At 71.1% G+C, this 50,381-nt stretch carries 44 protein-coding genes and 3 pseudogenes; 33 read left to right on the top strand and 14 right to left on the bottom strand.

Annotated elements, in window-relative coordinates:
• The 4 genes from ACZ4IF_RS43710 to ACZ4IF_RS43695 form a co-directional block, all read left to right on the top strand.
• A partial coding sequence (locus ACZ4IF_RS43710; protein ID WP_467574645.1) for a nucleotidyl cyclase domain-containing protein occupies nucleotides 1-966 on the top strand: 966 nt, incomplete at its 5' end.
• Nucleotides 967-1,629: 663 nt separating this feature from the next.
• Nucleotides 1,630-2,208 carry a carboxymuconolactone decarboxylase family protein gene (locus ACZ4IF_RS43705; protein ID WP_467574636.1) on the top strand — a complete coding sequence of 193 codons (579 nt, stop codon included), beginning with the start codon at nucleotides 1,630-1,632 and terminating at the stop codon, nucleotides 2,206-2,208.
• On the top strand, nucleotides 2,205-3,071 hold the full coding sequence (locus tag ACZ4IF_RS43700) for an RNA polymerase sigma-70 factor (protein WP_467574633.1): 867 nt from the start codon (nucleotides 2,205-2,207) through the stop codon (nucleotides 3,069-3,071). Before ACZ4IF_RS43705 ends, ACZ4IF_RS43700 begins: the two co-directional genes overlap by 4 nt.
• 291 nt (nucleotides 3,072-3,362) lie before the next feature.
• Nucleotides 3,363-4,667, top strand: a complete 1,305-nt coding sequence (locus tag ACZ4IF_RS43695; protein ID WP_467574630.1) for an MFS transporter — start codon at nucleotides 3,363-3,365, stop codon at nucleotides 4,665-4,667.
• A 110-nt stretch (nucleotides 4,668-4,777) separates the two neighbouring features.
• Here ACZ4IF_RS43695 and helR read toward each other — a convergent pair whose 3' ends face one another.
• Nucleotides 4,778-6,949: an RNA polymerase recycling motor ATPase HelR gene (helR, locus tag ACZ4IF_RS43690; RefSeq protein WP_467574628.1), complete on the bottom strand. Its 2,172-nt coding sequence runs from the start codon at nucleotides 6,947-6,949 to the stop codon at nucleotides 4,778-4,780.
• Between the two features lie 321 nt (nucleotides 6,950-7,270).
• The gene (locus ACZ4IF_RS43685; RefSeq protein ID WP_467574625.1) at nucleotides 7,271-8,176 is read right to left on the bottom strand and encodes an AraC family transcriptional regulator; all 906 of its coding nucleotides are present in this window, start codon (nucleotides 8,174-8,176) and stop codon (nucleotides 7,271-7,273) included.
• 174 nt (nucleotides 8,177-8,350) lie between these two features.
• Between ACZ4IF_RS43685 and ACZ4IF_RS43680 the strand changes: the two genes are divergently transcribed.
• Entirely contained in the window at nucleotides 8,351-9,109 is a 759-nt protein-coding gene (locus ACZ4IF_RS43680; RefSeq protein WP_467574622.1) for an SDR family NAD(P)-dependent oxidoreductase, read from the top strand.
• 183 nt (nucleotides 9,110-9,292) lie between these two features.
• Nucleotides 9,293-9,508: a hypothetical protein gene (locus ACZ4IF_RS43675; RefSeq protein ID WP_359502953.1), complete on the top strand. Its 216-nt coding sequence runs from the start codon at nucleotides 9,293-9,295 to the stop codon at nucleotides 9,506-9,508.
• A gap of 127 nt (nucleotides 9,509-9,635) precedes the next feature.
• On the opposite strand, the gene ACZ4IF_RS43670 is transcribed toward ACZ4IF_RS43675, so the two are convergent.
• Nucleotides 9,636-10,352 (bottom strand): hypothetical protein, encoded by a 717-nt coding sequence (locus ACZ4IF_RS43670; protein ID WP_467574620.1) that lies wholly within the window; start codon nucleotides 10,350-10,352, stop codon nucleotides 9,636-9,638.
• 299 nt (nucleotides 10,353-10,651) lie between these two features.
• Here ACZ4IF_RS43670 and fdhA point away from each other — a divergent pair, with 299 nt between their 5' ends.
• Both fdhA and ACZ4IF_RS43660 read left to right on the top strand, forming a co-directional pair.
• Nucleotides 10,652-11,878: a formaldehyde dehydrogenase, glutathione-independent gene (gene fdhA, locus ACZ4IF_RS43665; protein ID WP_467574617.1), complete on the top strand. Its 1,227-nt coding sequence runs from the start codon at nucleotides 10,652-10,654 to the stop codon at nucleotides 11,876-11,878.
• A 199-nt stretch (nucleotides 11,879-12,077) separates the two neighbouring features.
• The gene (locus ACZ4IF_RS43660) at nucleotides 12,078-12,887 is read left to right on the top strand and encodes a universal stress protein (RefSeq protein WP_467574613.1); all 810 of its coding nucleotides are present in this window, start codon (nucleotides 12,078-12,080) and stop codon (nucleotides 12,885-12,887) included.
• A 22-nt stretch (nucleotides 12,888-12,909) separates the two neighbouring features.
• Here ACZ4IF_RS43660 and ACZ4IF_RS43655 read toward each other — a convergent pair whose 3' ends face one another.
• Nucleotides 12,910-13,959, bottom strand: a complete 1,050-nt coding sequence (locus ACZ4IF_RS43655) for a lactonase family protein (protein WP_467574611.1) — start codon at nucleotides 13,957-13,959, stop codon at nucleotides 12,910-12,912.
• A 289-nt stretch (nucleotides 13,960-14,248) separates the two neighbouring features.
• Here ACZ4IF_RS43655 and ACZ4IF_RS43650 point away from each other — a divergent pair, with 289 nt between their 5' ends.
• The 4 genes and pseudogenes from ACZ4IF_RS43650 to ACZ4IF_RS43635 form a co-directional block, all read left to right on the top strand.
• On the top strand, nucleotides 14,249-15,298 hold the full coding sequence (locus ACZ4IF_RS43650; protein ID WP_467574608.1) for an NAD(P)-dependent alcohol dehydrogenase: 1,050 nt from the start codon (nucleotides 14,249-14,251) through the stop codon (nucleotides 15,296-15,298).
• Nucleotides 15,299-15,362: 64 nt separating this feature from the next.
• Nucleotides 15,363-17,192, top strand: coding sequence for a glycoside hydrolase family 15 protein (locus ACZ4IF_RS43645; protein WP_467574605.1), 1,830 nt, complete (start codon nucleotides 15,363-15,365; stop codon nucleotides 17,190-17,192).
• A complete protein-coding gene (locus tag ACZ4IF_RS43640; RefSeq protein ID WP_467574601.1) occupies nucleotides 17,189-18,622 on the top strand; it encodes a glucose-6-phosphate dehydrogenase in 1,434 nt (477 codons plus the stop codon). The genes ACZ4IF_RS43645 and ACZ4IF_RS43640 overlap by 4 nt, the downstream gene beginning before the upstream one ends.
• Nucleotides 18,623-18,788: 166 nt before the next feature.
• Nucleotides 18,789-19,043: pseudogene (locus tag ACZ4IF_RS43635) on the top strand (DUF4440 domain-containing protein); the annotation flags it as partial.
• Between the two features lie 214 nt (nucleotides 19,044-19,257).
• On the opposite strand, the gene ACZ4IF_RS43630 reads toward ACZ4IF_RS43635, so the two are convergent.
• Nucleotides 19,258-19,911 carry an ATP-binding protein gene (locus tag ACZ4IF_RS43630; RefSeq protein ID WP_467574642.1) on the bottom strand — a complete coding sequence of 218 codons (654 nt, stop codon included), beginning with the start codon at nucleotides 19,909-19,911 and terminating at the stop codon, nucleotides 19,258-19,260.
• A gap of 174 nt (nucleotides 19,912-20,085) precedes the next feature.
• Here ACZ4IF_RS43630 and ACZ4IF_RS43625 point away from each other — a divergent pair, with 174 nt between their 5' ends.
• Nucleotides 20,086-20,727, top strand: a complete 642-nt coding sequence (locus tag ACZ4IF_RS43625; protein WP_467574598.1) for a TetR/AcrR family transcriptional regulator — start codon at nucleotides 20,086-20,088, stop codon at nucleotides 20,725-20,727.
• A gap of 47 nt (nucleotides 20,728-20,774) precedes the next feature.
• On the opposite strand, the gene ACZ4IF_RS43620 is transcribed toward ACZ4IF_RS43625, so the two are convergent.
• Nucleotides 20,775-21,698: an SDR family oxidoreductase gene (locus ACZ4IF_RS43620; RefSeq protein WP_467574595.1), complete on the bottom strand. Its 924-nt coding sequence runs from the start codon at nucleotides 21,696-21,698 to the stop codon at nucleotides 20,775-20,777.
• 85 nt (nucleotides 21,699-21,783) lie between these two features.
• Here ACZ4IF_RS43620 and ACZ4IF_RS43615 point away from each other — a divergent pair.
• A pseudogene (locus ACZ4IF_RS43615) lies at nucleotides 21,784-22,347 on the top strand (TetR/AcrR family transcriptional regulator); the annotation flags it as partial.
• Nucleotides 22,348-22,510: 163 nt separating this feature from the next.
• On the top strand, nucleotides 22,511-22,969 hold the full coding sequence (locus tag ACZ4IF_RS43610) for a VOC family protein (protein WP_467574592.1): 459 nt from the start codon (nucleotides 22,511-22,513) through the stop codon (nucleotides 22,967-22,969).
• Nucleotides 22,970-23,023: 54 nt separating this feature from the next.
• Here ACZ4IF_RS43610 and ACZ4IF_RS43605 read toward each other — a convergent pair whose 3' ends face one another.
• Nucleotides 23,024-23,974: a DMT family transporter gene (locus ACZ4IF_RS43605; RefSeq protein WP_467574590.1), complete on the bottom strand. Its 951-nt coding sequence runs from the start codon at nucleotides 23,972-23,974 to the stop codon at nucleotides 23,024-23,026.
• 39 nt (nucleotides 23,975-24,013) lie between these two features.
• Here ACZ4IF_RS43605 and ACZ4IF_RS43600 point away from each other — a divergent pair, with 39 nt between their 5' ends.
• The 8 genes from ACZ4IF_RS43600 (at nucleotide 24,014) to ACZ4IF_RS43565 (ending at nucleotide 30,285) form a co-directional block, all read left to right on the top strand.
• Nucleotides 24,014-24,538 carry a MarR family winged helix-turn-helix transcriptional regulator gene (locus tag ACZ4IF_RS43600; protein WP_467574587.1) on the top strand — a complete coding sequence of 175 codons (525 nt, stop codon included), beginning with the start codon at nucleotides 24,014-24,016 and terminating at the stop codon, nucleotides 24,536-24,538.
• Nucleotides 24,539-24,795: 257 nt separating this feature from the next.
• Nucleotides 24,796-25,224 carry a phage holin family protein gene (locus ACZ4IF_RS43595; RefSeq protein WP_467574585.1) on the top strand — a complete coding sequence of 143 codons (429 nt, stop codon included), beginning with the start codon at nucleotides 24,796-24,798 and terminating at the stop codon, nucleotides 25,222-25,224.
• On the top strand, nucleotides 25,221-25,670 hold the full coding sequence (locus ACZ4IF_RS43590; protein WP_467574583.1) for a DUF3618 domain-containing protein: 450 nt from the start codon (nucleotides 25,221-25,223) through the stop codon (nucleotides 25,668-25,670). Before ACZ4IF_RS43595 ends, ACZ4IF_RS43590 begins: the two co-directional genes overlap by 4 nt.
• A gap of 236 nt (nucleotides 25,671-25,906) precedes the next feature.
• Entirely contained in the window at nucleotides 25,907-26,098 is a 192-nt protein-coding gene (locus ACZ4IF_RS43585; RefSeq protein WP_359502982.1) for a CsbD family protein, read from the top strand.
• Nucleotides 26,099-26,394: 296 nt separating this feature from the next.
• Nucleotides 26,395-26,925 carry a PadR family transcriptional regulator gene (locus tag ACZ4IF_RS43580; RefSeq protein WP_467574578.1) on the top strand — a complete coding sequence of 177 codons (531 nt, stop codon included), beginning with the start codon at nucleotides 26,395-26,397 and terminating at the stop codon, nucleotides 26,923-26,925.
• 98 nt (nucleotides 26,926-27,023) lie between these two features.
• Nucleotides 27,024-28,199, top strand: a complete 1,176-nt coding sequence (locus ACZ4IF_RS43575) for a DUF2306 domain-containing protein (protein ID WP_467574575.1) — start codon at nucleotides 27,024-27,026, stop codon at nucleotides 28,197-28,199.
• Nucleotides 28,200-28,389: 190 nt separating this feature from the next.
• Complete coding sequence (locus ACZ4IF_RS43570) at nucleotides 28,390-29,334, top strand: hypothetical protein (protein ID WP_467574573.1); 945 nt, start codon at nucleotides 28,390-28,392, stop codon at nucleotides 29,332-29,334.
• Nucleotides 29,335-29,625: 291 nt separating this feature from the next.
• Nucleotides 29,626-30,285, top strand: a complete 660-nt coding sequence (locus ACZ4IF_RS43565) for a lipase family protein (protein WP_467574571.1) — start codon at nucleotides 29,626-29,628, stop codon at nucleotides 30,283-30,285.
• Nucleotides 30,286-30,780: 495 nt separating this feature from the next.
• On the opposite strand, the gene ACZ4IF_RS43560 is transcribed toward ACZ4IF_RS43565, so the two are convergent.
• Nucleotides 30,781-32,670 (bottom strand): PP2C family protein-serine/threonine phosphatase, encoded by a 1,890-nt coding sequence (locus ACZ4IF_RS43560; RefSeq protein ID WP_467574568.1) that lies wholly within the window; start codon nucleotides 32,668-32,670, stop codon nucleotides 30,781-30,783.
• Between the two features lie 148 nt (nucleotides 32,671-32,818).
• Here ACZ4IF_RS43560 and ACZ4IF_RS43555 point away from each other — a divergent pair, with 148 nt between their 5' ends.
• Together ACZ4IF_RS43555 and nadE are read left to right on the top strand one after the other, a co-directional pair.
• On the top strand, nucleotides 32,819-33,148 hold the full coding sequence (locus ACZ4IF_RS43555; RefSeq protein ID WP_467574565.1) for a hypothetical protein: 330 nt from the start codon (nucleotides 32,819-32,821) through the stop codon (nucleotides 33,146-33,148).
• Between the two features lie 281 nt (nucleotides 33,149-33,429).
• On the top strand, nucleotides 33,430-34,260 hold the full coding sequence (gene nadE / locus ACZ4IF_RS43550; protein ID WP_467574561.1) for an ammonia-dependent NAD(+) synthetase: 831 nt from the start codon (nucleotides 33,430-33,432) through the stop codon (nucleotides 34,258-34,260).
• Between the two features lie 191 nt (nucleotides 34,261-34,451).
• Here the strand turns inward: nadE and ACZ4IF_RS43545 are convergent, their stop codons facing one another.
• Nucleotides 34,452-35,540, bottom strand: coding sequence for an Lrp/AsnC family transcriptional regulator (locus tag ACZ4IF_RS43545; RefSeq protein WP_467574558.1), 1,089 nt, complete (start codon nucleotides 35,538-35,540; stop codon nucleotides 34,452-34,454).
• Nucleotides 35,541-35,596: 56 nt separating this feature from the next.
• Here ACZ4IF_RS43545 and ACZ4IF_RS43540 point away from each other — a divergent pair, with 56 nt between their 5' ends.
• From ACZ4IF_RS43540 to ACZ4IF_RS43525, 4 genes are all read left to right on the top strand, one after another.
• Nucleotides 35,597-36,835, top strand: coding sequence for a M20 metallopeptidase family protein (locus ACZ4IF_RS43540; protein WP_467574555.1), 1,239 nt, complete (start codon nucleotides 35,597-35,599; stop codon nucleotides 36,833-36,835).
• Nucleotides 36,832-38,277 (top strand): MFS transporter, encoded by a 1,446-nt coding sequence (locus ACZ4IF_RS43535; protein ID WP_467574552.1) that lies wholly within the window; start codon nucleotides 36,832-36,834, stop codon nucleotides 38,275-38,277. Before ACZ4IF_RS43540 ends, ACZ4IF_RS43535 begins: the two co-directional genes overlap by 4 nt.
• 186 nt (nucleotides 38,278-38,463) lie before the next feature.
• Nucleotides 38,464-39,696: an FAD-dependent oxidoreductase gene (locus ACZ4IF_RS43530; RefSeq protein ID WP_467574549.1), complete on the top strand. Its 1,233-nt coding sequence runs from the start codon at nucleotides 38,464-38,466 to the stop codon at nucleotides 39,694-39,696.
• A 234-nt stretch (nucleotides 39,697-39,930) separates the two neighbouring features.
• Complete coding sequence (locus tag ACZ4IF_RS43525) at nucleotides 39,931-40,206, top strand: hypothetical protein (protein ID WP_359503004.1); 276 nt, start codon at nucleotides 39,931-39,933, stop codon at nucleotides 40,204-40,206.
• Between the two features lie 239 nt (nucleotides 40,207-40,445).
• Here ACZ4IF_RS43525 and ACZ4IF_RS43520 read toward each other — a convergent pair whose 3' ends face one another.
• From ACZ4IF_RS43520 to ACZ4IF_RS43510, 3 genes are all read right to left on the bottom strand, one after another.
• Entirely contained in the window at nucleotides 40,446-41,411 is a 966-nt protein-coding gene (locus ACZ4IF_RS43520; protein WP_467574545.1) for an NAD(P)H-dependent flavin oxidoreductase, read from the bottom strand.
• A gap of 87 nt (nucleotides 41,412-41,498) precedes the next feature.
• On the bottom strand, nucleotides 41,499-42,140 hold the full coding sequence (locus ACZ4IF_RS43515) for an anti-sigma factor family protein (protein ID WP_467574542.1): 642 nt from the start codon (nucleotides 42,138-42,140) through the stop codon (nucleotides 41,499-41,501).
• Entirely contained in the window at nucleotides 42,137-42,670 is a 534-nt protein-coding gene (locus tag ACZ4IF_RS43510; protein ID WP_467574539.1) for a sigma-70 family RNA polymerase sigma factor, read from the bottom strand. Before ACZ4IF_RS43510 ends, ACZ4IF_RS43515 begins: the two co-directional genes overlap by 4 nt.
• Nucleotides 42,671-42,795: 125 nt before the next feature.
• Here ACZ4IF_RS43510 and ACZ4IF_RS43505 point away from each other — a divergent pair, with 125 nt between their 5' ends.
• A complete protein-coding gene (locus tag ACZ4IF_RS43505; RefSeq protein ID WP_467574536.1) occupies nucleotides 42,796-43,344 on the top strand; it encodes a COG4315 family predicted lipoprotein in 549 nt (182 codons plus the stop codon).
• Nucleotides 43,262-43,765, top strand: coding sequence for an MmyB family transcriptional regulator (locus ACZ4IF_RS43500; protein WP_467574533.1), 504 nt, complete (start codon nucleotides 43,262-43,264; stop codon nucleotides 43,763-43,765). Before ACZ4IF_RS43505 ends, ACZ4IF_RS43500 begins: the two co-directional genes overlap by 83 nt.
• Before the next feature lie 133 nt (nucleotides 43,766-43,898).
• On the opposite strand, the gene ACZ4IF_RS43495 is transcribed toward ACZ4IF_RS43500, so the two are convergent.
• Nucleotides 43,899-45,437: a pectate lyase family protein gene (locus ACZ4IF_RS43495; protein ID WP_467574530.1), complete on the bottom strand. Its 1,539-nt coding sequence runs from the start codon at nucleotides 45,435-45,437 to the stop codon at nucleotides 43,899-43,901.
• A gap of 877 nt (nucleotides 45,438-46,314) precedes the next feature.
• Here ACZ4IF_RS43495 and ACZ4IF_RS43490 point away from each other — a divergent pair.
• The gene (locus ACZ4IF_RS43490) at nucleotides 46,315-48,042 is read left to right on the top strand and encodes an ATP-binding cassette domain-containing protein (RefSeq protein ID WP_467574639.1); all 1,728 of its coding nucleotides are present in this window, start codon (nucleotides 46,315-46,317) and stop codon (nucleotides 48,040-48,042) included.
• 58 nt (nucleotides 48,043-48,100) lie between these two features.
• Nucleotides 48,101-49,051, top strand: a complete 951-nt coding sequence (locus tag ACZ4IF_RS43485) for an NUDIX hydrolase (RefSeq protein WP_467574527.1) — start codon at nucleotides 48,101-48,103, stop codon at nucleotides 49,049-49,051.
• 64 nt (nucleotides 49,052-49,115) lie between these two features.
• Here the strand turns inward: ACZ4IF_RS43485 and ACZ4IF_RS43480 are convergent.
• A pseudogene (locus ACZ4IF_RS43480) lies at nucleotides 49,116-50,381 on the bottom strand (hypothetical protein); the annotation flags it as partial.

The raw sequence follows: 50,381 nt of genomic DNA, 5'->3' as shown, positions 1-50,381 counted from the left end.
TGGGAGCGCCAGTACGCCGAGGCGCAGCAGCGCTTCGAGCAGCACCAGGCGCAGGTCATCAAGTCCCGCGAGGCCGACGCCCAGGCGGCGGCCGAAGGCGGCGACGCGACAGCGCCTCTCGCGTTCGAGAGCGCCGCCCCACCAGGCCGCCGTTCCTGGACCATAGGCGAATTCCGCCCGCCGTCGCGCGGTCCGGCGCGCGCCGGACTGCTCCTCGCGCCAGGCCTCGAAGCCCCGACATGGTGCACGCTCCTGGCGCTGGACATCGAGCAGTTCGCCCGCTCCAGCACACCTGTGCAGCACTACCTGCGGAGAAGGCTGCACGAGATCTTCGACAACGCCGTCCGCTCGTACGGCATTCAGTCCGACGACGTCGGCATCGAGGACCGCGGCGACGGCCTGGTCGCACTCTTCCCGCCGTCCGTCGCCCTGGCGAAGGTGCTGGACACCCTGCCTCGCGCCTTGCAGGAGGAACTGCGCCACCACAATCAAGTGGCCTCGCCCCAGGGGCAGTTGCGGCTCCGGGCGGCGGTGCACACGGGCCCGGTGGCGCGCGACGGCCGGGGATGGACCGGGACCGCGCTGAACCAGGTCGCCAGAATGATCGACGCTCCGGTGCTCAGGGACGCGCTCGGTGCCGAACCCGGGTTCCCATTGGCCCTCCTGATCTCGGACGCCACCTTCCGATCCGTCCTCCAGCCGGCCACCGCCGTCGACTACGCCCAAGTCACCGTCGACGGCCCACCCGACGAAGGGATACGCGCCTGGGTGTCGGTGCCGGGACTACCCGATCCCGATCGGCTCCTCACCACGGCCACCAGACAGCAGGAAGTCCGGGGAGAGGGGCGGAGAGACCGCAGGGAACCTGGCCTGCGAGACCGTCGGCGACCGACTGCCCGGGACGAGGGCTACGAGTTGACCGCACGTCACGAGTCGAAGCCTCCGCCGTCCGGCCGACGGGGATAGCTCGCTCGCGCACGCCACGACCGGCCGGGAGCGTGGGAGCGAGCGGTGTTCGACAACACCGCCCGCTTCCGGAGCTCTTCGGCCGCACCTGTGCCAGCGGAGGGAGAAGCCGTCGGCCGGTGCGGTGGCGTGGGAGCGTTCCGTGGCACCGGACGCCGTGCCGCTGATACCGACGTGGAGTTGCACCTCCCGTACGTACAATCTGTCCAGTTCTCCCGGATCCACCGCGAACCGGAACGATCGGTCGGCACCGGCCGGGAGCGCCGCGAACGGCGGGGTCAGCGGGCGGGAGAGGGCCCGTACGGACCGTGCGGAGGATCCGCTCGGCCCTGGATCAGGCCCGTCCGGACTTCCGCAGCCCACCGCCAGACCGAGCGCCGCCAAGACCCCCACGAGCCGCGTGCATCTCATGAGTCCCCCTCCTGAACCGCTGGTCGGCGGCATTCCAGGAAGGCTCCGCGCACCGGGTACGCGCCAGGTCGGCCACCGCACACGCGGCACCGGGCGCGGGCCGCACGAGCGCGCGTCCGGTCGGCCCCGGGGCGGACACCTCCCGCAGGGCACGGTCGTGCGCGGCTGTTCGATGTCACATTCGCGGGCCCGGTGGTGTCTTCATGCCGAACAGCCACACAGGCGTACAGGCACACGGACAAGGAGAACACCATGACGCTGCGCGTCCCGAAGGCCGAGCTCCCCGCCGAGCTCAAGGCGAACATGATCAAGCAGTTCGGTGCCGTGCCCGAGAATGTCGAGGTTTTGTGGCACACTCCGGAAGTCGCCCAGGCCAACTTGGAGTTCGGAGGCAAGGTGGGCGCCTGGGACTCGGCCGACGCGAGCCTCAAGTCGTTCGCGCACATGGCCGTCGCGGCACAGGTCGGCTGCAGTTGGTGCCTCGACGTCGGCTACTTCCAGGCGCAGAACGCGAACCTGGACCTGCCCAAGGCGAGCCAGGTGCCGCGGTGGCGTGAGTCGGACGTGTTCGCCCCGCTGGAGCGGGACGTGATGGAGTACGCCGAGGCCATGACGAACACACCGCCGACCGTCACCGACGAGATGTACGCGAGCCTGCTCGGCCGGCTCGGCCCGGCGGCGATGGTCGAGCTCACCGCGCACATCGCCTTCGTCAACCTGGCGACGAGGGCCAATGTGGCGAACGGCGTCCAGTCGCAGGGCTTCTCCGACGCCTGCGAGATCCCGCTGGCCGCACGCCCGGCGAAGTCCGGCGTGGCGTCGCCCGCATGACCGAGGACCCGTACGTCACCCATCGCAGCCTGCTGTTCACGGTCGCCTACGAGATGCTCGGCTCCGCGGCCGACGCGGAGGACGTGCTGCAGGAGTCCTGGCTGCGGTGGGCCGACATCGACCGCACACAGGTGCGTGACCCGCGGGCCTACCTGGTCCGGATCGTCACACGGCAGGCGCTCAACCGGCTGCGGGCGCTGTCACGCAGTCGCGAGGACTACGTCGGCGAGTGGCTGCCGGAACCGCTGCTGACCAGCCCGGATGTCGCCGAGGACGTCGAACTCGCGGAGAGCGTCTCGATCGCGATGCTGACCGTCCTCGAAACGCTCGGTCCGGCCGAGCGCGCGGTGTTCGTGCTCCGCGAGGTCTTCGACCTGCCGTACGGCGAGATCGCAGAGGCCATCGGCAAGTCCGCCGCCACCGTGCGGCAGATCGCCCGGCGGGCCCGCGAACACGTGGCGGCCCGGCGGCCCCGGGTCCAGGTGGACCGGTCGGAGCAGCAGGCCGTCGTGGATCGGTTCCTGACGGCCTTGCGCACCGGGCAGTTGCAGGAGCTGATGGAGGTCATGGCACCGGACGTGGTCATGATCGCCGACGGAGGCGGGGTCGTGGCCGCCGCCCTCGATCCGATCCACGGGGTAGCGGCGGTCGCCGAGCTGCTGGCCCGCGCGAACCGGGTGGTCGAGGCGCTCACGACGACGGCCGTGTGGCTCAACGGCGCGCCGGCGGGGCGTATCGAGTTCGACGGCGAGCCGTCCGCGGTCAGCCTCGCGGTGGAGGACGGGCGGATCACCCGGATCTACGTGATGCGAAACCCCCGGAAGCTGACGCGGCTGGACGAGCCGGCCGAGCTCGCCAGGTAGCCCCAGGCCGCTCCGGCATCGTGATGGTGGTCCGGGCGATTCCGATCGCCCGGACCACACGCACTGCCGCTCCACCGGCGGGCGCGCTCCGCGGCCTGCTGTCGTCGGGCTCCGGCAAGGGCTGGGCGAAACTCCGTTGACGTCGGTGCGCGCCTGCGGTTACAACGTTGAACTCGCGGATCGCGCGGCACGGGGACCTCGGCGCAGGGGCAACGCGGTCCGCTGCCCCCGCCGGGCGGGAGCCGCCGCTTCCGGGAGATCCCTGTGACCCGACACGAGGAGGCCCGCCCAGTGCGAACGAGCACCGTCCGCGACGGCGCCGCCTGGGCGATTCCGACGGCGTTGGCCGTGGACGCCGTCGGCACCGGGCTCTTCCTCCCGCTGTCCATGGTCTACTTCCTCGCCGTCACGGACCTGTCGGAGGCGGACGTCGGTCTGCTGTTGACCGCGGCCACGGCCTGCTCGCTCCTGTTGCCACTGCTCGTCGGGCGGATCGTCGACCGCGTCGGGCCGCGCCCAGTGGTGGTCGCGGGGCAGTTGTCGCAGGCCGTCGGGTTCTTCCTGTATCTCGGGGTGACCGGTCCGGTGTCGCTGTTCCTCGCGGCGCTGGTCGAGTCGGCAGGCCTGCGCGTGTACTGGTCGTCGGTCTTCACGCTGATCGCCGAACAGGCCGACGGGGACGCCAAGGACCAGTGGTTCGCACGGGCCGGCATGATCCGGGCGGCCGGCACAGGCATCGGCACGGTGCTCGCGGGCGTCCTGCTCGCGACCGACTCGCGGCACGTGTACCGGGGAATGGTGCTCGCTGACGCGATCTCCTTCGTCGTCGCGGCGGTCGCCGTCGGGCTGTTCGTGCGCGGTGCGCGGCGGCCGGCTCCCGAGGTCGGCGGTGAATCCCCGGACGGGGTGCGCCAGTTGCTGCGCAACCGGCCGTATCTGGAACTGATCGGTGTGAACATCCTGTTCAACATCTGCACGGTCTTCCTCGCCGTGGCGACACCGGTCTACGTGGTCCGCGGGCTGCACGCGCCCGGGTGGACCGTCGGTGTCTTCTTCACGATCACCACGGCGGTCGTGGCGACGTGCACGGCCGAGGCCACCCGCCGTGTCCGGCGGCGCACCTCCCGGGGCGGGGCGATGGCCTGGGCCGGCCGGCTGTGGGCGATCTGGTGCGGCGCCGCGGCCCTGGCGGTGCTACTGCCGCGCGGCGCGCTGCTGGTCGGCTGTCTGGCGCTGGTGATGCTGCTGTGGGCGACGGCGGAGATGCTGCACGGACCGGCCTCGAACGCCCTCTCGGCGGAGGCGGCGCCCGAGGGGATGCGAGGGACGTATCTCGCCGCGTTCCAGTACTCGTTCGCGACTGCGGACATGGTGACGCCCGGCCTGTTCGGTGTCCTGTACGGCGTCGACCGGGTACTGCCCTGGGTGGTCGTGGGCGGTCTGGCGCTGACGGCGAGCGTGGCGATCCGGCCGCTGGAGCGGCGCTTGGCGGGCTCCGGAGGAGAAGAACGCGGCGCGGCGGGTGGCGCCTTGGAGCGAGTGGCAGGTGACGAGGGGCGGAAGGGACCTGACCGGCAGGGCGCGGAAGGCGTCTGACGGCTCGGGGCAGGAGAGCCTGGCCGAGCGACGAGGGACCGTCTCCTTCTTCGTAGGCGGTCCCTCGTCCCCATGAGCGCAGGGCCGCGATCATGGCGACCGGGTAGGCGTCAGGAGCTGGTGAGTATCACGAGTTGCTGGGTCGCTCGGGTCATCGCGACATAGTGGTCGACCGCACCTTCTACGCCCTCGCCGAAGTCCTCCGGATCGATGAGGACGACCAGGTCGAACTCGAGCCCCTTCGACAGCTCGGGGGTCAGCGACTGGACGCGGGGCGTCGCGCGGAACGTGGGATCACCGATGACGCAGGCGATCCCGTCGGCGTGTGCGGAGAACCAGGTGTCGAGGACCGCGTCCAGCTCCGCAACGGATCCGTGGACGACGGGGACGCCACTGCTGCGGATGGACGTCGGCACGTTGGCGTCCGGGAGGACACCACGAATGACCGGTTCGGCTTCCGCCATGATCTCCTCCGGCGTGCGGTAGTTGATACTCAGGGAGGCCATGGTGATCCGTTCGAGCCCGGCCCGCTCCAGCCGTTCCCGCCACGACTCCGTGAACCCGTGCCTCGCCTGGGCGCGGTCCCCGACGATGGTGAAGCTCCGGGACGGACAGCGCAGCAACAGCATCTGCCACTCCGCGTCGGTCAGTTCCTGCGCCTCGTCCACGACGATGTGCGCGAAGGGGCCGGCGAGCAGATCCCGGTCGGCGGTGGGCAGTTCGGACTCGTCGACGAGACTGACCTCGGCGTCCCGGCCGCGCAACATCCTCACCAGGCCTTCGCCGTCGTCACCGTCGGCACCGGAGGAGGCCGCGGCCTCGATCAGGTTGTCGACGACCTGTGTCATGCGCTCGCGCTGGGCGGCCATGACGGCCTCCTGCCGGCGCTTGCGCACTGCCGCCTCCGGGTCGCCGAGCCGCTGCCGCGCCGCGTCCAGGAGCGGCAGGTCGGACACGGTCCAGGCATGGGGGGCTTCCTTGCGCCGCAGTGCGCGTACGTCATCGGGGCTGAGCCAGGGAGCGCACATCCGCAGATAGGCGGGTACCGACCACAGGTCTCCGACGAGGTCGGCCGCTTGGAGCAGCGGCCAGGCGCGGTCGAGAGTGTCGACCAGGTCCTTGTCGTTCCGCAGCGATCTGCTGAACCGGTCGGGCGGGACGTCGCCGTCGAACTTGTCCAGCAGGATGGTGACCAGCTCCTCCCAGATCTGGTCGCGCGCTTCGTTGTGCGGCGTGCCCGATCCCGCGGCCCGGAACGCCTCGGCCCAGTCGTCCGCGGTGAGCCGGATGTCGGCCCAGTCGGTCGTGACCGTCATCGCCTCGGCGGGCGGCTCCTCGTAGAACCTGACGGCCGCCTCGATCGCCTTCACCATGTCCGCGGACGACTTCAGGCGGGCCACCTCCGGGTCGGTCTCCACCGTGGCTGTCGCCCCTTCGGCGACAAGATCGCGCAGGGTGCAGGTCTGCACGCCCTCCTCGCCGAGGCTCGGGAGCACGTCGGCGACGTACGCCAGGTAGGGCCGGTGCGGGCCGACGAACAGCACACCGCCCCGACGATGACCGAGGCGCGGGTCGGAGTAGAGGAGGTGGGCGGTGCGGTGCAGGGCGACGACGGTCTTGCCGGTGCCCGGACCGCCGTCGACGACGAGCGCGCCGCGGGATCCGGCCCGGATGATGGCGTCCTGGTCGGCCTGGATGGTGGCGAGCACGTCCCGCATCCGTGACGACCGGTTGCCGCCCAAACTGGCGATGAAGGCGGACTGGTCGTCGAGGGCCGCATGCCCTTCGAGCCCTTCGGCGGTGAACACTTCGTCCCAGTAGTCGCTGATCCGGCCGTCGGTCCAGCGGTACCTGCGGCGGCTCGTCAGACCGGCCGGGTTGGCGTGGGTGGCCGCGAAGAAGGGAGCTGCGGCAGGCGAGCGCCAGTCGAGCAGCAGCCGGCGACCGGTGCTGTCGGTGAGACCGAGCCGTCCGATGTACACGGGTTCGGGGTCGTCCGCACGGACGACGTGTCCGAGGCAGAGGTCCAGACCGAAGCGGCGCAGGGTGCGCAGCCGACCGGTCAGCCGGTGGATCTCCGCGTCCCGTTCCATCGCCTGCCGTCCCATGCCGCCGGGCGCCTTGAGCTCGGCGTCGAGGCGGTCGGACAGTTCGGCGATCGTCTGCTCGAGGGTCTCCGCGATGGCCGCGAAGTGCTGTTCGTCGCCGCCGATCAACGCCGGGTCGGCCTTCGGGGAGAGACGTTCGGGGAGATCGAACGCACTGGTGGTCAGAGGGTTCACGTCATCAGCCCCGTTCCGTGGTGGCGTCCGCGGCGTACGCCGGAGCGCACCCGGGGACGACGGTGTCGAGTGGCCGCGGCCGCGGCGTGAATTCCGCCGCCCGCTCTTCGCGGCCGCATGCCTCACTGGCTGACAAAAGCCCACGCAATTCGTGAATCTCCATTTTCTGCAGGTTCTGGCTGAGGTCAGCGATTCTGCAGTACGACCGGGGCCTTGCCGCAAGCCCCCCAGTGCGCTATAAGTTGAGAGTGGCAAGGAGCGGAGTTCTCCTTGCCTTTTCCATTTCCTCATCACTGCGCACGAGGCGGAGCTCCCGATGCGCTAGGGAAGGGCGCCCGCGGCGACCGGCGGGCTGTGGCGCAGGTTGGCGGCGTCCTGACTGGGCGGTGCGCCGAACTGGCGACGGTACTCGCGGCTGAACTGTGACGGACTGTCGTACCCGACGCGGTGCCCGACTCCCGTGATGTCGTCGGAGTGGGTGGCCAGCAAGAGGCGGGCCTCCTGGAGCCGGATCTGTTTCTGGAACTGGATGGGGCTCATGGCGGTCACCGCCTGGAAGTTGCGGTAGAAGGCGGAGACGCTCATCCCGGACAGCCGTGCCACGTCCTCCACCCGGATCGGCTCCGCGTAGTGCTCGCGGATCCACCGCACGGCTCGCGCCACGTGGCTCAGACTGCTGTCGGCCAGGCCGAGTTGGCGCACGATGCCGCCCTGTTCGCCGGTGATCAGCCGCCAGACGATCTCGCGTTTGACCAGTGGGGCGAGCACCGTTCTGTCGCGGGGATGATCGAGCAGGCGCAACAGTCGGACGACCGCGTCGAGCAGTTCTCCCGGGGCATCGCTGACGGCGATGGCCGGCAGCGCGCCCTGCCCGGCTCGGGGGGCGTCGCCCGGCCCGGCCTGCAGCAGCAGTTCGGCGATGGTGGAGGGGTCGAGGGTGAGTCCGAACCCCAGCGCCGGATGTCCAGGGCCGGCCTCGGTGAAGTGTCCGGTGACGGGCAGGTCGACGGAGGCGACGAGATACTGACCGGCGCCGTACTCATGGACCCGTTCGCCCAGCGCGAGGCGCTTGGCGCCCTGGGCGATGACCGCCAGCACCGTGCCGGACATCGACGGCGACGGCGGGTCGGGCCGCTCCACCTTGGAGATGAGGACACCGTCGATGGCGGTGGTCCAATCGGGCCGCGCATGCCGGTCCAGCAGGGCGCACAGCTCGTCGAGATGCATGCCCCCATTGCAGCACACGCCCCGGCACGGACTCTTGTGCGCGAGAGGATCGTGCAAGGGGTCGCGAGCTTTGTTCTACCGATTGTGCAGGTCAGGCCGCTTGAATGGAATCACCGGAATCCACGAGAAGGAATTCCGGGCATCCAAAGGCTTCCTGCCGCAAAGGAGAACATCATGAAGGTGGCCATCGTCACCGGCGCCAGCTCGGGTATCGGCCAGAGCGCGGCCCTGCAGATCGCCCAGCGCGGAACCGGAGTGATTCTGACCTACGGCAACAACGCGCGAGGAGGGCTGGAGACGGCGGCCGCGATCGAGAAGGAGGGCGGAACGGCCGTCGCGCTCCCGCTGGACGTCGGCGACACCGGCGTCTTCCCGGACTTCCACGACCGCGTGGTCGAGGCACTTCAGAACACTTGGCACCGCGCCACGTTCGACTACCTGGTCAACAACGCCGGCATCGCCCATACGGCGCTGTTCGAGGACACCACGGAGGAAGTGTTCGACCGGCTGATGCGGGTTCTCTTCAAGGGACCGTATTTCCTCACCCAGAAGCTGCTGCCGCTCATGGAGAACGGCGGAGCGATCGTCAACACGAGCAGCAGCTCGGCGACGATGTCGGGTCCGGAGCCGGGCTATTCGGCCTACGCCTCGATGAAGGGCGGCCTGAACGTACTGACCCGCTACATGGCCAAGGAGTTCAGCACGCGCGGCATCCGCGTCAACGCCGTGTCTCCGGGCTCGACCCGCACCCGGATCGCCGACGACGCCTTCGCCCGGTTCCCCGAGGTCGCCTCGGCGCTCGCGGCGAAGACGGCACTCGGCCGGGTCGGAGAACCGGACGACATCGGCAAGGTGATCGCCGCTCTGCTCTCCGAGGACAGTAGCTGGGTGACCGCCCAGAACATCGAGGTGTCGGGCGGCTACAGTCTGTGATCCAGGGTGCCGAGTCAGGCCCCTGTCCTCCTGGAGACGACCGGCCGTCGAGCAGCCGGCCTCCGCCCGGGCTGCGTCCGTTCGGGTCCTACTGGGCCAGGGCGTCGACCGCGCGGCATCCGTGGCGATCACTCTTGGACAGTGTCCGCAGAACCGGCACATCCCGTGATCAAGGAGGACAGCATGGCCATCGACACCGTGGAACGATTCCTCGACGCTCTGACCCCACAGGCCCGGGAGTACGTCCAGAAGCAGCCGCGCGAGGAGCAGGAGAAGCTTGCCGCCGCCTGGGAAGAGGAACTGCAGGCCGACACGGACCTCGACACGCTGAGCGAGTTGTCACCCGCGGCCGCCGAGAGCGAGGCGGCCGCGCGGGTCGTCAAGAAGCTCTTCGACTAGTCGAGCGGCTTTTCGATCAGCGGCACTCGGCGTCCTGGCGGCCCGAACCGTACGGTCCGGCCGCCGGGGTGACGACGACCGTGACCTGGCCGCGTCTCGCAAGCCAGGTCGACGGTTCGGGGTGGGATCAAGGGAGACGGAGGCTGGCGACGGCCTGCGCCTGGGCCTTGTCCACCGACTTCTCGTGCGCCTTGGGACCGACGGTCACGACCTGGACGATGCGGTCGTCGACGGCGACGACACGCGTGGTGATGACCATCCGCTTGCCCGTCATGGAGTTCAAGTGCGCGTCGACGGCGGTGTGACCATCGACCGTGAGGCGCTTCTCACTGGTGATGGCGGTATCGCCGAACCTCTCGGCCATTCCCTGCCGGGTGCCCTCGACAAGTTCCTGGAGGTCCCCCGGCCCCGTCGCCTTGATGTCGACGACCATGAAATACATGACACCGTCCGATGTACGAACGGAATAGTGACGCGCCTGAATGCCAAAGATTCCCTTCAGGTTCTGGAACTTCGGCTTTCCGGGCAGCTTGATCGCGATGCCGCTGGGGTCGTCGGTGGCCTCCTTCCATTTCACGGGGGAAACACCGGTGCCGAGATCGTGAGCCCTGCGTTCGGCTCCCTGTGCGTTCATGGTGACGTTCACGGAGTGCGGGGTTGCCGGGGCCGCGAGAGCGCTGGTGGGCAGCAGTACCGCGCCCGCCACCAAGGCGGTCGGGGCGGTGAGCATCAGAAGGCGCTGCGAGACGGAACGGTGAGTCACTGAAATCACGTCCATTGAGAAAGAAGAAAGAAGAAAGGGCGGAAATTCGGAAATTCTGTCGTCACCCCTGCCGGTCTTCATGTCGTGACCTTCGGGGTTCGTGAACCACATCTCCATTAGGCCCGCCGGGCAGAATCGCGTCATGCCCCTGATGTGCGTGACACGGGTGTTCGGGACTTGACGCACAGGGGTGACGCGTGTCCGGCAGCCATGTGCCCCGGCGTGGATGCGCGGGCACCGCTGTGGCCGCCCGGTCCCTCCGGGTCGCGGGTCGATTCGTCGCACGAAGGGTGGCCAGAGGCCGGTGCGGAGAGCAGACTCCGCCCCGCGCACAGCCACTGGCATCCATAACCGTGGAGCCGAAGGGACGGCGATCACGCATGAGCTCGAACAGGGCAGTCGCATACATCAAGCCGGGCATGGTGGAGGTCAGGAACACCGACTTCCCGACGCTCGAACTCCAGGACGGGCCTGGGGTCGCGCCGCAGAACGTCGGCCGCAAGTGCCGGCACGGGGTGATCCTCAAGGTGCTCGCCACCAACATCTGTGGGAGCGACCAGCACATGGTGCGCGGGCGGACGACCGCGCCCGAGGGACTGGTGCTCGGCCACGAGATCACCGGAGAGGTCGTCGAACGGGGACCGGACGTCGAGTTCATCGACGTCGGTGACGTCGTCTCCGTACCGTTCAACATCGCCTGCGGGCGATGCCGCAACTGCAAGCAGCGCAACACGGGCATCTGCCTGAACGTGAACCCTGCCCGTCCGGGGGCGGCCTACGGCTATGTCGACATGGGCGGCTGGGTCGGCGGCCAGGCCGAGTACGTCATGGTCCCCTACGCGGACTTCAACCTGCTGAGGTTCCCGGACGCGGATCAGGCGCGGGAGAAGCTGCTCGATCTGACCATGCTGTCGGACATCTTCCCGACCGGTTTCCACGGCGCGGTCACCGCGGGCGCGGGCGTCGGCTCGACCGTCTACGTGGCCGGGGCCGGCCCGGTGGGTCTGGCCGCGGCGGCTTCGGCGCACCTGCTCGGCGCGGCCGTGGTGATCGTCGGCGACCTGAACGCCGAACGCCTCGCCCAGGCACGCGCCTTCGGCTGCGAGACCGTCGACGTGTCGCGCGGTCCCGTCGAGGAACAGATCGCGGAGATCCTCGGAGTACCGGAGGTGGACGCCGCGGTCGACGCCGTCGGCTTCGAGGCACGGGCGCACGGCCCGGACGCCGGGGAGGCGCCGGCGACCGTGCTCAACTCCGTGATGGGCCTGACGCGCGCGGGCGGGGCCCTGGGCATCCCGGGCCTGTACGTCACCGACGACCCCGGCGGGGTCGACGACGACGCCCGCAGCGGCACCCTGAAGGTGCGGCTCGGTCTCGGCTGGGCCAAGAGCCTCAGTTTCACCACGGGCCAGTGCCCGGTGATGCGCTACCACCGGGGCCTGATGATGGCGATCCTGCACGAGCGGGTGCACATCGCCAAGGCGGTCAACGCGACCGTCATCGACCTTGAGGACGCGCCCCGCGGCTACGCCGAGTTCGACCAGGGCGCGGCACGCAAGTATGTGCTCGACCCCAGCGGCGCGCTGACGGGCGTGCGGCCGGTCTGAGACACAGCGGTACTGACGTACGGGTGGGAAAGCACGCTCCGTACGTCAAGAGGTGCAGTCGCGGGTCCGATGCGCCTCGCTGAGCATTCGTCATCGCCGCCGGTCGCCCGGTCGGCTGGCGGCGATGCCTGGCCGGAGTAAGGCTTGGAGCTGGAGTGGCTGATGGGGGTGCGAAGGCTGAAGCGATGATGGAGGAGCAATGGGCAGCTTGGTCGTCGTAGGCGCGGACGGCTCGTCGTCGAGTGACGTCGCGGTGATACAGGCCGCCCGGGAAGCCCAGCGGCGTCGTGCGAGGCTCCATGTGGTGCATGCCTTCACCTGGCCGGTCGGTGCGATGTACGCGCCGCTGGACCCGTCGCCGCTCAACCGTCTGGCACGTGACGCCGCACAGCATGCCCGCAATGTCGCACCTGAGGTAGAGGTCACCGAGAGCATGCTCATCGGCGACGCGGTATCGGTGCTGGTGGCGGAGTCGCGAGCCGCCGACCTCCTGGTCGTCGGACGCCGGGGCACGGGCGGCTTCGTCGGCATGCTCCTGGGCTCCACGGCGGTCTCCTTGGCCGCCCACAGCGCGTGTCCGGTTCTGGTGGTCCGCGAGGAAGCACCTGACGCCGGGCCGATCGTGCTGGCCGTCGACGGCTCCCCCGAGGCGGACGGGGCGGTCGACTTCGCGCTCGCCGAGGCGGAGTTGCGCGGAGCCGAGGTCCTCGCCGTGCACGCCTGGTTGCCGGACCATGCGCCGGCCGGTACCGGCGTGGAGACCGCTGAGCGTCTGCTGGCCCAGGCAGCCGCCGGTCGCCGGGAGAGGTATCCGGATGTCAAGGTCAGGCAGGAGGTGCTGAGCGGCGAGATCCGCAGCGTCCTGATCGAGGCGAGCAGGAACGCCCAGTTGCTGGTCGTCGGGGCCAGGGGGCGCGGCGGCTTCTCCGGGATGCTCCTGGGGTCGGTCAGCCAGGCGCTGTTGCACCACGCCCACTGCCCGGTCGCCGTCGTCCGCAACAAGGCGTGACCGGGGGCCGTGTGGGCGGACGTCAGGCGAAGACGATGCAGGAGGCCGCCGGGACCGGCAGCGAACCCGCGCGGTGCGGGATGCCGGTCACTGGGTCGACGTCCAGCCATGTGGCATCACCTGAGCGCTCGTTGGCCGCGTACAGGCGGGTGCCGGAGGGGTGCAGGGCCAGGTCCCGCGGCCATCGCCCCCCGCAGGGCACCGACGCGACCGGCTCCGCATGCTCACCGTCCGCGTCGAGGTCCAGGACGGTGACGGTGTCGGTGCCTCGTACCGCCGCCCACAAGTGGCGCCCGTCGAGCGAGACGACCGGCGCCGAGGGGGAGACGACCTCGCCGATGCCGCCCGGGAACAGCGGCGTCGTCCCCACCGGCTCCAGCACGCCGGCAGCGGCGTCCCAGCGGCACGCAATGACCGTCGGCTCCAGCTCTCCGAGCACATAGGCGTGGCTTCCGGAGGGATGGAAGACGAGGTGACGCGGACCCGTGCCGGGCCGCAATGACGTCTCCGCGTTCAGCGTCAGTGTGCCCGCCTGCGTGTCCAGGGAGAAAACGCTCACCTTGTCGGTGCCGAGGTCGACGCTGAGCACCCATCGTCCCGAGGGATCGGGCAGCACCTGGTGTGCGTGCGGGCCCGACTGGCGGGTGCGGTGCGGTCCGCTGCCCGCCTGGTGCCGCACGTCGCTGGCGCTCCGCGGGCTGCCGTCGGCAGCGAGAGGCAGCACGGTGACGCTCCCGGAGCCGTAGTTGGCGGTCAGCAGGTGTCCGCGGGTCACCGTGAGATGAGTGGGTACCTCCCCACGCACGGCCACGGGGGCGCCGATCGGGCGGGGGGCCGGACCGGCGATGTCATAGGCGGCAACCAACCCGAGTGCCGTCTCGGAGACCGCGTAGAGGACCGGTCCCGCCCCGGTGTGATCGACGGTCAGATAGGACGGGTCGGGTACGGCGTCGATGACGCCGGTCTCGGTCAGCGCTCCCGTTTCCGGTTCCACAGCGGTCACCACGATGCCGCGGCCGCCGGACGAGGTGAACGATCCGATGAAGGCCCGGTCCGTGCCCTTGTCACCCACAGCGTCCTCCGCCCTTGCACGCGCGAAGCTCGACGCTAACAGGGCTCTCCCGGCCGCCGGGTCAGGCGATGCGGGCGGGCGGGCGGGTTCAGCAGGATGGCGTCGGCGACGCCCCGGCCCGGGTGACACGCCTGGCCCGGCATCGGCCGGGGATCACCGTGCGGTCCGGTCGCGAGCCGGCCTGGATCTTGCGACAGTGGCAGGAGTGAACGACTGACACCGGATGCCAGTGCCGTACGGCCGGTCACCGTTGCCGCGGACGACGGTGACCGGGAGGAAGGACAGGCAGATGAAGGCGTTCGTGATGAAGGAGATCGGCCGGGTGGGTTTCATGCAGAAGCCCGTTCCGGAGCCGGGACCGTGCGACGCCGTGATCAAGACGACCAGTGCGCTGATCTGCACATCCGATTCGCACACCGTGCAAGGCGGCATCGGACCGAGGGAGAACCTGACGCTGGGCCACGAAGCGGTGGGCACCGTGCACGCGGTGGGCGGCGAGGTGAAGGATTTCCGGCCCGGTGACCGAGTGCTGGTCGGCGCCATCACCCCCGACTGGGGTGACCTGGCCTCCCAGAACGGGTTCCCGTCGCAGTCGGGCGGACCGCTCGGAGGATTCAAGTTCGCCAACCACAAGGACGGGGTCTTCGCCGACTATTTCCACGTCAACGACGCCGACGCCAATCTCGCCAAGATCCCCGATGCCATCGGCGACGACGTGGCGGTGTACTGCGCCGACATGTTGTCGACGGGATTCATGGGAGCGGAGAAAGGCGACATCCCGATCGGCGGAACCGTGGCGGTCCTCGCACAAGGCCCCGTGGGCCTGATGGCCACGGCGGGGGCTCGGCTCCGCGGCGCCGGCCGGGTCATCGGGGTCGAATCCGTCGCCGGCCGGCAGCAACTGGCACGGGAGTACGGGGCCGACGAGATCGTGGACTTCGCCAGTGAGGACGTCGTCGAACGGATCCACGAACTGACCGAGGGAGAAGGTGTCGACACCGCCATCGAGGCACTGGGCGCGGACATCACCTTCCAGACCGCCGTGAAGATCACCAAGCCGGGCGGCACGATCTCCAACATCGGCTACTTCGGCGAAGGGGAGTTCATCAGCATCCCCCGCGTCGAATGGGGCGTCGGTATGGCGGACAAGACGATCGCCACCGGCCTCTGCCCCGGTGGCCGGCTCCGCATGGAACGGCTGCTGCGGGTGCTGGAGGCGACGCGCGTCGACCCCTCGCACATGACCACCCACACGTTCCATTTCGACGACATGGAGCGGGCCTTCGAGGTCTCGGACAAGAAACTCGAAGACGTCGTGAAGGTACTGATCACCTTCTAGGCGCTGTCCTTCTGACCTGCCCGGTGTGCCGGACGATGCCTCGGCGTTGCGGAAGCGAGGAGCCATGCACGATCCCGACCCTCCATTCCGCCCGGTCCGCAGACGGCAGGGCTACCTGCCGCTGGAGGATCTCGGCATCATCGGAGACGGCAGGACGGCGGCGCTGGTCGGCCTCGACGGCTCGATCCCGTGGATGTGCCTTCCCCGGTTCGACTCCGACCCGCTGTTCTGCGGTTTGCTGGACCACGCTCGAGGCGGGCACTTCACCCTCGCACCGGAGGACCTGCTGGAGGCCCGGCAGCGCTACGAGCCCGACACCGGCGTGCTGACGACCGAGTTGCGCAGTGCCACCGGTCTTGTTCGTGTCACCGACGCGCTGACGGTGCGGACCGGCGCCGACCTCACCGACGACGCTCCGGCCGGGCGGCGTGAGCTCGTCCGGTCGGCCGTGGTCCTGTCCGGGCACGTTCGCCTGCGGGTGGCTGTGGAGCCTCGTGGCGGCTGCACGGCGCGCGCTCTGTTCAGCGGCCTCGAACTGAGGGTGGCACGGCAACCGGACCTGCGCCTGCACCTGCGTTCCAACCGTCCCCTGACCGGCCTTCACAGCACCCACGACCTGAGGCAGGGCGAACGCCTCGACCTGGTTCTGTCCTGGGGCCGCTTCCATCGCCACCACCGGTTCGAAGCCGAGGCGATGCTGGCGGACACCGCCGACGCGTGGCGACGATGGATGAAGCATTTCGACTACTCCGGTCCCCAGGAGGCGCTGGTCCGGCGTGCCGCCATCACCTTGAAGCTGTGCGACGACTGGGCCAGCGGCGCCCTGGTCGCGGCGCCCACGTCCTCCTTGCCCGCGCCGGTCGGGGGAATCCGCAACTGGGACTACCGCTACGCCTGGATCCGGGACGCCGCCTACGCCGTGTTCGCCCTGCGGCGCATCGGCTTCTCGGGCGAGGCGGACGCCTTTCTCGGCTGGGTCCTCGACGCCGTCGAGCAGAGCCGCAGCCCCCGGATCATGTACGACCTCGACGGCGGCCTCGTACCCGCCGAGATCGAGGACACGGGGTTGGAGGGGTACCGCCGCTCCGCCCCGGTGCGGTGGGGCAACGGCGCGGCCGACCAGCGCCAGCACGACCTCTACGGCGAGATCCTGGACTGCGCCGACCAGTGGCTGCGCACGGGCAGACAGGTGCAGCCGGCGCTGTGGGCGGGCCTGGCGGGACTGGCCGACGCCGCGGAGCAGGCGTGGCGCCTGCCGGACCAGGGGATCTGGGAGGTGCGCAGCGACGGCAGGGTGTTCACGTACTCGGCCGGGATGTGCCAGGTGGCCCTGGACCGGGCCGCGGCCATCGGCGAGCGGCTCGGCCTGCCCGGGTCGACCACGACCTGGCGTGCCTCGGCCGATCGGCTGCGCCGACTCATCCTGGAGGAGTCCTGGGACGAGGACGCGCAGACGCTGAGCGCGCACCTGGACGGCGGCGGTGTGCTGGACGCAAGCCTGCTCGCGCTCCCGCTGCGCCACGTGGTGCCGGCCGACCACCCGCGCATGGCGGCGACCACCACAGCCATCGCCGAACGCCTGTCGGCCGGTGACAGCCTGCTCTACCGCTACCTGCACGAGGAGTCGCCCGACGGCCTGCCCGGCGACGAGGGCGCCTTCGTGCTGTGCAGCTTCTGGCTGGCCGACAACCTGACCGCTCAGGGCCGGCTGGACGAGGCCGAGAAGGCTTACGCCTCGCTGTGCGCCCGCACGAGCCCCCTCGGGCTGCTGCCGGAACAGATCGACCCCACCTCTGGAGAGTTCATGGGCAACTTCCCCCAGGCGTTCAGCCATATCGGCATCATCGCCAGCGGCGTGAACCTCGCCCGGGCGAGGTCAGGCGCCTCGGCATGATCAATCGGCTCGCCGTCTTCGGCGCGACCGGCGACCTCACCGCTCGCTATCTCCTGCCGGCCCTGGCCGCACTGGAGGCCGCGGGACATGTCGGCGACGGCTTCCGGCTGACGGGCGCGAGCAGGGAGGACTGGGACACCGACCGGTTCCGTGGGTGGTGCGCCGACCAGCTCGACCGCCACGCCGGCTCCTGCCCCGCCGACGCCAGGGCGGCCGTCGCGGCCTCGGCCCGCTACCGGCAGGCCGACGTCACCAATCCCGCGGACGTCGCCGCGGTCGTCGCCGGCGACGAACCGATCGCCGTCTATCTCGCCCTTCCCCCGGCGCTCTTCCCGCACATGGTCACCGCCCTGCACGACGCGGGCCTTGTGCCGGGCAGCCGGATCGTGCTGGAGAAGCCGTTCGGCGAGGATCTGACGAGCGCGCGCGAACTGAACCGGCTTCTCGCCGGTCTCGTACCCGAACAGGCGGTGTTCCGGGTCGACCACTTCCTCGCCATGACGACCGTCCAGAACGTGCTGGGAAGCCGGCTCGCCAACCGCGTACTGGAGCCCATCTGGAACAGCACCCACATCGCGGAAGTCGAGATCGTCTGGGACGAGACCCTCGCTCTGGAAGGCCGGGCCGGTTACTACGACGGCGTCGGCGCGCTGAAGGACATGGTGCAGAACCATCTGCTGCAGCTGCTGTGCCTCGTGGCCATGGAACCCCCGATCACCCTCGGCGAGCGCGACCTGCGCGACCGCAAGGTCGACGTGTTGCGATCCGTGCGGCTCCTCACCGAATACGACGTCGTGCACCGCACCCGCCGCGCACGCTACCTGTCCGGCCGGATCGGCGACCGGGCCGTCCCCGCATACGTCGACGAGGAGGGCGTGGAGCACAGGCGGCGCACGGAGACCTTCGCCGAGGTCGAACTGGAACTGGACAGCTGGCGCTGGTCCGGGACCACTTTCCGCCTGCGCAGCGGCAAGGCGCTCGGCCAGGACCGCAAGGAGGTCGCGGTGCGCTTCCGCTCCGTGCCCCACCTGCCTTTCGGCCACGAAGGAGAGGCCCTGCCCAACGTGTTGCGCTTCGGACTCGAGCCGGAAGGGATGACCCTCGACATGACCGGCATCGGGGCACACGCCCAGTCCCTCAGCCAACTCTCGCTGACCGCACGGATGGAACCGCCTCATCTCCCCGCCTACGGCCGGCTCCTGCTGGACGTCTTGAGGGGGGACCCGGCCTTGTCCATCCGTGGCGACGAGGCCGAGGAAGCATGGCGGGTCCTGACCCCCGTCCTGAACGCATGGGAAAGCAACCTCGTCCCACTGGAGGAGTATCCGGCCGGCTCCGACGGACCGCCTCCCCGGCCGCACGAGAGCGCACAGAGGCAGCGCAGCGACCTGCTGCATCCCGAGGCGCCGCTCGATGAGGAACCCCACTGAGCGTCGGTCTCTGACCGTTGGCTCGTACATGCGGATCCATGAGCTGCAACTCGCCTGCGATCGCCTGCTTCACGTCGTCTGCTGCGATTAGGGCAGGAACTGTGGTCGCAGATCAATTTGGTTGCGGCCCGGTGGGTGGGCCTGGTGAGGATACGTTCACGGACCGCGAGAACGTGCCGGGCAGCTCCTCGACCAGGACTTCGTTGAGGTCGGCGGGTCGGGGCGGCGGTGGACGTATGCGGCCATGCTTGCCGAACTGTCCGAGCATGCCGGCAGTTCGCCGGACGGCCCCCGCTACGAACCCTCGGAGATCTCGGGGGTGCTGCTCGCGCCGGGTCTGGTGCATCTCACTTTCGAGACCATGCTCGGCGAGCGCTGGACCAGGCGCAGTTCGGTCTGGCGCAGAGAGGCCGGAGCCGCAGGCTGGCGGATGTACCACCACCAGGCCACACGCGCGCCGTCCGGCGTCGACCGACATCCACAGGTGACATCACCGACACCGGACGAGGGCGTACGCATGCACCCTCGTCCGGACTGCCACTCCCCGGCCGACGTCGCAAGGACGTCGGCCGGAACGCCGCTCGACGACGCCGACCGGTCGGCTTCGGGCCTGGAGTCCTGCCGTCGGCCGACACTCAATCGGATGCCGAAGGGCCTTCTTCCGAGGGCACGCCCGCCGAGGCTTCGGCGTGTGTCCTCAGCTCGAACCACATGGTCTTGCCCGTGGCCGTGTCGCTCGTCCCCCAGGCGTCGGTGAGCAGGTCGAGCAGCTCGATCCCGCGTCCGCCCTCGGCGTCGACGTCGACGAAGCGGCGTACAGGGCCGGCCGGGTCGGTGTCCTCGACCTCGCACCGCAGACGGGAACCGCGCACCTGGAGGTTGAGCCGCAGCGGGCCGCGCGTGTGGCACAGGGCGTTGGTGACCACTTCGCTCACCAGGAGTTCGGCGGTGTCGGCCGGTTCCGTCAGATTCCACGTCTCCAGCTGGGCGATCACCAGTTTCCGGGCCCGGCGGACCGATGCCGGATCCCGCCTAAGGGGCCAGGAAGCATCCCACGCGGTGGGGCGGGCGCGGGGCGCATCGAGAGGACGCAGGGGTTCCAGCGTGCGCGACCACAGGGCACGACGCTTGTCGGCCCGCGACACGGGGACGTCTCCTGGGGAGCTCACCTCGCCCTGACCACGGTCCGCGGCGATCGTCCGGAACTGGTCTCCCAGGCAACGCCGCCACAACCGGGCGAAACGCCCGCAGGGCGCGGTCGCGGTGAGGGTGATGGCCTGGGGGGCCATGGGAACCAGTCCCTTCTCGATGACGGAGGTGTGCACGTAGCGCTCGCTACACTTAAAATATACACGTAACGGTTGCTACAGTAAATACCCCTTCAAAACGGACTTGCCAGACGCGTCGGCACTGGACCCGCCCCTGACGTGCAAGACATCCGCGCAACCACACCGGGAGCTCTCATGCCGCGCCCGCCCGACCCGGCCAAACGAAGGGCCCTGCTGGACCAGGTCCGCGCGTACCTGATCCGCAACGGCCTGGCCGATCTGTCTCTGCGCCCGCTGGCCCAGGCCCTGGGGACCAGCGACCGCATGCTCCTGTACTACTTCGGCAGCAAGGAGCGCATGGTCAGCGAGGCGATCGCCCTCGACAAGCAGCGACCGCTGTTGCGCTCCCGGGCCCTGTTCGGCACCGATGCCTCACCCAAGGACCCGGCCTCGCTGCGTCGCCTCCTGGAAGAAATCTGGAGGCAGTTCAACACCCCCGGTCCGCGCGGCACGCTCCCCCTCTACCTGGAGATCATGGCCGCCAGCCTGTTCCACCCCGAGCGGTACGGGCCTTTCATGCGCGACCTGGTCACCGAGTGGAGGGACCTGCTCACCTCGGTCTTCCGCGACATGGGCATGACCGGGAGCGGGGCGAGGACGGAGGCCTCTCTCGTGGTCGACGCGACCATGGGTCTCCTCATGGCACCTCTGGCGGACGGCGACTGGGACCGCTCCGACGCGGCCTTCCGCGCGCTCCTGGACCGCCTGCAACCCGGGTGGCAGGCGAGCCTCTCAACGGAGCGGGGTGAGGAGTCGCACCCGCCCGGGAGCCCGTAGCGCAAGGCCGAGGGCTCGACCGGTGCCCCCGCGCGCCGCGCGACCCGTCAGGCGACGGTGTCGGCGATGTGGAAGTAGTGGCCCTTGTCGAGGTCCTCCAGGAGGCCGGGCCGGGTCGGCTCCCAGCCGAGCAGCTCGCGGGTCAGGGTGTTCGACGCCGGAGAGTCGAGGCCGAGGAGAGCGCCCAGCCAGGTGAAGTGCTCGGCCGCCCGGTCCGGAGCCACGGACACCACCGGCACGTCGAGCTGACGGCCGATCGCCTCGGCGACGTCCCGGATCGCGACGCCCTCCTCGGCGACACCGTGCAGCACCGTTCCCGCCGGGGCCTGCTCGACCGCCAGCCGGAACAGGCGTGCCGCGTCGAGGCGGTGGACGGCAGGCCAGCGGTTGGCACCGTCACCGATGTAACCGGACACACCCTTGGCCCGGGCGACGGCGACCAGGGTCGCCATGAAGCCCTGGTCCCCCTCGCCGTGACAGGTGGGCGACAGCCGCACCACGGACGAGCGCACTCCGTGCGAGGCGAGGTCGAGCACCCTCTGCGCCGTGGCCTGACGGATCGACGCCGGCGATCCGTCGATCACGGGCGTCGAACGCTCGGTCGCGACACGTCCGGGCGTCAGCCCGGCCACGCCGGAGGCGAGGACGAAGGGCCGGTCGGTGCCGGCGAGCGCCTCGCCGAAGATGTCGACGGCGCGTCGATCGGCCTCGGCGGCTCCCTGGAAGTCGCCGGTGAACGCGATGTCGTGCTTGAAGGCGAGATGGATCACCCCGTCCGACGCGACGGCGGCGTCCCGCAGCATGTCGAGATCGTCGACCGTGCCGCGGACCACCTCCGCGCCGGCCTCGGTGAGTGCCTCGGCGGAGGCGTCGGAGCGGGCGAGCCCGACGACCTGGTGCCCCGCGTCGATGAGTTCGGGCACGACGGCCGATCCGATCCAGCCGGACGCGCCGGTCACGAAGAACCTCATGGGAAGACTCCAAACCAGTGATGTCAGTGACTGTCATCGACCCTAACACCTGATGTCAGGGACTGTCATCACGTAGGATCTGCCCATGGGTAGATGGGAGCCGAACGCGCGTGGACGCCTCGCGGAAGCCGCGTTGGAGCTCTACAGCGAGCGCGGATACGAGCAGACGACCGTGGCGGAGATCGCCAAACGGGCCGGACTCACGGAGCGGACCTTCTTCCGGCACTACGCCGACAAGCGCGAGGTGCTCTTCGCCGGATCCGGCGAGCTGCAGGAGCTGTTCGTGCGGGCAGTCGCCCAGGCTCCGGAGTCCGCCGCGCCGATCGACGTGCTGGCACGGGGACTTGACGCAGCTTCCCAGGCCTTCATCGACCTGCACGAGCAGGCCAGGAAGCGGCACGCCGTGATCACGGCGAACGCTGAACTCCAGGAGCGTGAGCTGATCAAGCTCGCTTCGATGTCGGCCGCCCTCGCCGACACCCTGCGGGGGCGCGGTGTCACGGAGCCTGCAGCGAGCCTGACAGCCGAAGTGGGCATGGCCGTCTTCAAGATCGCCTTCGAGTGCTGGATCGCCGCAGCCGAGGAAGGCGACCTGGCGCAGTTGCTGCGGGAATCACTGGACGAGCTCAGGGCCGTCACGACGGCCGGCCGGGAGCCGGACGTCTCACCGACGGCAGGCCGGCTTCCGCCCGTCCGGCGTATCTCCTCCCCCGATCCTGCCGACGGCCCGCCGACTCACGCTTGACCTCAACTCTGGTTCAGCTCCTACCTTCGGGTCATCGGCAGCAGCCGGCCAAGAGGAGGCAGTTCCCATGTCCGTGAGCGCCGTTCCCGAGACCTACCGCAACGCCGTGATCTCCCACATCATGGTCGACGGCGCCGCCGCCGCGATCGACTTCTACACCCGGGCGTTCGGCGCCGAAGAGCTGTTCCGCCTCGACGGCCCGGACGGGCGCGTCGTGCATGCCGAGGTCAGGATCCAGGGCTCCACGATCATGCTGGGCGACGCCGAGGGGCCCTTCTTCCGCGCGCCGACCGCTGTCGGCGGCACCACCGTGGGCCTGCACGTCTACGTCGACGACGTCGACGCACTCGCACACCGGGCCACCGCGGCCGGTGCGGAACTCGTACAACCGCCGGCCGACCAGTTCCACGGCGATCGCACGACCATCCTGAGGGACCCCTTCGGCCACGTCTGGGTCTTCCTCACCCACCTGGAGGACCTGCCGCCGGACGAGGTGGCCCGCCGGGCCCGCGAACTCTTTCGCTGAGCAGCGATCCGCCGGACGGTCCCCGGACGGGCCGCCTCACGGCGAAGAGCGCCTTCACCGTGCGGAGCCGCCTCCTCCGGGAGAGCAGTCGGCGCGCTCTCGCGCGGAGGATCCGCCGGCCACGGGGCGGGGGACCACTCGACGGGCGCCGCGCCGGCCCGCCCGCACGGGCCGGCCCAGCACGACCCCGGCCAGGACCAGCACCAGTCCCCAGCTCTGCTGGACCGCCAGGGTCTCCCCCGCGACCGCCGTGCCGAGCAGCACGCCCGTCACGGGATTGAGCAGCCCGATCAGCCCGACCGTGCCCGAGGCCAGGTGCCGCAGCCCGGTGAACCAGGCGACGAACGCCAGCGCGGTGGCGATCAGGGCGACATAGCCGAACGCGAGGAGCGCCGACGCGGACATTTCGCGAGGGGGCCCCTCCACGGCGGCGGCGACCGGGATCAGGATCAGACCTCCGGCGGTGAGCTGCCACGCGGTCGAGGCGAGCACGTCGGCATCGGCGGTCCACCGCTTGGTCAGGATGTGACCGAAGGACGACACCAGCACGGCCGAGGCCGAGGCGAGGACCCCCGCCACGCCCACTCCGCCCGTCCCCGTGAGCAGCATCAGGCACACCCCGGCGAGACCGACGGCAGCGCCGGCCAGATGGGAGGGCCGGGGCCGCTCGGCCACCAGGGGCCAGGCCATGAGCATCATCGTCAGCGGGGACACCGCCATGACGGTCGAGGCGACGCTCGCCGGAAGCAACTGGGAGGCGGCGTAGACGAGGACGAAGAACACGCTCACGTTGAGCACCCCCAGTACGGCCGACCGCCACCACCAGGCGCCCCGTGGCCGCTGCCTGCACACGGCCAGCAGGACGAGCCCTGCGGGCAGCGCCCGCAGGGCGGCCCCCGAAAGCGGACGGTCCGCGGGGAGGAACTCGTGCGTGACGAAGTAGTTGGTCCCCCACGCCACCGGGGCGACCGCGGTCAGGGCCACCCAGCGCAGATCAGCTTCCATGGAAGCCAATATAGCTTCCCGGGAAGCTATCCTGTCTCCATGGAAGACCGGCAACCCATGGACCGTGTGGACCGCATCCAGGCCGACTGGCGCCGCGAGCGACCCGACGTCGACATCTCCCCGCAGGGAGTGATCGGCCGGCTGCACCGCCTCGCCGACCGCCTCACGGAAGAGCTCTGCCTCGTGTACGGCCGCTACGGGCTGACCGAAGGAGAGTTCGACGTCCTGTGCGCCCTGCGCCGCGCCGGTGAGCCCTATGAACGGGCGCCCGGCGAGCTCGCCGCGCACACCATGGTCACCACCGGCGCCATGACGAAGCGGATCGACCGCCTGGAGCGGGCCGGACTCGTCACACGCCGCCGTTCCGACGACGACCAGAGGGGCCGGATCGTCGCCCTCACCGGACCCGGACGCCACCTGATCGACCAGGCGTTCACCGACCACATGCGCAACGAACGCCACCTGCTGGACCAGCTCACCCCGAACGAGGCCGAGGCCCTCGAAACGCTGCTCAGAACCTGGCTCGCCCGCATGGATCATCCGCACCCTCCCGTCGAGGAGTGACCCACCACCCCGTGGAGACATGACCGGCGGAACCGGCGTCGCGGACGACACCCGCCCGCCCCGGTCCGGGAGTTCCGCCTCACAGACCCGGCAGGCCCGACCCGCCTCCGCCGTCACCCCGCCCATCTCCGCGCGACCATCGCGGAGTTGAAAGGACAGGTGGACGGCGTCTTTGTGGGTACTCGCGGGTCACCGGACATCCGGTGCCCCGCGGCACCTCGGGTCCGGAGGAAGTCACGTGACGGGAGGTGAGTGTCGTGTCGAGTACGCAGCCGCGCCACGGACCGGGGCAGCAGACGCCCGGTCCGGAGCCGGTGGGCGAGCTGGTCCAGCGCGCCACACAGCAGCTGACGGAACTCGTGCGAACGGAACTCCGCCTGACACAGGCGGAGATGAAGGAGAAGGGCAAGCGCTACGGCAAGGGTGGCGGTCTCTTCGGCGGCGCCGGTGTCGTCGGCATTCTGATGCTTCAGGCGCTGGCGGCCACCGTGATCGCCGCGCTGGCGCTCGTACTGCCGGTGTGGGCCGCCGCGCTCGCGGTCACCGCCACGCTCGGCGTGATCGCGGCGATCATGGCGATGTCCGGCAAGAAGCAGGTCGCTTCGGCCGCGCCGCCCGCGCCGACGCAGTCCATCGAGAACGTGAAGGCGGACATCGCCGAGATCAAGGAGAGTGCGCACCGATGACCGAGCAGCCCCACGAGAAGAAGACGGCCGAAACCCCCGCGGAGCTGCGCGAACAGGTCGAGCAGACCCGCCACGACCTCGGGGAGACCGTAGAGGCACTCGCGGCGAAGGCGGACGTGAAGGCCCGCACCCAGGACAAGGTCGCCGAGGTCAAGGACCAGGCCGCAGCCAAGGCGGGTGCGCTGAAGGCGAAGGCGACCGAAGCCGCGTCCCGGGTCCAGGACAAGCTGCCCGACCCCGTCAAGGACAAGGCCGCCCAGGCCACCGAGCAGGCGCACACCAAGGCGGTCCAGGCCGGCCGGCTGTGGGAGGAGAAGGCGCCCGAACCGTTGCAGGCCAGGACGGCCCAGGGCGCGCAGCTCGCCCGGGACAACCGCGGCCTGTTGTTCGCCGGCGTCGGCGCCGCCGTCGCGGCGTGGCTCCTGTACCGCCGCCGTCAGGGGTGACCGTACGGAGGCAGTGAAGAGGGCCGGCCCGGAGCGCGGCCGTCGCGGTCCAAGGCCTTCAGATCCCAACGCCGTTGCACATGCGCCGAGTTCGGAGGCCGGGCCGTCCTGCTTCTCGAGGTGACCGTGGCGGATTCGCGGGGTCTTGGCTACTCAACGTGACGCTTCAACGCGCGATCGTGCAGGACCCCACTTACGTTGGGCGGGCAAGCCACACCACCTCTCAAGGAGGAACCATGGCCGGTAAGGGCCGTCAGGACAAGATAAAGGGCAAGGCCAAGGAGATGACCGGCAAGGTCACCGGCGACCGCGAGATGCAGGCCGAGGGTCAGCTGGACCAGGCGCGCGGCGAGGCCAAGAAGACCAAGGCCAAGGCCGGCGAGCGGATCCAGGAGACCGGGCGCGCGATCAAGCGCGACCACACCTGAGCGTGCGCGGAGAGGGGGTCTGCCCATTGAGGGCGGGCCCCCTCGCCTGTCCGGGCGCTCGACCACCTCGACGGACCGCCTCGACCCGACCGCCACGGACCGCCTCGAAAAGAACGACGGGCTGCCCGCGACCCGTGCGCACAGCCCCTCCCCCACCCGCACAGCCCCTCCCCTGCCCGCACGGCCGCGACAACGCGCGCCGGGTGCTCCCCGGGCGAAGCGGCCGTCGTGCCGCTCGCCCCGGCCGGTGGCCGACGCCGTACGCCCGCCCCCCGCGGGGAGGATACGGTCGCCCCATGGCTGACGCTCGGTTGACCACCTCCTCGTACCTCGTCCTCGGCATCATCGACAAGCTGGGCGAGGCTAGCGCCTACGACGTGAAGGGTGAGGCGGCCCGCACCGTCGCCCCGTTCTGGTCCGTGCCGCACGCGCAGGTCTACGCGCAGTGCGAACGGCTGCTGGAAGCCGGGTTGTTGGCGCAGGTGCGGCAGGAAGCCGGACGCAACCGGCGGGTGCTGGCACTGACCGATGACGGGCGCTCGGCCCTGCGGACCTGGCTGGACGATCCCGCGTTCGTTCCGGTGGAGGCCCGCGAACGCGGCATCCTCAAGCTCTGGTTCGGTGGTCGCCCCGACGTGCTCGCACCGGCTCAGGTCTCCGAGCACGAGAAGACGCTGAGCGACTACGAGGAACTCGCCGGAAGCGTCGGCGAGTTGCTGACGCCGGGCCAGCGCGAGGCGTTGGAGTTCGGCATCCGCTACGAACGGATGATGGTCGACTTCTGGCACTGGGTGCGCGACAGGGACGAACGTACGACGGACCGTTGACCCCGGCCCCCGGCCGCCTCTACCGTCGGTAACCCACGATAGTCCAGAAGAGACTATCGCGGTGCCGTGGAACCGAGGCCCGTGAGCAGGGAGTCGCCGTGCGTCCTCCAACGACCACCACCTGGCGCCGTGTCGCCGCGGTCACCGTGTCGGTCCTGTGCGTGGCCTACGCGCCGATCGCGATGACCGCGCTGTGGCCGTACGCGCGTCCCGGCGCCCCGGCGTTCGGCGAGTGGCTGCTGGGCCACACGGTCTCGCCCCGCTACGTCGCCGACGCGCTGGCCACCCGTATCGCCCCCTACCGGCACAGCCTCGTACCGATGATCGTCCACTCGGTGCTGGGTGGCCTGCTCATGCTGCTCGGGCCCGCGCAACTGCTCACGGCCGCACGCCGGCGACGTCGGCTGCACCGCGTCCTCGGAGTCGTCTTCGCGGTCACGGTGTACGCGTCGATGGCCGGCGCCGCGATGTACCTCGCCCGCACCGCGCCCGAGGACGCCTTCAGCGGCCCGGCCTTCTGGATCGTCCTCGCCACCATCCTCGTAGGCACGGTACTGAGCGTGACCTTCGGCATCCTCGCGGCCGTAGCCGGCTTCCCCGACCTGCACCAGCGGTGGATGCTGGTCTGCTACGGCTTCCTGCTGACCGCTCCGCTGCTTCGCCTGGAGTGGGGTGCCCTGCCGTGGGTGATGCCCGGGCTGCCGATGACGGAGATCAACCGCGTGGCCATCATGCACCTGGGCTCGGTGGTCGTGTTCGGCGCGCTGCTCGCCTCTCGGGCGCGGGACCGGCGGCGCACGGTCGCCGGAATGCACGGGTCGTGGGCGCCGCTGCCGGTGACGGTCGCCGCACACCTCGCCGGGGCGGCCGCGCTGGTGTGGATCGTGCGTTCCTTCCTCGACTTCGGCGCTGACGGGCAGCGCCTGCTGGCCGGTTACCTGCTGCCTTTCGCGGTGGCCCACGGGGTCATGGCCGTCGGCGCGCACCGGGCCGGACGGGCCGGACGGCTCTGGGCGCGGGAGGAGTGGCGGATCCACCTGACGGCCCTGTGTCTGGCGCCGGTGCTCTCGGCGGGCTCCGTGGTGCTGTTCGAACGCAGCCTCGGGCTGGACCGGTTGACGGCACTGACCGCCGCCGTGGCCATCGGCTGCGGCATGCTCGCCTTCGCCGCGGCCCTCGTGACGAGCCTGCGCGTCGTCCACGCCCGCGAGGTGCTCAAGCGTGCCGTCCCGGCCGCCGCGCCCACGACCCGTGTGTCGGCGCCGGCCGCCTAGGGGGCTTCGTTCGGATCGGCTCGGGTCCGCCGCGATCCGAACGAAACCCCCTAGGCGTATCGATCACGACCGTTCCGGCATCCGTCCCGCCGCTTCCGTCAGCGGCGGGGTCCCGCCCCGACACCGCGCCGCCCCTGTCAGCTCACGCCCCGGCCATCGTCTGGCCGCCCCCTCTGGAGGCCGAAGCGCCATGCCGAACCCGACCGACCCGTCCGAACCCGTCGGCGGCACTCCGACCGTGCCCGTACCCGAAGCCGCTGCCGTGCAGGGGCGTCCGCTGACGGCCGGCCTGGCGATGCTCGCGATCGCCGTGGCCGTGATCAACCTCCTGGTCGGGGGGCTCCTGACGGCCGTCGCGCTCACCGGTCACGTCTTCGGCGCCTGGCCCTCGCCCAGGTCGCTGAGTCCCGGACTGATCGGTGCGGGCATGCTGGGGACCGCGCCGGCCCTGTTCGCCATGGGCCGCGCCCGCTCCTGGCAGCAGACCCGGACACTGGTGCTGCCCACGGCCGTGGTGCTCGTCGGTCTGTTCGCCGTGACCCTCCTGAACGCCGGCCGGCTGTACGTCGCCGCGGGCGGCCCGATCGTCCCGGTCCTGTTCAGCGTCGGCTGGATCCTCGTCCTGGGCCTGCTGTGCGTATGGGTGGTCATCGCCCTGGCCTGGCAGTTCCTCACGCCGGCCGGACCGACCGCACCACGCAGGCTTCCGCTCCCGGCCTGGTCGAAGCCGGCGCTCGCCGTGCTGGGGTCCTCCTGGCTGGGCATCGGTACGGGACTGCTGGTCCGTCCCGCCTTCTGGTCGGACTTCGTCCCCTGGCGCACCGGACGGCTCGACGCGCAGGCGCTCGGCGTCTGGGCCCTCTCCCTGGGCGCGGGGGTGCTGGGCGCTCTCGCCGAGGACGACATCGAGCGCACCCGACCGGCACTGCTCGCCCTGACCGGCACCGCGGCCACGACGACACTGGTCCTGGCCGTCCGTACGGCCGACGTGGACTGGTCGTCGGGGCCCGGCCTGAGCCTGATCGCCATGGTCGCCGGGCTGCTGACGGCCGGTGCGAGCGGTCGCCTGCTGCTCGGCGGCGAGGACCGGCGGGCGCCCCTCACCGGACCGACCGCACCGGGCAGCACGGCCTGAGGGGTGCCGCGGTTTCCCGGAGGCCTTCGGCACGTGGCCGCGGAGGGGCGTGACGACGGCACCGAAGTGCGCACTCGCGCACTCCACGGCCGCGTCGGCGGCTGACCGGCCGGCGCCGCCGCGGTCGTCACCCCGGCTTGGCCGCGTCGCCCAGGCTCGGGCGGCGCCCTCGCGACTGCCCTGTTCTGCTCTGCTCTGCTCTGCTCTCAGCCAAGCGGGTCGCGCGTCCCGTGAGTCGGGCGCGAGCATCGTCCGATGCAGCCGATCTTCGTTCTCGTGCACAGTCCGTCCGTGGGTCCCTCGACCTGGCAGCCCGTGGCCGACCGACTGCGGGCCGCGGGACACCAGGTGCGTGTGCCGTCCCTGCTGGACGTGGGCGCCGGAGCTCCGCCATTCTGGCCGCGGGTCGTGGAGGCCGTACGTGACGATCTGCGCCAGGTGCCGGTCGACCGTGCCGTCACGCTGGTGGCGCACAGCAACGCGGGTTTGTTCCTCCCGGTGGTGCGCTCGGGGCTCGACCGTCCGGTGACCGGCTCGGTCTTCGTCGACGCCGCGCTGCCCGCCCGGACAGGTCCCACCCCCGTCGCCCCGCCCGAGTTGCTGGAGTTCCTCCGACCCATGGCTGTGAACGGCAGGCTTCCGCGCTGGACCGACTGGTGGGAAGAGGCGGACGTCGCCCCCATGTTCACCGATCCGACCGTCCGGCAGACCGTCGTCGACGAGCAGCCGACCCTGCCGCTGTCCTACTACGAACAGCACGTCCCGGTCCCCGGCGGCTGGGACGATCACCCTTGCTCCTACCTGCTGTTCGGTCCCCCGTACGACGACTTCGCCGCCGACGCGCGTGAACGCGGCTGGCGTGTGGCGCATCTGCCCGGCGCGCACCTGCACCAGATCGTCGATCCCGCCGGCACGGCCCGGCAGCTGGTCGAGCTCTGCGGAAGGGCTTGATCCGCCACTGGGCCTGACTGTCACCGCCGGCCTATACGCTGCGGGCGATCTGGAACCAGCTGATCGGAGGGCACGATGACCCACACCCCGCGTCCGACGCCCGAGGCCATACTCACCGTGCTGCCCGAACTCGCTCCCCACGCGCGCGACGCGGTCATATTTCATCCCACGCGCGCGGAGCCGGACTGCCGGGACAGTTCTCTCGGCGGACCGCTGCTGTGGCCCAGTGACGAACCGTGGCCCACGTGCTCCTTGCCCGACGTGATCAGCCCTGACGGCGGGCCTGCCACGGCGATGGTGCCGGTCGCACAGATCTTCCGTCGCGATGTGCCGGGACCCTGGTGGCCCGCCGACATGGACCTCCTGCAGATCCTGTGGTGTCCCAACGAACACTGGGATCCTCCGGCCCAGCAGGCCGACGTCAGCCCTGTGGTCGAGATGCGATGGCGTCGGGCCGCCGACGTGACCGACCGGCTGACGACTCCGCCGCCGCCCTCACGACATGAGGAGGACGGCTACCTGCCGCAGGCATGCGCCATCACCGCCGAGCGTGTGACCGACTTCCCGTTCCGTGAGGAACTGCCGGAAGAACTCCGTCCACGGCTCCAGCAGTTGGTTCGCGAGACCGGCGACGGCGGTGATGCCATCACCCGTCTCGCCGGCTGGAAACTCGGCGGCTGGCCCACCTGGCACCTGACGCACCCCCAAGCCTTTGCCTGTGGTGCCTGCGGCACGGCCATGACACTCCTGTTCACCGTGGCCAGCGACACCGAGACAGATGTTGTCGTCGGCCGGTCGGGAGACCTGCGCGTCTTCACCTGCCCCGCCGACCACCGGCACGCGTTCCAGGTGGACCTGCACTGACCTGCGGCTCATCACGTGCAGCACCGGTGATCGGACGGGTCGGTCGACCGCCTGCGTCTCGCAGCCGGTCGCAGTGACCGGCTGGAGCCGCGTGAGCCGGGTGACGAGCAGGGTGGCGTCGTCCGGCGAGTCGGCAGGGTGCGCGCTCATGAGGGCGTCGCACAGGTCGTCCAGGGGCGCGTCGGTGCGGTGGATCGCCCGGCGCAGCACGGTGATTCCCTGTTCGAGGTCCAGGCGCAGGCTGCGGTCCTCGATGAGGCCGTCCGTGTAGAGGACGAGCAGGCTTCCGAGCGGGACCACACAGTGCAGGTCCTCGTACACGTGGCCGAGTCCCATGCCCACGGGCGGTCCGGGGTCGGCTGTCAGTGTGTCCGCCGACCCGTCCGGACGGACCAGGAGCGGCGGCGGGTGGCCGGCCAGTGCGAGCCGGAGGATCCCGGTGACTCCGTCGTAGGTCGCGCAGACGCACGTGGCGGGCAGGCCGTTGTCGTCTCCGTCGTCCAGTTCGTCGAGGCGCGTGAGCAGTTGGCCGGGTTCCGGGCCCACGGCCGGCAGGGCGCGTGCGGAGGACCGGTAGCGGCCCATGGCCGCCGCGGCGCCCAGGCCGTGTCCCATGACGTCGCCCACGGTCAGTCCGATCCGGCCGCCGGGGAGTCGCACGGTGTCGTACCGGTCGCCTCCGGCCAGCGTGCCGTTCTGCGCGGGGTGGTAGCGGTGCGCCGACTCCGGCCAGGGGACGTCGGGCAGGCGCGCGGGCAGGAGATGGCGCTGGAGGGTGAGCGTGGCCAGCCGTTCCCGCCGGTAGAGCAAGGCGTTGTCGATGGCCATCGCGGTGCGGGCGGCGATGTCGCGCGTGGTGAGCTCGTCGTCGGGATCGAAGGCACCGGGTCGCGCGAAGGTGATCGCGCCCAGGACCCCTCCAACGGCCAGGAGGGGTACGACGATTCCGTGATGAGGCCGGCCCTGGGACCCGTCCGGAGGCATGACGACGACGACGGCGGTCCGGACGCATTCGCTGACGGGGAGGGTCTCCGTACGGGGTGCGGGAAGGTCCTGTTCGGCCTGGGCACCGCCGGTGGACATCGCCGTGCTCAGCGGATGGATCCGTGGCCGGGCGCTGGGATCCGGGGGCGCCCCGGCGCTCCTCTTCGCTGAGGGGCGTTGCGAAGAGGCCGGCTCTCCCTGCGTGGTGTCGGCGAGCAGGTCGACGGCGACAGTGGTGGCGAACGCCGGGGTGCACACCGCCGAACGCTTCGCCGCGACGCTCGCCACGTCCAGGCCCTGGCTGAGGGCGACACCGGTCCGGCTGAGCAGATCCAGACGGCGGTGGCTCCGCGCGGTGTCCAGCAGTTCGGGTCGACCGCGGCGGACGGGCGAGACGGCGGTCGCCGGACCGGGCGGCCCGGGTCCTCGACCGCCACGAGCCCCACGCCGGAGCAGGGCATGTGCCCGGGTGCCGGCCCAATTGATCACTTCGAGTGCCGGACGGGTGGGTGCGGTCCAGCCATGGAGCTCGTACACGCAGGCGAACCGACGCGGGATGGTGGTGTGACGGGCCGATGAACCGCCAATGACGCCGTTCGCATGAAGCGTGGCGAATGCCGCAACCGGCACCGGGGCCCAGGACCTCCTGGCATGCAGAACCGATACCGCTGCAAGGGAGATTCCCGTGACCACCCCCGCTTTCGCGTCCGGTGCGGCGCAGTCCTCCTTCGACCCCTACGCCTGCGACGAGCCCGGCTTCTCTTGGTGGGACCGGGCCACACAGCCCCATGAGCAGGACCAGGGGGGCGACCACCTGTTGCCGCCGCCCAACGCCGCCGAACGGCTCGACATCACCATCGACCCACGTGACCGCAGGCGTCTGGACCTGCACGCGGCCCTGACGGCCGCCGGAATCCCGCCCCTGCCCGAGGACAGGGAGGCCATCGACCGGCTCAGTGCCCTGCCCGCCGACATCAACATCGCGGTACGTCGCTGGATCGAGCACGCCGCCTGACCCCGCTCCGGGCAGGACTGTCGGACGGCGGCCGGTGCGTGCTTTCCCGGCCGCCGTCCGCCCGGCGGGGCGGTGCGCGCTTTCCCGGCCGGCGCCCGCCCGGCGGGCGCGGGACGGCTCGGCGCCCGTGCCCGTCCGTCTCGTCACCGGGGCCGGTCCGCCGGAGGCGCGAGTGTCGGCCTTCGCCCGGTTCCACACCGTCCGACGTGGGCGGATCCCCGTGGGGGACCCCGGATAGGGTGGGCGCGACAACACTTCGCGAACCGGACCAAGGAGCAGACGTGAGCGAGTCGGCGTCCATCGCCCTGCAGCAGGAGATCGCCCGGGAACTCGAGGTCTCCGAGACCTTCGAGGCCGAGCGGGAGATCGAACGCCGCGTGGCCTTCCTCGCCGAGCGGCTCACCTCCACCGGTCTGGGCTCCCTCGTGCTCGGCATCAGCGGCGGCGTCGACTCCACCACGACCGGCCGGCTGTGCCAGCTCGCGGTGGAGCGGGCGCGGGCCGCGGGGCACGAGGCGCGGTTCTACGCCATGCGGCTGCCCTACGGCGTCCAGGCCGACGAGCACGACGCCCAGCTCGCGCTCTCCTTCATCCGGGCCGACCACGTGCTGACCGTGGACATCAAGCCCGCGAGCGACGCCGCGCTCGAAGCCTCGCTGGCGGCGGGCGTCGACTTCCGCGACACCCACCACCAGGACTTCGTGCACGGCAACATCAAGGCGCGGCAGCGGATGATCGCCCAGTACGCCGTGGCCGGCGCGCACGACGGTCTGGTCGTCGGTACCGACCACGCCGCCGAGGCCGTGTCGGGCTTCTTCACCAAGTTCGGCGACGGAGCCGCCGACCTGGTCCCGCTGACCGGCCTGACCAAGCGCAGGGTCCGCGCCGTCGCCGACGCGCTGGGCGCACCCGCCGAGCTGGTGTGGAAGACGCCGACGGCCGACCTGGAGACCCTCGACCCGGGGAAGGCCGACGAGGACGCGCTCGGAGTCACCTACGACGTCATCGACGACTTCCTGGAGGGAAAGCCGGTGGACGAGAGGGACTTCGAGACGATCGTCCGCCGCTACCGCCTCACCGACCACAAGCGCCGGCTGCCGATCGCCCCCTGACGGCCGCCGGAACGTCCCGGTGATCCTGACGGCTGCCGGATCGCCCCGGGAAAGGGACCGTCCGGGCGCAGCCATGGCAGAGTGCGGGGTCCGGGACACGTCGTAGGAGCCCGGCCGAGCGGGTCGGGTCGGGTCGACAGCGAATGGGCCGCCCGAGCCAGGGGCGCGGGAGAGTCGTCGCGCGCTGCCCGTCACCCGCCCTGAACAGGCAACCCCGCGAGCAACGCGGACTCCGTCGTGGCCACCGTGCTCTGGTCCCAGGGGCCGAGCGGTACGGAGCCCAGGCGGCGACCCGAGGGGTCGAGCACGTGGCCTGCGAATTTCACCGGCCACAGGGTCACCGCGCGGTCGGCCACCGTGAGTTCGGGGAAGCCTGCCACCAGGCGGGACTCGAAGGCGTGGATGTCGTCGAGCGAGCGCAGCCATGCGGCGAAGAGCAGATGGTGCGGCCCGGAGAGCGAGGCGCACAGACGGATCTCCCGCATCGCCGACACATGTGCCGTGATCCGTGCCGTCTCCCCCGGCGGCGCCGCGCACCACAGGCTCACGCTGACCGGCCATCCGGACAGGCCGCGTGCGACCTCGCACCGGAACACCAGCGCGTGGGAGGCCTCCAGACGGCGCAGCCGCCGGCGGACCGTGGTCGCGCTGAGGCCCGTGCGGCGGGACAGTTCGGCCACGCCCTGCCGTGCGTCGTCGGCCAGGGCCTGCACCAGTACCTGGTCCTCGCGTCGCACCGCCGAACGGCCGGGCTCGGGTCCGGCGGCGACCCGCACCGCGCCCCGCCGAGCGGCCCCGGCCGGTCTGTCCAGGCGCCAGCGGCTGCCCTCGGTGTGCAGTGCGGTGGCGATCTGCGTACGGCTGGCCGCGACGCCCGGCAGCGCGCCGATGCGCATCCCGGTGTACCGGGCGACCTCGGCCAGGCTGCCGAAGACGCAGGTCAGTATCAGGTCGCGGCCGCCGGTCACATGCTCGACGGTGAACACGTGCGGGTCCCGGGCGAGTTCGGCGGCCACCTCGTACAGCCGCCCGGGCACGCAGTCCACCTCGACGAACGCGACGATGAGCGGCATGCCCTCGATGCTGACCGGATAGCAGCTGAACCATGCGTGGCCCGCCGCCGACAGCCGGGCCCACCGGCGTGCCGCCGTGGAGGGATCCACGCCGAGGGCCGCCCCGATCTGCTGCCAGTCGGCGCGTGGACTGCCCTGCAACACCGTCACCAGCCGCAGGTCCAGCTCGTCCAGTGTGGCGTTTTCCGGCATACGATCGTCGAACATCGGCGGATCCAGGCATGGCGGCGGCAGGAATGCTTCTCCGCCGCAGGATGCCGGCCATGTTCCAGCTCAGTGATGCCACCGCTCTCGCCGACGACCTGCGGGACCTGCGCCGCACCCTGCACCGCGACCCCGAACTCGGCCTGCATCTGCCGCAGACGCAGCAGACCGTGCTCGCCGCGCTCGGCGGACTCCCCCTGGAGATCACCACCGGTGCGGCGCTCAGCTCCGTGACCGCCGTCCTGCGCGGTGGCCGGCCCGGTCCCGCCGTCCTGCTGCGCGCCGACATGGACGCGCTGCCGGTGCGGGAGACCACCGGCCTGCCGTACGCCTCCCGCCGCACCGGTGTCATGCACGCCTGCGGTCACGATCTGCACACCAGCGCCCTGGTCGGTGCGGCGCGGCTGCTCGCGGCGCGGCGGGAGGAACTCGCCGGCGACGTGGTCTTCATGTTCCAGACGGGAGAGGAGGGGCACGGCGGCGCCCGGCCCGTGATCGACGAGGGTGTGCTCGACGCGGCCGGCGAACGGGTCGTCGCCGCCTACGGGCTGCACGTCCTCGCCAACACCCTGCCCGCCGGCATCGTCGCCACCCGGCCGGGCACCGTGCTGGCCGCGTCCGACGGCTTCGACGTGACCGTCACCGGCCGCGGCGGCCACGGTTCCTCACCGCACACCGCCCAGGACCCGATCACCGTCGTCTGCGAGATGGTCACCGCGCTGCAGACGATGGTGACCCGCACCGTCGACGTCTTCGACACCGCCGTCCTGACCGTCGGTTCCCTGCACGCCGGTGAGGCACGCAACGTCATCCCCGAGACCGCGACGTTCCAGGCGACCGTGCGCACCGTGTCCGAACCCGCGCGGGCCCTCGTGCGCGGTGCCGTCGCGCGCACGGTCCGGGGCATCGCCGAGGCGCACGGCGTCACGGCCGAGATCGACTACCGGGACGGCTGCCCGGTGACGGTCAACGACGGCGCGGAGACCTCGTTCGCCACGGCCGTGGCCGGAGAACTCCTCGGCCCGGAGCGGGTGTTGGTCGCGCCACGACCCATCTCCGGGTCGGAGGACTTCTCCTTCGTCCTTCAGGAGGTACCCGGCGTGTTCCTGGGCATCGGCGCTTGCCCCGCCGACCGCGACCCCGGTACGGCGCCGATGAACCACTCCCCCGACGCCGCGTTCGACGACGGCGTCCTGCCCGCCGCCGCGGTGCTCCTCGCAGGCCTCGCCGCCGGGCGCCTGGAGCAGGCGGCGGCAGCCGGGGACCTGCCGGCCGCGGCCGGGGCGGTGACGCCGTGACCGGAACCGCCGCGCCGGGCGTCGCCCCGGTCCGTCGCGACGCCTCCGTCACAGGGGTGGTGGGGTTGCTCGTCCTGTTCGAGTTGATGAGCGGCTTCACGCAGATGGGCATCACACCCCTGCTGCCCGACCTCGCCGACGCCTACGGTCTCGGCGACTCCGCGGCGAACTGGGTGGGATCGGTGCAGCTGCTCGCCGCGGCCGTGTGCGTACCGCTGTTCGGCAGGCTCGGAGACCTGTACGGCCACCGTCGCATGCTGCGTGTCGCCCTGGCCTGTGTGACGGCCGGGTCGTTCCTGGTCGCCGTGGCGCCCACAGCCGGGCTGTTGTGGGGCGGGCGGGCGCTTCAGGGACCCCTCGCGGCCCTGCTGCCGCTGGAGATCGCTCTGGTGCGCAGCCGTCTGTCGGTGTCGGACGCCCGTCGTGCGATCGCCCGGCTGGTCGGGGCCCTCACCGTGGGCGGCCTGCTGGGCGCGGCCTCGATGGGCGCGGCGGCCGGGGCGCTCGGCGGGGTCCGGGCCGCGCTGCTCGTACCGGCGCTGCTCGCGGCGGTGTGCGTCCCGCTGTCCTTCGTGGCGGTCCCCGAGTCGGAGGCGCGCGGGGCCGGTGCCATGGACTGGTCGGGTTTCGCCCTGCTCGCCCTCGGCACCACGGCGTTGCTGCTGGGCGTCTCCGCGCTCGAACACGACGGGGGTGTCGGCCTGCGGGTGCTGCCGGGTGCGGCGCTGGGCGTGCTGCTGCTCGCGTGGTGGGTGCGGACCGAACTGCGCAGCCGCGATCCCCTGGTCGACGTACGGACACTGACCGGCTGTGGGACCGGTCCGTCCCATGCCGCGGCCTGCTGCTTCGGTGTGGTGTTCTTCGCCGCCCAGGCGCCGGACACGACGTTCCTGGCCGCCGATCCGGACTCGGCCGGCTACGGTTTCGCGCTCTCCTCCGCGCGCATCTCCCTGGTGCTGCTGCCGGGCATCGTGGCGGCCGTCGTGGGCTCGTCGCTCACCGTGCCGCTCGCCCGGCGGATCGGCTACCGGCCTGTGCTGGCCTGGTCCTTCGCCCTCGTCGCGGCCAGTTTCGCGGTCCTGGCGGTACGGCACGTGTCCCTGGGGGAGATCGTGGCGACCAAGGTGGTGGCGGGCCTCGGGCTGGGCATCGCCCTGAGCGCCATGCCCACGGTGGTCGTCGAGGCGGCGGACCGGGATCGCGGGGGTGCGGCAACCGCGCTGTACAACAACGTGAAGTCGTTCGGCGGTTCGGTGGCGGGTGGTGTCATGGCCGCGGTCCTGGCCGCGTCGGCCCACCGGCCCGGGACGGCGCGGGAGACGCCCGCCGAGGGCGCGTACGTCCTGGTCTGGCTGTTGTGCGCGGTGTGCGCCCTCGCGGGGGCCGGCACGACGCTGCTCGCGCGTCGCTCCGAGGACCCGGACGGCCCGGCAGCCGCATGACGTGACAGGCACAGCGCGGCCCGGCCGGCGTGGTCCCGCTCCTGCGGATCGCGGCCCCGGCGCGTGTCGTACCGGGGCCTGAGTCCGGCGGGGAGGTCCAGTCGGCCGGGCTCAGGCGGCGCCCGTATTTGGGGGTATATGTTCCACTGGCTCGGATTGCGGTCGGCACCGAAGGGAAGGCCTGCGATGGAGCGGACGACATGCTGCGTGGTGGGCGGCGGCCCCGCCGGAATGGTCCTGGGCCTGCTGCTGGCCCGCGCCGGCGTGGACGTCACGGTGCTGGAGAAGCACGGAGACTTCCTGCGCGACTTCCGCGGTGACACCGTGCATCCCTCGACCCTGGCGCTGCTGGACGACCTCGGCCTGGCCGAGCGCTTCGCCCGGCTGCCGCAGCGCCGGGTGACCACGGTGCAGCTGCCGCTCGGCTCCGACGGTTCACTCGTCACCGTCTCCGACATCAGCACCTTGCCGGGCCCCTACAACTACGTGGCGATGGTGCCGCAGTGGGACCTGCTCGACCTCCTCGCCGACGAGGCCCGCAAGGAGCCGTCCTTCTCGGTGCGGATGAGCACCGAGGCGACGTCCTTCCTGATGGAGCGCGGGCGGGTCGCCGGGGTGCGCTACCGCACCTCCGACGGCCGTACCGGCGAACTGCGGGCCACCCTCACGGTGGCCTGCGACGGCCGGGGCTCGCTGGCCCGGTCGCGGCCCGAACTGGGCCTGCGGAGGTACAGCTGTCCCATGGACGCCTGGTGGTTCCGGCTGCCCCGGCGGGACGGGGACCCGCATGGGCTCGTGGGCGCCGCCGGGGACCGCCTCCTGACCGCACTCATCGACCGTGGGCAGTACTGGCAGTGTGCAGGGCTGATTCCGAAGGGCACCGACGCCGAGCGTCGCGCGGCCGGTCTCGAACGGTTCATGGCCGACTTCTCGGACGCCGTGCCCTGGCTCGCGGACCGGGCGCACGAGCTGCGGTCGTGGGACGAGGTGAAGATGCTCGACGTACGGCTCGACCGGCTGCGGCGCTGGCACCGCCCGGGACTGCTGTGCATCGGCGACGCCGCGCACGCCATGTCGCCGGTCTTCGGCATCGGCATCAACCTCGCGGTCGAGGACGCGGTGGCCGCCGCTCGCCACCTCGTCGAGCCGCTGCGTACGGGAGCGGTCGGCCTGCGGGACGTACGCGGCATCCAGCGGCGCCGGTGGCCGACCACGGCGCTGACGCAGGCTCTGCAACGCCTCGCTCACGCCCGGGTCATCGCGCCCGTGCTCGCCGGCGATCCGCCTTTCGGCAACTCCAGGCGGGCCAAACGGGTGAGCGGCCTCCTCACCGGCTCGCGGTGGTTCAAGCGCGTACCGGCCTACTTCATCGGCTACGGCGCCCTGCGTGAGCGTCCGCCCGCCGCCTCGCTGCGGTGAACGCGCGGTACGACCGCCGGGGAGCGTCGCCCGATCGGCGGAGCCCTCGTCGTACTGCCAAGCACATGGAACTGGGGCGCTGTTCGCGCGGGCACTCCGGCCCGGAACCACGGGGCCCCGTGGCGCTCGGGTGGTACGTTCCGCCGAACAGGTGTTACCTAGTGCGAGGGGAGAAACCGGAGGGGGGCAGGTATTCGGGGGAAAGGAGACCGAATGATGCGCAGGAAACCGGTCATGCGAACCCTCGCCGCTGCCCTCCTCACAGGCGGCGTGATCGCGGGTATGGGAGTGGCCGCAAGCCCGGCCTCGGCCGCGACAACGAACGGCGTCGTCTCGCTGTCGCCCAACATCCCGGCGGGCAGCGGGTGCGGGTTCGGCGTCGGCTTCAACCGGGGCTTCAACTCGTACTGCGGCGGCTTCGGCTTCGGGAACTCGTTCGGGTACGGCGGCTTCGGCGGCTTCGCCGGGTACGGCTTCAACTCGACACCCGTGGTGATCATCGTCAGCTGACGCTTCCTCGGCACAGGTCGGGAACGTCACGAAGCGACAGAAGGGGGGCCGCCGCGCCGACGCGCTGCGGCCCCCCACCTGTGCGGACGGACCACGGCAAGCACCGATCCCCGCCTCGGGCAGGGCGGACAACTCTCCTACCGAGGCGGCTGACTGACGCTGTATCAGGCAGTCGAGCCATAGGCCGGAGGGTGCCTCGGTGAGACCGGCTCGTCCGGGCCGGCTCGCTGCCGGCGCGGTCAGTGCCTTCCGGCTCGGTCCAGCGCGTCCTCGGCCTGGCGGGCCATGGTGCCGACCAGATCGGCCGCGGACGGCAGGTCCTCGATGAGGTCGACGGCCTCGCTCGCCCACTGCGGCAGCGCCGGGATCTCGCCCTGTGCAGCGGCGTCCTCGTACGCCTGCCGGGCTCGGGGATCCGCGGCGAGTTCTTCCTCCTTGCCCCGCCAGCCGTCGAGGAAGGGGTGGGCAAGGGTACGCGCGGTGTAGCGTGCCGGCCACCGCGAGCCGCGCGCGATGTCCAGCACTCTGTTGCGCTCGGTGTCCTCGCCGCGGCCCTCGACGATCGCTTCGGCGGTCGCGGGGTCGACCAGGGACTCGGTCGTGGCCTGGAAGCGCGTTCCGAGCAGGGCGCCGGACGCCCCCAGCGCCAGTGCCGCCGCCACGCCACGCCCGTCGGCGATCCCCCCGGCCGCCAGCACCGGAACCGGCGCCGCCAGGTCCACCACCACGGGCACGAACGGCAGCGTGGACCGCCCGTGCCGGGCTCCGTGCCCGCCGCCCTCGGTGCCCTGCGCCACGATCACATCGGCGCCCAGATCCACCGCTCTGCGGGCCTCCTCCAGGTCGGTGACCTGGAGGATCAGCGCCGTGCCCGCGCCACGGACGCGCTCCGCGAACGGAGTCGGGTCGCCGAAGGACAACATCACCGCCGCCGGCCCGTGTTCCAGCGCCCGCGCCACCACCGAGGCGTCGATCGCCCACGTCTGGAAGCCGATGCCCCACGGCTTGCCGTCGCTCTCCTCGGCCAGGACGGGCAGTTCGCGGGCCAGCCAGTCCTGGTCCCCGTTCCCGCTGCCCAGCAGGCCGAGCCCACCGCCGCGCGAGACCGCTCCCGCCAGCGCGCCACCGGCCGAACCGCCCATCGGGGCCAGGGCGATCGGGTGCTCCACACCGAACAGTTCCGTGAACGCCGTCGACAATCCCATGACCGTCATCCTCACGCACCCGTCATGCCGGCCGCAGCGCATTCCGTCGCACGAGGCCGCCGACTTCCTGCGGACCGTCGTGTGCCGTCACGGGATACGGACCAGCACCTGGTCCGTATCGGTGACGACTTCCATGGAGTCGATGTCCTGCGGGCTGATCGACGTCGCGGCAGGGATCCTGCCACTGCTGCCGCCGTAGTCCGTGGACCACGTACCGCTGGTCTCCGTGCGGCCCTCGTGCGAACGGACGACCAGCCGGCAGATCCGTCCGGGCGGCAGGTGGGAGAGCGTGACGTCCATGGATGTTCCCCAGGCCTCCGCCGCGAGGGCGACGCTCGCCCGCACGTGGGTCTCGGGATCGGTGTTCGACAGGGTGACGGTACCGGGCGGGCCGCCGGCGGGTGGCGCGTCGCCCGGCAGCAGTACGACGACCAGCGCGCATACGACGGCGGCCAGCAGCGCCGTCGCGACCAGGACGGTACGCCGGTGCACGGCACCGAGCCGGGTCCGGGGCGGTGGCGGAGCGGAGCCGCCGACGGCCGCCCGGTCTCCCTCGTGCACCTCGCCGAGCGGAGTGTGCCGCAGCAGACCGGGAAGGGGCGCGAGCAGCACCAACTCCTCCTTGCAGTCGGCGCAGTCGGCGAGATGCCGCTCCACCGCCGAGCGCTCCCCAGGTGAGAGCGCGCCCAGCACGTACGCGCCCAGATCCGTGTTCTCCCGGCAGGTCATGGCGCCGTCACCCCTCGTTCCTCCAGGACCTCGCGCAAGGCGCGCAGCGCGTAGTAGCAACGCGATTTGACCGTTCCCCGCGGTACTCCCAGGTGCTCGGCGGCCTCCGCCACCGTGCGTCTGAGGTAGTAGACGTGCACCAGCACCGCGCGGTGCTCGGGACTCAACGCGCGAAGAGCGTCGATCATGTGCCAGCTCTCCAGGGCCCGCTCGATGTCGTCCTGCCCCTCGTCCGCGGGCAGTTCTTCACCGAGAGGGGACTCCGGCGGGCGAGCGGCACGACGTCGATGGGCCGAGACCACGAGACGGTGAGCCACCGTGTACAACCACGGCGCGGCGCTTTCCGTGGTGAGCTCCTCACGATGCTGCCATGCGCGCAGAAACGTCTCCTGCAGGATGTCCTCCGCGCGTTGATGGTCGCCGTTCAGCAGTCGCAGCACATGGCGGAACAGCGGCGGTCCCTGCTGCGCATACAGTGCGCGCAGGAATTCGCTGCCCCAGCGGTCCTGGTGCGCGGATACACGCTCCACTCCCCTCCCTACGCACGCGTGACGAGAAAGGTTCACGACGCAAGCGGGTGAACCCTCACGCGACGCGAGGCGTAGTCCCAGTGCACAGCAAGCGTGCGAGGAACCGCCCGTGGAGGGAAGCAACCATGACTGATCGCAGCGCCGCACGACTGCTCACCGCCATCGCATTGACCGGTGCGACCATGCTCTCGGCAGCCGCCTGCACAGGCGGTGGTTCACCGGCCGGTTCGGACGACTCACCCGGGGCCACGGGAGGATCTCTCCTGTCCACGCACGTCACCGACGCCGTCGGTGAGGTCTTCGTCGACGCCTCGGGCCGCACCGTGTACAGCGCCGACGAAGAGGACGGCAGGGTCGCCTGCACCGCACAGTGCCTCCAGTTCTGGCACCCTGTGACGCTCGACTCCGCCCACGCGTCACAACGGCCGGGCAGCGGTGGCCACTTCGGGACGATCACGCGTCCGGACGACGGGAAGGTCCAGATCACGTACGACCACAAACCCGTCTACACCTTTACCGAGGACGACAAGCCCGGCGACGCGAAGGGCGACGGTTTCCAGGACGGTTTCGTCGGCCGCCGCTTCACCTGGCATGCGGTGCACAGCGACGCGCCGGGGGCCGCGCCGAGCACGTCCGGCCCCCGCGCGTCGAGTTCGGGCGGATACGGCTACTGACGCCCACGGCTGCGGAACGCCGAGCGGACTCGACGCCGATCCGCCCAACCTCACCCGCTACGTCTTCACCGATCCGCGCGCCCGGTCCTTCTTCGCCGACTGGAGCGACATCGCGGACGAGCAGGCCTTCGACCTGTGGCTCGGACCCTCCGTCGAGAACGCCGAGTGGCTCACCGCGGAGCTCGCTCCGCTCGCCGGGCCCGAGTTCACGAGCCGTCTGAACCGCCACGTGGTTCTGCGGCGCGGGGTGCTCAGACTCCACCACCCGGACGAGCCCGAGCTGCGGCTGAACCGCGAGACGCTCGACCTCTCCTCCGACGCGCAGCAGTTGGTCGTCCTCCTTCCCGCGGACGAACGGACGGCCCAGGCCGTCGACGGCCTCCGCCACCGCCCCCACGGCCGGCTCCGGGCCATCTCGTGACACGTCCGGAGGCGGGCGGTGGGGACCGCTCACCTCCGGACGTGGGGGCGTCACCGGCGCCATGGCACAGGTGAGTCCTCACGGAGCCCGCCTGCCGGAGTTCCGGGCACGGGGGCCCCGGGCCACAAGGGTGTTACCGGTACGTCTCGAATTCGGCGACCTTGGGAGTGCGGGTGGATGCGGTGATCTCGAAGGTGATCTTCTTCAGCGAGGTCGGCGCGAAGGTGATGGCGCCCGCGCCGCTGCCGGAGGCGAGGACGGCACCCGTGTCGGCGTCGAGGACCCTCCAGGACGTGATGGCGCCCGCGGATCCCGACGCCTCCCGGATGGTGATGCCGGACAGCGCGGTGGAGGAACCCCACTTGATCGAGACGGAGCCCGTCGAGCCGGCCGGCGACCAGTACGTGCTCAGGTCACCGTCGCGGACATTGCCGTAACTCGTCCCGTCGGCCTTGCTGGAGCCGTCGGAGCCGGCCCCGATGCTGAGGTTGGTCCCGGCGGGCCGGGTCGGCTCCTCCGTCGGGGTGGGAGTCGGGCTCGGGGTGGGAGTCGGGGACGGCGTCTGCGCGGTGCAGGTGCCGTTCGACACCTGGAGCCCCGTACCGGCACCTGCCGTCCGGCTCACGATGTCCGGCACGCAGCTCGCGGCGTCGAGCGTATAGGAGTAGGGGATGCCCACCGTGGTGTTGGACTGGGGGTCGGGGCCCGCGGGGTTGTTCTCGCTGCCGCGGCTGGACCAGGTCACGTTGTCGAAGACATTGCCGCTGACCTGCCAGTAGCCCGCGGCGTCGGTGTAGAAGGTGCCCAGGACGTCCTTGGAGTCCTCGAAGTAGTTGTTCTCCACCTTGGCGCGGGCACCGGCACGGGAGTTGATGCCGGACTCGTTGAGGCTCACGTAGTGGTTGTCGTAGATGTGGGCCGTGCCGCCGCGCAGCAGGGGCGTACGGGAATCGATGTTCTCGTAGAGGTTGTGGTGGAAGGTGACGAAGCCGTTCGTCAGGTCGCTCTCGCTGGACCCGATGAGGCCGCCCCGGCCGGAGTTGCGCAGGATGCTGTACGACAGCGTCACGTACTGCGTGTTGTCCTTCATGTCGAAGAGGCCGTCGAATCCCTCCGCCTCCCCGCCCGACGCCTCCAGGGTGGCGTGATCGACCCAGACGTTGCGGACGTCGCTCTCCATGCCGATGGCGTCACCGCCGTTGGACGTGGGCGAGCCCGACTTCTTCACGTTCCGGACGGTGACGTTCTGGATGATGATGTTGCTGGACTCGCGGATGTGGATGCCGAGTTGGTCGAAGACGGCGCCGCCGCCGACCCCGACGATCGTGACGTTGCTGATCTGCTTCAGCTCGATGACTCCGGCAGCCGTGTTGCAACTGTCGCCCGAGACCTTGGCGGTGTTGCCGTGATCGATGGTCCCCTCGACCTCGATGGTGATCGGGGTGCTGCTACTGGCCCGTGCGCACAGCGCCGCGTGGATCGCGGTTCCCGTGGTGGCCCGGACGGTCTGGCCGCCGGCCCCGCCGGTGGTCCCGCCGTTCTGGGTCGCGTATCCGGTGGCGCCGGCGGTGGCCGCCGACGCCTCGGGCACCGACAGGGTCACACCGACCGCGGCCGCGAAGGCCATCGCGGCCGACGCCGCTAAGAGTCGCAGTGCCACTGGTCTTCTCATACTCGTCTCCTGACTCGTCATTGGGCTTCGAGCACCTGCACCTGCCGCTGTGCGTCCTCGCGCCGGCGACCGTCGGGCCTCCGCCCGGGGACCGCGGGGCGTCCGCCCGGCACCTGCCGGGTGAGCATCGGCGTGGTCCGACCCGGAGGTTCCGGTGACGGCTGCCGGTTGCCGTCAGGGCGTGGAGCACCGGGTCACCGCGCCCTCGTCCCACGGCACGTGGACATCGCGGGACGTCCCGTGTTCGATCACTGGCGGCTCGTGCACACGTCGCGACGGCCCTCGCGACGATCGCTCCCTGGGCGAGGGCCCCGAACAGAGCGAGAAAGCGCTTTCCGTCGGCAGACAATAAGGGTCACCCGACATGCTGGCAAGAGTCTTGCCGACGCTCGCCCGGCACCACGTGGGGAAAGCGCCCGCCGGCGCCGATCCGGCGGACTCGACCTCCACCGCCACCGGCGTACACGACGCGGGCGAATGTGAAGCGCTTACTCCGGAGTGCACCCCTCCCCTACGCCCGGTCGACCTCAACCGCCACAGGCGTATCAACCGCGGCGATTCGGCCAGGAGCGCGCCCGCCCCCGCCCCGCGCCTCCATGAGCGGCCCACGCCGCGACCGCGCCGCACACGGAATCCGTTGCGGCCGAAATACGTGTGTTCGAACCCGACGCCGCTGTCGTTGAATCCCGTGGCGCCGCGTTCACCCCGTCCGATCCCGCAGGGAGATGTGCAGTTGACCGCTTCTTCCCGTCCCGTCCCGCCCCCGCCTCCCGCCGAGATCACCTACTCCGGGCACTACTCCGTGAACCCGCTCGGCGAAGTCGGCTTTCGCGCCCTGTGCGCCCAACTCCCCCGTGTCCTCGGGCGTATCGCCGCCATGGCCTGGCGCATCGAACGCAACGCGGTGCTCCTCGTCCTCGCCTGCCAGCTCGCCACCGGGGTCGCCGCCGCCGTGCTGCTGGCCGCCGCGGCGAGGGCCATGGCACCCGTTCTCGGCGGTGGCGCGGTGGCGGACCGCCTGCGCGAGGCACTTCCGGCGCTGGCCGTCGTCGCCGGCGCGACCGCCGTGGCGCGGCTCGCCGTGGCACTGGCCGCGTACGCGGAACGGCGCATCACCCCGCGGCTGACGACGATGACGGACTCGGCGCTGGTCGAGGCGGTCTGCCGGGTCGAGGCGTCCGCGTACGCGGTGGACGGATTCTCCGACCGGCAGGAAGCCGCGGAGATGGGCGTCATCCGCACGCACGTCATGGTGATGGACGCCCAGCGCTTCATGGCCGCTCTGATCAAGATGGTCACCGCGGGTGGAGTCCTGTCCGTGCTCAACCCGGTCATGCTTCCCCTGCTGATCCTCGCCGTCGCCCCGGCCGGCGTCGGCGCGGTCCTCACCGCACGCGTCGACTACGAGATCCACTACGCCAATGTCGCGGACCGCAACGTCCGCGGAATGACCCGCTGGTGGGCGACGACACCCAAGTACGGCGACGAGGTCCGCGCCAATGGGATGGTCGAGTACCTCCTCTACTGGTACCGCGCCCTTTCCGAGCGTGTCGACGAGCGCACCCTGGCCGCCGCGCCGCGGACCCTGCGCATCGCGGTGCTCACCTCCCTCGCCGGCGGGCTGTTCCTCGCCGCCACCTGGGGTGTGCTCGCCTGGCTGGCCGTCACCGGTCGCATCGCACCCGCCGTCGCCGCCACGGCGGTCGTCGCCGTACAGACCACCCTGGCCGCGCTCTCCCAAGTCGTCATCAACGGCGCCGCCTTGTTCCACACCAGCCTGTATCTCGGCGACATGCAGGCGTTCTTCGACGACGCCGCCGAGCGCGCACCCAAGCGCGGCACCACAGCCGTCGCCGCTCCGGTGGAGGAGATCCGCCTGCACGAGGTCACCTACCAGTACCCCGGCAAGAGCAAGCCGGCCGTCGACGGCGTCTCCCTGACCCTTCGGCGCGGCGAGATCCTCGCCGTCGTCGGCGTGAACGGCTCGGGCAAGAGCACGCTGACCCGGCTCATCACCGGCATCTATCTCGCCGACAAGGGACAGGTCACGTGGAACGGCGTCGACCTGGCCCACGCCGATCCCGCGACGGTCTGGGAGTGCACCGGTCTCGTCCCACAGATCTTCGCCCAATGGCCCCTGCGGGCACGCGAGAACGTGACGCTGGGCCAGCCCAGGAGCACCGGCGACCGCCAGGTGTGGGACGCGGTCGAGGCGGTGGGCATGCGCGAGGCGATCGAAGAGCTGCCCGCGGGCCTCGACACCCTGCTCGCCCGCGAGATCTTCGGCGGCACGGAACTGTCCGGGGGCCAATGGCAGCGCCTCGCCTGCTCCCGGGCCCTGTACCGGCGGCCCCCGCTGCTGATCCTCGACGAACCCACCTCGCAGATGGACCCCCGCGGCGAGCACGGCATCTTCGGGAGGATCAAGGCCATCGCCGCGGACCGGATCACCATCGTCGTCACGCACCGGCTCGAGAACACCAGGATCGCCGACCACGTCGTCGTCATGGAGCAGGGCCGCCTCACCGAGCAGGGCACCTACGACGACCTCGTCCACGCCGGCGGCACCTTCGCCGACCTCCTGCGCCTGTCCCAGGAACGCTGAACGCCGCATCCGGCCTCCCACCCCGCACCGGCACCGACCGCACGAAAGGACACCCCACGTGACCAGCATCGAATCCGCGGCGCCGCAGCCGCTCCTCACCACGGAAGTCCCCGGCACCGCCGCCCTCCTGGTCGACGACGACGGCCGGTACCTTCTCCACCTCCGCGACGCGAACAAACCCATCTGGCAGGCCGGCCGCTGGGCCCTGCTCGGCGGGAACACCGAGCCCGGCGAAAGCTGCGACGAGGCCATGGTCCGTGAACTGCGTGAGGAGACCGGACTCACCGTGCCCGGCCTCACCCCGTTCGTCACCCTGGAGACGGTCGACACGGACGGCCGGCTGAAGTACCGCATCGTCGTGTACCTGGGCACCCTCAACCGACCCGCCCACGAGATCCCGCTCCACGAGGGCATCCAACTGCGCTGGACCGACGCCGCCGACATCGTGCACATGGCCTTGGACCCCGGCACCGCGGCCGTCGTCCACGAGCACCGCGAGCACCCACTCCCCCGGCTCGACGCCGCGGGGAGGCCGCCCACGCTGCGCATCCAGGAAACCGCCGCTCAACGTGAGCGCAGCATCGTCGGCGTGCACCTCTACCTCGAACGCGACGGCGCCGTGCTGCTGGGCGAACGCGCCCCCGAGAGTGCCTTCGCCCCCTTGATCTGGCATGTGCCCGCCGGCCACCGCGAGGCGGGCGAGTCGGCGTTGACCTGCCTGATCCGGGAAACGGCCGAGGAAACCGGCATCACCGTGCACGCGAGCGACCTGACCCTCGTGCACGTCGTGGATGTGCGGGATCCCGGCACCCCGATCCCTCGGCTGCAGCTGTTCTTCGCCGCGTCCCGCTGGCAGGGTGAACCCCGGGTCCTCGAACCCGACCGGTGCACGCAGTGGCGTTGGTGGCCGCTGGACGCGCTGCCCGCCCGACTCGTCGAGTACACCCGCGCCGCACTCACCGGCATCGCCCGCGGTGGGACGTACACCCACATGGGATGGACGGCGTGATCCCGGCCGGCACGCGGAAGCCGATGCCTCGACCTCCTGGTTTCGTCGTGGGAGACGCCCCCGCCTAAGGGGTGTCGGCGTGCAGATGCGTCAGGGTCTGCCAGCGGCGCTCGAAGTCCTGCGACTGTTCCGCGATCTGCACGGCGGTGATCGGCCTGTTGTGCTGGCCGGTTATCCCGCGGCGCGCGCAGTCCTGGGCGACGGCGTCCGGTGAGGGGACCCGGTCGTGGCGCATGCGGTGCTCGGCCCACACTCCGTAGATCCGGAACCAGAGCGGGTAGCGACGCAGCGTGGACGGGCTGACCGCCTTCCCTCCGCGGCCGAACATGCCCTTTGCGGCGAGGAAGGCGGACAGTTCGTCGGGGTCGGGTTCCGCTCCGTGCCGGGCCTGGTATTCCGTCCAGGCGAGGTAGTAACGGTCGACGGCGGTGAGGTCGGCGCCCTGCGCCGCACCGTCACGCGGACGCTGTCCGTCGATGTCCCCGTCGGCCGCCGCGCCGCGTTGGGCCGCGGCGGCCATGTCCACGGCAGGGCTGTCCTCGGGTGCCGCGGCAGGACCCGAGGGGACGGAGCCGTCCCGCTCACCCCTGACCGGCGCGGGGCCGCTCGCGTCGTACTCGCGCTCCTGGAACTCCATGACGTAGGCCTGCACATCGGCGCCGGTCACGGGCTGCCCCGTGGCTCCGGTGATGCCGTCGAGCCGGTACACGTACTCGGCGAGGGCGTCGGCGTCGGGATAGGTGCCGTGTTCTCGCGCGAAGCTGAGCCAGGCGTTGTGGAAGTAGTCGCTCCAGGAAAGCTCGCCGTCCACATTCTCCGCGTCGTCGACGCCGGTCACCGCGTCGCGTGACGTGTGGCGCTCCTTCAGAACACGCAGGAGGGGGTCCAACTGCTCCTCGGAGAGCGGGTCTCCGGCCCCGGTCGAGATGCCGTACTCGTCGCGGAGCCAGATCGAGAACTGCCTGGGCGTGGGCTCGGTGCCGAAGGCGGACAGCCAGGCCCCATAGGCGCCGGCGAGGGCACCGGCCCGCCTCTCGTGGTCCGGCTCCGGGTCCGGAAGCGGGGTGTACGACGGCGCGGGGGCAGCGGGGCCCGAAGGCGACTGCCGCGAGGCGGCGGGCGGCAGAACGGCCGCCACGGGGACCGGGGCCGCGTCCAGTGCGGGGCTGTGGCGCCGCTGCGCCGGCACCGGTGTCCGTTCGCCGGTGATCTCGACCGGTGGCTCCTCGATTCCTGCGGCGGCGAGGCCGGAGGGTGCGGTCTCGGCGAGGGGGACGCCGTAGCGGGCGAGGCGCAGGGGCATCAGGGATTCGACGGGTGCCTTGCGGCG

It is taken from the genome of Streptomyces sp. NPDC025784, from assembly GCF_055558435.1.
Note: the sequence above shows the minus strand (reverse complement) of the source record. Positions and strands in the feature narration are given on the sequence as shown.

Coding starts and splice junctions, on each gene's coding strand:
- ACZ4IF_RS43545 (WP_467574558.1), bottom strand. CDS start 35,540: ATGTTCGACGATCGTATGCCGGAAAACGCCACACTGGACGAGCTGGAC.
- ACZ4IF_RS43520 (WP_467574545.1), bottom strand. CDS start 41,411: ATGGGATTGTCGACGGCGTTCACGGAACTGTTCGGTGTGGAGCACCCG.
- ACZ4IF_RS43540 (WP_467574555.1), top strand. CDS start 35,597: ATGTTCCAGCTCAGTGATGCCACCGCTCTCGCCGACGACCTGCGGGAC.
- ACZ4IF_RS43670 (WP_467574620.1), bottom strand. CDS start 10,352: ATGAAGACCGGCAGGGGTGACGACAGAATTTCCGAATTTCCGCCCTTT.
- ACZ4IF_RS43650 (WP_467574608.1), top strand. CDS start 14,249: ATGAAGGCGTTCGTGATGAAGGAGATCGGCCGGGTGGGTTTCATGCAG.
- ACZ4IF_RS43605 (WP_467574590.1), bottom strand. CDS start 23,974: ATGGAAGCTGATCTGCGCTGGGTGGCCCTGACCGCGGTCGCCCCGGTG.
- ACZ4IF_RS43610 (WP_467574592.1), top strand. CDS start 22,511: ATGTCCGTGAGCGCCGTTCCCGAGACCTACCGCAACGCCGTGATCTCC.
- ACZ4IF_RS43525 (WP_359503004.1), top strand. CDS start 39,931: ATGCGAACCCTCGCCGCTGCCCTCCTCACAGGCGGCGTGATCGCGGGT.
- ACZ4IF_RS43590 (WP_467574583.1), top strand. CDS start 25,221: ATGACCGAGCAGCCCCACGAGAAGAAGACGGCCGAAACCCCCGCGGAG.
- ACZ4IF_RS43500 (WP_467574533.1), top strand. CDS start 43,262: ATGCGGTGCACAGCGACGCGCCGGGGGCCGCGCCGAGCACGTCCGGCC.
- ACZ4IF_RS43580 (WP_467574578.1), top strand. CDS start 26,395: ATGGCTGACGCTCGGTTGACCACCTCCTCGTACCTCGTCCTCGGCATC.
- ACZ4IF_RS43685 (WP_467574625.1), bottom strand. CDS start 8,176: ATGCATCTCGACGAGCTGTGCGCCCTGCTGGACCGGCATGCGCGGCCC.
- ACZ4IF_RS43675 (WP_359502953.1), top strand. CDS start 9,293: ATGGCCATCGACACCGTGGAACGATTCCTCGACGCTCTGACCCCACAG.
- ACZ4IF_RS43495 (WP_467574530.1), bottom strand. CDS start 45,437: ATGAGAAGACCAGTGGCACTGCGACTCTTAGCGGCGTCGGCCGCGATG.
- ACZ4IF_RS43700 (WP_467574633.1), top strand. CDS start 2,205: ATGACCGAGGACCCGTACGTCACCCATCGCAGCCTGCTGTTCACGGTC.
- ACZ4IF_RS43630 (WP_467574642.1), bottom strand. CDS start 19,911: ATGGCCCCCCAGGCCATCACCCTCACCGCGACCGCGCCCTGCGGGCGT.
- ACZ4IF_RS43585 (WP_359502982.1), top strand. CDS start 25,907: ATGGCCGGTAAGGGCCGTCAGGACAAGATAAAGGGCAAGGCCAAGGAG.
- fdhA (WP_467574617.1), top strand. CDS start 10,652: ATGAGCTCGAACAGGGCAGTCGCATACATCAAGCCGGGCATGGTGGAG.
- ACZ4IF_RS43490 (WP_467574639.1), top strand. CDS start 46,315: ATGGCCTGGCGCATCGAACGCAACGCGGTGCTCCTCGTCCTCGCCTGC.
- ACZ4IF_RS43645 (WP_467574605.1), top strand. CDS start 15,363: ATGCACGATCCCGACCCTCCATTCCGCCCGGTCCGCAGACGGCAGGGC.
- ACZ4IF_RS43515 (WP_467574542.1), bottom strand. CDS start 42,140: ATGACCTGCCGGGAGAACACGGATCTGGGCGCGTACGTGCTGGGCGCG.
- ACZ4IF_RS43620 (WP_467574595.1), bottom strand. CDS start 21,698: ATGAGGTTCTTCGTGACCGGCGCGTCCGGCTGGATCGGATCGGCCGTC.
- ACZ4IF_RS43600 (WP_467574587.1), top strand. CDS start 24,014: ATGGAAGACCGGCAACCCATGGACCGTGTGGACCGCATCCAGGCCGAC.
- ACZ4IF_RS43640 (WP_467574601.1), top strand. CDS start 17,189: ATGATCAATCGGCTCGCCGTCTTCGGCGCGACCGGCGACCTCACCGCT.
- ACZ4IF_RS43570 (WP_467574573.1), top strand. CDS start 28,390: ATGCCGAACCCGACCGACCCGTCCGAACCCGTCGGCGGCACTCCGACC.
- ACZ4IF_RS43625 (WP_467574598.1), top strand. CDS start 20,086: ATGCCGCGCCCGCCCGACCCGGCCAAACGAAGGGCCCTGCTGGACCAG.
- ACZ4IF_RS43530 (WP_467574549.1), top strand. CDS start 38,464: ATGGAGCGGACGACATGCTGCGTGGTGGGCGGCGGCCCCGCCGGAATG.
- ACZ4IF_RS43680 (WP_467574622.1), top strand. CDS start 8,351: ATGAAGGTGGCCATCGTCACCGGCGCCAGCTCGGGTATCGGCCAGAGC.
- ACZ4IF_RS43705 (WP_467574636.1), top strand. CDS start 1,630: ATGACGCTGCGCGTCCCGAAGGCCGAGCTCCCCGCCGAGCTCAAGGCG.
- ACZ4IF_RS43660 (WP_467574613.1), top strand. CDS start 12,078: ATGGGCAGCTTGGTCGTCGTAGGCGCGGACGGCTCGTCGTCGAGTGAC.
- ACZ4IF_RS43505 (WP_467574536.1), top strand. CDS start 42,796: ATGACTGATCGCAGCGCCGCACGACTGCTCACCGCCATCGCATTGACC.